Source organism: Synechococcus sp. LA31 (genome assembly GCF_018502385.1).
GTDB lineage: Bacteria > Cyanobacteriota > Cyanobacteriia > PCC-6307 > Cyanobiaceae > Vulcanococcus.
On record NZ_CP075523.1, the window covers coordinates 874,451 to 926,900 of the forward strand.

The 52,450-nt window shown below is 62.7% G+C and carries 63 protein-coding genes and 1 other RNA gene (1 of these 64 only partly in view); 37 read left to right on the forward strand and 27 right to left on the reverse strand.

The window, feature by feature from the left end:
- From KJJ24_RS04630 to KJJ24_RS04645, 4 genes are all read right to left on the reverse strand, one after another.
- A protein-coding gene (locus KJJ24_RS04630) for a hypothetical protein (RefSeq protein WP_214341708.1) crosses the window boundary here: on the reverse strand, positions 1–54 show its beginning. 117 nt of this gene lie to the left of the window's left edge; only the first 54 of its 171 coding nucleotides appear in the window; its start codon is at positions 52–54; its stop codon lies beyond the left edge, outside the window.
- Between the two features lie 5 nt (positions 55–59).
- Positions 60–512 (reverse strand): hypothetical protein, encoded by a 453-nt coding sequence (locus KJJ24_RS04635; protein ID WP_214341710.1) that lies wholly within the window; start codon positions 510–512, stop codon positions 60–62.
- Positions 513–531: 19 nt separating this feature from the next.
- On the reverse strand, positions 532–948 hold the full coding sequence (locus KJJ24_RS04640) for a hypothetical protein (RefSeq protein ID WP_250544919.1): 417 nt from the start codon (positions 946–948) through the stop codon (positions 532–534).
- 108 nt (positions 949–1,056) lie between these two features.
- On the reverse strand, positions 1,057–1,650 hold the full coding sequence (locus tag KJJ24_RS04645) for an alpha/beta hydrolase (protein WP_214341712.1): 594 nt from the start codon (positions 1,648–1,650) through the stop codon (positions 1,057–1,059).
- A 445-nt stretch (positions 1,651–2,095) separates the two neighbouring features.
- On the opposite strand from KJJ24_RS04645, the gene KJJ24_RS04650 reads away from it, so the two are divergent.
- From KJJ24_RS04650 to KJJ24_RS04670, 5 genes are read left to right on the forward strand one after another with little or no spacing between them, the layout of a single operon-like run.
- On the forward strand, positions 2,096–2,254 hold the full coding sequence (locus KJJ24_RS04650) for a hypothetical protein (protein WP_214341714.1): 159 nt from the start codon (positions 2,096–2,098) through the stop codon (positions 2,252–2,254).
- Positions 2,255–2,261: 7 nt separating this feature from the next.
- Positions 2,262–2,837, forward strand: coding sequence for a PCC domain-containing protein (locus KJJ24_RS04655; protein WP_214341727.1), 576 nt, complete (start codon positions 2,262–2,264; stop codon positions 2,835–2,837).
- Positions 2,830–3,381, forward strand: coding sequence for a hypothetical protein (locus KJJ24_RS04660; RefSeq protein ID WP_214341729.1), 552 nt, complete (start codon positions 2,830–2,832; stop codon positions 3,379–3,381). The genes KJJ24_RS04655 and KJJ24_RS04660 overlap by 8 nt, the downstream gene beginning before the upstream one ends.
- Positions 3,381–3,980: a rhomboid family intramembrane serine protease gene (locus KJJ24_RS04665; RefSeq protein WP_214341731.1), complete on the forward strand. Its 600-nt coding sequence runs from the start codon at positions 3,381–3,383 to the stop codon at positions 3,978–3,980. Before KJJ24_RS04660 ends, KJJ24_RS04665 begins: the two co-directional genes overlap by 1 nt.
- A gap of 27 nt (positions 3,981–4,007) precedes the next feature.
- On the forward strand, positions 4,008–5,129 hold the full coding sequence (locus tag KJJ24_RS04670) for a neutral zinc metallopeptidase (protein ID WP_250544920.1): 1,122 nt from the start codon (positions 4,008–4,010) through the stop codon (positions 5,127–5,129).
- On the opposite strand, the gene KJJ24_RS04675 is transcribed toward KJJ24_RS04670, so the two are convergent.
- Complete coding sequence (locus KJJ24_RS04675; protein ID WP_214341733.1) at positions 5,119–5,937, reverse strand: glutathione S-transferase family protein; 819 nt, start codon at positions 5,935–5,937, stop codon at positions 5,119–5,121. The two genes, KJJ24_RS04670 and KJJ24_RS04675, sit on opposite strands and share 11 nt — an antisense overlap.
- Positions 5,937–6,095 (reverse strand): hypothetical protein, encoded by a 159-nt coding sequence (locus KJJ24_RS04680; protein ID WP_214341734.1) that lies wholly within the window; start codon positions 6,093–6,095, stop codon positions 5,937–5,939. The genes KJJ24_RS04675 and KJJ24_RS04680 overlap by 1 nt, the downstream gene beginning before the upstream one ends.
- Positions 6,096–6,268: 173 nt before the next feature.
- Between KJJ24_RS04680 and KJJ24_RS04685 the strand changes: the two genes are divergently transcribed.
- From KJJ24_RS04685 to psaK, 14 genes are all read left to right on the forward strand, one after another.
- The gene (locus KJJ24_RS04685; RefSeq protein WP_214341737.1) at positions 6,269–7,756 is read left to right on the forward strand and encodes a bifunctional orotidine-5'-phosphate decarboxylase/orotate phosphoribosyltransferase; all 1,488 of its coding nucleotides are present in this window, start codon (positions 6,269–6,271) and stop codon (positions 7,754–7,756) included.
- Complete coding sequence (locus KJJ24_RS04690; RefSeq protein WP_214341748.1) at positions 7,753–8,100, forward strand: hypothetical protein; 348 nt, start codon at positions 7,753–7,755, stop codon at positions 8,098–8,100. Before KJJ24_RS04685 ends, KJJ24_RS04690 begins: the two co-directional genes overlap by 4 nt.
- Positions 8,100–9,098: an ATP-binding cassette domain-containing protein gene (locus tag KJJ24_RS04695; protein ID WP_214341751.1), complete on the forward strand. Its 999-nt coding sequence runs from the start codon at positions 8,100–8,102 to the stop codon at positions 9,096–9,098. The genes KJJ24_RS04690 and KJJ24_RS04695 overlap by 1 nt, the downstream gene beginning before the upstream one ends.
- Positions 9,091–9,903, forward strand: coding sequence for an ABC-2 family transporter protein (locus tag KJJ24_RS04700; RefSeq protein ID WP_250544921.1), 813 nt, complete (start codon positions 9,091–9,093; stop codon positions 9,901–9,903). The genes KJJ24_RS04695 and KJJ24_RS04700 overlap by 8 nt, the downstream gene beginning before the upstream one ends.
- A complete protein-coding gene (locus KJJ24_RS04705; protein ID WP_214343306.1) occupies positions 9,903–10,703 on the forward strand; it encodes an ABC transporter permease in 801 nt (266 codons plus the stop codon). Before KJJ24_RS04700 ends, KJJ24_RS04705 begins: the two co-directional genes overlap by 1 nt.
- Positions 10,704–10,791: 88 nt before the next feature.
- Positions 10,792–11,040, forward strand: a complete 249-nt coding sequence (locus KJJ24_RS04710; RefSeq protein ID WP_214341753.1) for a hypothetical protein — start codon at positions 10,792–10,794, stop codon at positions 11,038–11,040.
- Between the two features lie 167 nt (positions 11,041–11,207).
- Positions 11,208–11,399: a hypothetical protein gene (locus tag KJJ24_RS04715; RefSeq protein ID WP_214341756.1), complete on the forward strand. Its 192-nt coding sequence runs from the start codon at positions 11,208–11,210 to the stop codon at positions 11,397–11,399.
- Between the two features lie 97 nt (positions 11,400–11,496).
- Positions 11,497–11,754 (forward strand): DUF3136 domain-containing protein, encoded by a 258-nt coding sequence (locus KJJ24_RS04720; RefSeq protein ID WP_214341759.1) that lies wholly within the window; start codon positions 11,497–11,499, stop codon positions 11,752–11,754.
- 59 nt (positions 11,755–11,813) lie between these two features.
- A complete protein-coding gene (locus KJJ24_RS04725; RefSeq protein WP_250544922.1) occupies positions 11,814–12,944 on the forward strand; it encodes a phosphotransferase enzyme family protein in 1,131 nt (376 codons plus the stop codon).
- Positions 12,922–13,458, forward strand: a complete 537-nt coding sequence (locus KJJ24_RS04730) for a DOMON-like domain-containing protein (protein ID WP_214341762.1) — start codon at positions 12,922–12,924, stop codon at positions 13,456–13,458. Before KJJ24_RS04725 ends, KJJ24_RS04730 begins: the two co-directional genes overlap by 23 nt.
- A 94-nt stretch (positions 13,459–13,552) precedes the next feature.
- The gene (locus tag KJJ24_RS04735; protein WP_214341765.1) at positions 13,553–13,738 is read left to right on the forward strand and encodes a hypothetical protein; all 186 of its coding nucleotides are present in this window, start codon (positions 13,553–13,555) and stop codon (positions 13,736–13,738) included.
- 10 nt (positions 13,739–13,748) lie between these two features.
- Entirely contained in the window at positions 13,749–14,042 is a 294-nt protein-coding gene (locus tag KJJ24_RS04740) for a DUF2499 domain-containing protein (RefSeq protein WP_214341768.1), read from the forward strand.
- A complete protein-coding gene (locus KJJ24_RS04745; RefSeq protein ID WP_214341771.1) occupies positions 14,039–14,365 on the forward strand; it encodes a DUF3593 domain-containing protein in 327 nt (108 codons plus the stop codon). The genes KJJ24_RS04740 and KJJ24_RS04745 overlap by 4 nt, the downstream gene beginning before the upstream one ends.
- 68 nt (positions 14,366–14,433) lie before the next feature.
- On the forward strand, positions 14,434–14,691 hold the full coding sequence (gene psaK / locus KJJ24_RS04750; RefSeq protein WP_214341773.1) for a photosystem I reaction center subunit PsaK: 258 nt from the start codon (positions 14,434–14,436) through the stop codon (positions 14,689–14,691).
- A gap of 6 nt (positions 14,692–14,697) precedes the next feature.
- Here psaK and KJJ24_RS04755 read toward each other — a convergent pair whose 3' ends face one another.
- Positions 14,698–15,915: an NAD(P)/FAD-dependent oxidoreductase gene (locus tag KJJ24_RS04755; RefSeq protein WP_250544923.1), complete on the reverse strand. Its 1,218-nt coding sequence runs from the start codon at positions 15,913–15,915 to the stop codon at positions 14,698–14,700.
- Positions 15,908–17,815, reverse strand: coding sequence for a 1-deoxy-D-xylulose-5-phosphate synthase (dxs, locus tag KJJ24_RS04760; RefSeq protein ID WP_214341775.1), 1,908 nt, complete (start codon positions 17,813–17,815; stop codon positions 15,908–15,910). Before dxs ends, KJJ24_RS04755 begins: the two co-directional genes overlap by 8 nt.
- 123 nt (positions 17,816–17,938) lie before the next feature.
- Here dxs and ilvA point away from each other — a divergent pair, with 123 nt between their 5' ends.
- From ilvA to KJJ24_RS04775, 3 genes are read left to right on the forward strand one after another with little or no spacing between them, the layout of a single operon-like run.
- Positions 17,939–19,510, forward strand: a complete 1,572-nt coding sequence (ilvA, locus tag KJJ24_RS04765) for a threonine ammonia-lyase, biosynthetic (RefSeq protein WP_250544924.1) — start codon at positions 17,939–17,941, stop codon at positions 19,508–19,510.
- Positions 19,511–19,534: 24 nt separating this feature from the next.
- Positions 19,535–20,080 carry an SMC-Scp complex subunit ScpB gene (gene scpB, locus KJJ24_RS04770; RefSeq protein WP_214341786.1) on the forward strand — a complete coding sequence of 182 codons (546 nt, stop codon included), beginning with the start codon at positions 19,535–19,537 and terminating at the stop codon, positions 20,078–20,080.
- A 53-nt stretch (positions 20,081–20,133) separates the two neighbouring features.
- Positions 20,134–20,424: a YggT family protein gene (locus KJJ24_RS04775; protein WP_214341789.1), complete on the forward strand. Its 291-nt coding sequence runs from the start codon at positions 20,134–20,136 to the stop codon at positions 20,422–20,424.
- Here KJJ24_RS04775 and KJJ24_RS04780 read toward each other — a convergent pair.
- Both KJJ24_RS04780 and KJJ24_RS04785 read right to left on the reverse strand, forming a co-directional pair.
- Positions 20,418–20,888, reverse strand: coding sequence for a hypothetical protein (locus tag KJJ24_RS04780; protein WP_371811777.1), 471 nt, complete (start codon positions 20,886–20,888; stop codon positions 20,418–20,420). The genes KJJ24_RS04775 and KJJ24_RS04780 overlap by 7 nt on opposite strands.
- A gap of 74 nt (positions 20,889–20,962) precedes the next feature.
- Positions 20,963–21,292 (reverse strand): nucleoside triphosphate pyrophosphohydrolase family protein, encoded by a 330-nt coding sequence (locus KJJ24_RS04785; protein ID WP_214341792.1) that lies wholly within the window; start codon positions 21,290–21,292, stop codon positions 20,963–20,965.
- 60 nt (positions 21,293–21,352) lie between these two features.
- Here KJJ24_RS04785 and pyk point away from each other — a divergent pair, with 60 nt between their 5' ends.
- The 4 genes from pyk (at position 21,353) to ftsH (ending at position 26,508) form a co-directional block, all read left to right on the forward strand.
- Positions 21,353–22,810, forward strand: a complete 1,458-nt coding sequence (pyk, locus tag KJJ24_RS04790) for a pyruvate kinase (RefSeq protein WP_214341795.1) — start codon at positions 21,353–21,355, stop codon at positions 22,808–22,810.
- Positions 22,811–22,813: 3 nt separating this feature from the next.
- On the forward strand, positions 22,814–24,043 hold the full coding sequence (locus KJJ24_RS04795) for an ABC transporter permease (RefSeq protein ID WP_214341797.1): 1,230 nt from the start codon (positions 22,814–22,816) through the stop codon (positions 24,041–24,043).
- A 91-nt stretch (positions 24,044–24,134) separates the two neighbouring features.
- Positions 24,135–24,458, forward strand: coding sequence for a DUF1830 domain-containing protein (locus KJJ24_RS04800; protein ID WP_371811778.1), 324 nt, complete (start codon positions 24,135–24,137; stop codon positions 24,456–24,458).
- Positions 24,459–24,543: 85 nt separating this feature from the next.
- Entirely contained in the window at positions 24,544–26,508 is a 1,965-nt protein-coding gene (gene ftsH, locus KJJ24_RS04805) for an ATP-dependent zinc metalloprotease FtsH (protein WP_214341800.1), read from the forward strand.
- A gap of 91 nt (positions 26,509–26,599) precedes the next feature.
- On the opposite strand, the gene KJJ24_RS04810 is transcribed toward ftsH, so the two are convergent.
- Together KJJ24_RS04810 and clpP are read right to left on the reverse strand one after the other, a co-directional pair.
- Complete coding sequence (locus tag KJJ24_RS04810; protein ID WP_010308870.1) at positions 26,600–26,740, reverse strand: DUF2256 domain-containing protein; 141 nt, start codon at positions 26,738–26,740, stop codon at positions 26,600–26,602.
- A 10-nt stretch (positions 26,741–26,750) separates the two neighbouring features.
- Complete coding sequence (clpP, locus tag KJJ24_RS04815; RefSeq protein WP_214341803.1) at positions 26,751–27,341, reverse strand: ATP-dependent Clp endopeptidase proteolytic subunit ClpP; 591 nt, start codon at positions 27,339–27,341, stop codon at positions 26,751–26,753.
- 99 nt (positions 27,342–27,440) lie between these two features.
- Here clpP and psb29 point away from each other — a divergent pair, with 99 nt between their 5' ends.
- Positions 27,441–28,115 carry a photosystem II biogenesis protein Psp29 gene (gene psb29 / locus KJJ24_RS04820; RefSeq protein WP_214341806.1) on the forward strand — a complete coding sequence of 225 codons (675 nt, stop codon included), beginning with the start codon at positions 27,441–27,443 and terminating at the stop codon, positions 28,113–28,115.
- On the opposite strand, the gene KJJ24_RS04825 is transcribed toward psb29, so the two are convergent.
- Genes KJJ24_RS04825 through petN form a run of 4 tightly spaced genes read right to left on the reverse strand, consistent with a single transcriptional unit; the run spans position 28,108 to position 30,900 of the window.
- Positions 28,108–29,337 carry a hypothetical protein gene (locus tag KJJ24_RS04825; RefSeq protein WP_214341809.1) on the reverse strand — a complete coding sequence of 410 codons (1,230 nt, stop codon included), beginning with the start codon at positions 29,335–29,337 and terminating at the stop codon, positions 28,108–28,110. The genes psb29 and KJJ24_RS04825 overlap by 8 nt on opposite strands.
- A 26-nt stretch (positions 29,338–29,363) precedes the next feature.
- Positions 29,364–30,608, reverse strand: a complete 1,245-nt coding sequence (locus tag KJJ24_RS04830) for a CofH family radical SAM protein (RefSeq protein WP_250544925.1) — start codon at positions 30,606–30,608, stop codon at positions 29,364–29,366.
- Positions 30,605–30,796 (reverse strand): hypothetical protein, encoded by a 192-nt coding sequence (locus KJJ24_RS04835; RefSeq protein ID WP_250545047.1) that lies wholly within the window; start codon positions 30,794–30,796, stop codon positions 30,605–30,607. Before KJJ24_RS04835 ends, KJJ24_RS04830 begins: the two co-directional genes overlap by 4 nt.
- Positions 30,797–30,798: 2 nt before the next feature.
- Complete coding sequence (gene petN / locus KJJ24_RS04840; protein WP_214341812.1) at positions 30,799–30,900, reverse strand: cytochrome b6-f complex subunit PetN; 102 nt, start codon at positions 30,898–30,900, stop codon at positions 30,799–30,801.
- 76 nt (positions 30,901–30,976) lie between these two features.
- Between petN and clpS the strand changes: the two genes are divergently transcribed.
- Positions 30,977–31,258, forward strand: coding sequence for an ATP-dependent Clp protease adapter ClpS (clpS, locus tag KJJ24_RS04845; RefSeq protein ID WP_214341816.1), 282 nt, complete (start codon positions 30,977–30,979; stop codon positions 31,256–31,258).
- On the opposite strand, the gene KJJ24_RS04850 is transcribed toward clpS, so the two are convergent.
- Entirely contained in the window at positions 31,259–31,483 is a 225-nt protein-coding gene (locus tag KJJ24_RS04850; RefSeq protein ID WP_214341819.1) for a hypothetical protein, read from the reverse strand.
- A gap of 66 nt (positions 31,484–31,549) precedes the next feature.
- Here KJJ24_RS04850 and KJJ24_RS04855 point away from each other — a divergent pair, with 66 nt between their 5' ends.
- Entirely contained in the window at positions 31,550–31,828 is a 279-nt protein-coding gene (locus KJJ24_RS04855) for a DUF2103 domain-containing protein (protein ID WP_214341822.1), read from the forward strand.
- Positions 31,829–31,908: 80 nt separating this feature from the next.
- Here KJJ24_RS04855 and KJJ24_RS04860 read toward each other — a convergent pair whose 3' ends face one another.
- From KJJ24_RS04860 to KJJ24_RS04880, 5 genes are all read right to left on the reverse strand, one after another.
- A complete protein-coding gene (locus KJJ24_RS04860) occupies positions 31,909–32,814 on the reverse strand; it encodes an SMP-30/gluconolactonase/LRE family protein (protein WP_214341824.1) in 906 nt (301 codons plus the stop codon).
- A 557-nt stretch (positions 32,815–33,371) separates the two neighbouring features.
- Complete coding sequence (locus KJJ24_RS04865) at positions 33,372–33,572, reverse strand: hypothetical protein (protein WP_214341827.1); 201 nt, start codon at positions 33,570–33,572, stop codon at positions 33,372–33,374.
- Positions 33,573–33,754: 182 nt separating this feature from the next.
- Positions 33,755–33,937, reverse strand: a non-coding RNA gene (ssrS, locus tag KJJ24_RS04870) — 6S RNA.
- A 15-nt stretch (positions 33,938–33,952) separates the two neighbouring features.
- Positions 33,953–35,209: a 5-(carboxyamino)imidazole ribonucleotide synthase gene (locus KJJ24_RS04875; protein WP_214341830.1), complete on the reverse strand. Its 1,257-nt coding sequence runs from the start codon at positions 35,207–35,209 to the stop codon at positions 33,953–33,955.
- 61 nt (positions 35,210–35,270) lie between these two features.
- Entirely contained in the window at positions 35,271–36,167 is an 897-nt protein-coding gene (locus tag KJJ24_RS04880) for a carbohydrate ABC transporter permease (RefSeq protein ID WP_214341833.1), read from the reverse strand.
- A gap of 24 nt (positions 36,168–36,191) precedes the next feature.
- Between KJJ24_RS04880 and recQ the strand changes: the two genes are divergently transcribed.
- Together recQ and aroB are read left to right on the forward strand one after the other, a co-directional pair.
- Positions 36,192–38,057, forward strand: a complete 1,866-nt coding sequence (gene recQ, locus KJJ24_RS04885; protein WP_250544926.1) for a DNA helicase RecQ — start codon at positions 36,192–36,194, stop codon at positions 38,055–38,057.
- Positions 38,058–38,204: 147 nt separating this feature from the next.
- Complete coding sequence (aroB, locus tag KJJ24_RS04890) at positions 38,205–39,323, forward strand: 3-dehydroquinate synthase (protein WP_214341837.1); 1,119 nt, start codon at positions 38,205–38,207, stop codon at positions 39,321–39,323.
- Between the two features lie 32 nt (positions 39,324–39,355).
- Here the strand turns inward: aroB and KJJ24_RS04895 are convergent, their stop codons facing one another.
- On the reverse strand, positions 39,356–40,555 hold the full coding sequence (locus KJJ24_RS04895) for a class I SAM-dependent methyltransferase (RefSeq protein WP_214341840.1): 1,200 nt from the start codon (positions 40,553–40,555) through the stop codon (positions 39,356–39,358).
- A gap of 60 nt (positions 40,556–40,615) precedes the next feature.
- On the opposite strand from KJJ24_RS04895, the gene KJJ24_RS04900 reads away from it, so the two are divergent.
- The gene (locus KJJ24_RS04900) at positions 40,616–41,410 is read left to right on the forward strand and encodes a TPM domain-containing protein (protein ID WP_250544927.1); all 795 of its coding nucleotides are present in this window, start codon (positions 40,616–40,618) and stop codon (positions 41,408–41,410) included.
- A 20-nt stretch (positions 41,411–41,430) separates the two neighbouring features.
- On the opposite strand, the gene KJJ24_RS04905 is transcribed toward KJJ24_RS04900, so the two are convergent.
- The 3 genes from KJJ24_RS04905 to KJJ24_RS04915 all read right to left on the reverse strand — a co-directional run bounded on the left by KJJ24_RS04905 (position 41,431) and on the right by KJJ24_RS04915 (position 44,589).
- Positions 41,431–42,120, reverse strand: a complete 690-nt coding sequence (locus KJJ24_RS04905; protein ID WP_371811779.1) for an endolysin — start codon at positions 42,118–42,120, stop codon at positions 41,431–41,433.
- Positions 42,121–42,598: 478 nt separating this feature from the next.
- Positions 42,599–43,705, reverse strand: coding sequence for a hypothetical protein (locus tag KJJ24_RS04910; protein WP_214341858.1), 1,107 nt, complete (start codon positions 43,703–43,705; stop codon positions 42,599–42,601).
- Complete coding sequence (locus KJJ24_RS04915) at positions 43,699–44,589, reverse strand: TIGR04168 family protein (RefSeq protein ID WP_214341861.1); 891 nt, start codon at positions 44,587–44,589, stop codon at positions 43,699–43,701. The genes KJJ24_RS04910 and KJJ24_RS04915 overlap by 7 nt, the downstream gene beginning before the upstream one ends.
- A 17-nt stretch (positions 44,590–44,606) precedes the next feature.
- Between KJJ24_RS04915 and nadA the strand changes: the two genes are divergently transcribed.
- Entirely contained in the window at positions 44,607–45,575 is a 969-nt protein-coding gene (gene nadA, locus KJJ24_RS04920; protein WP_214341864.1) for a quinolinate synthase NadA, read from the forward strand.
- Here the strand turns inward: nadA and KJJ24_RS04925 are convergent.
- On the reverse strand, positions 45,572–46,654 hold the full coding sequence (locus KJJ24_RS04925; protein ID WP_214341866.1) for a class I fructose-bisphosphate aldolase: 1,083 nt from the start codon (positions 46,652–46,654) through the stop codon (positions 45,572–45,574). The two genes, nadA and KJJ24_RS04925, sit on opposite strands and share 4 nt — an antisense overlap.
- Positions 46,655–46,781: 127 nt before the next feature.
- Between KJJ24_RS04925 and KJJ24_RS04930 the strand changes: the two genes are divergently transcribed.
- From KJJ24_RS04930 to KJJ24_RS04945, 4 genes are read left to right on the forward strand one after another with little or no spacing between them, the layout of a single operon-like run.
- Positions 46,782–47,840 (forward strand): ligase-associated DNA damage response exonuclease, encoded by a 1,059-nt coding sequence (locus KJJ24_RS04930; protein WP_214341874.1) that lies wholly within the window; start codon positions 46,782–46,784, stop codon positions 47,838–47,840.
- On the forward strand, positions 47,840–49,489 hold the full coding sequence (locus KJJ24_RS04935; protein ID WP_214341876.1) for an ATP-dependent DNA ligase: 1,650 nt from the start codon (positions 47,840–47,842) through the stop codon (positions 49,487–49,489). The genes KJJ24_RS04930 and KJJ24_RS04935 overlap by 1 nt, the downstream gene beginning before the upstream one ends.
- Positions 49,486–51,978: a ligase-associated DNA damage response DEXH box helicase gene (locus tag KJJ24_RS04940; RefSeq protein WP_214341878.1), complete on the forward strand. Its 2,493-nt coding sequence runs from the start codon at positions 49,486–49,488 to the stop codon at positions 51,976–51,978. The genes KJJ24_RS04935 and KJJ24_RS04940 overlap by 4 nt, the downstream gene beginning before the upstream one ends.
- Positions 51,979–51,991: 13 nt before the next feature.
- On the forward strand, positions 51,992–52,396 hold the full coding sequence (locus KJJ24_RS04945) for a YccF domain-containing protein (RefSeq protein ID WP_214341880.1): 405 nt from the start codon (positions 51,992–51,994) through the stop codon (positions 52,394–52,396).
- The last annotated feature ends 54 nt before the right edge of the window (positions 52,397–52,450 follow it).

Genomic DNA, 52,450 nt, shown 5'->3' on the forward strand with positions numbered 1-52,450 from the left:
AGCGATGGCGTCGGTGACGCCGTCATCGCGGCGGATCACAAAGCGATCAGTCATGGCGCTCAGGCGGAGACCGTTGTGGCCCATGGGGCGATGGCAGCAGGAAGCTGCTCAAGCGCAAGGCCTTCGCCGCGAGATCTGAGCAAAGCCTGCAACCCAATGCTGCGGCGATCTGGGTGCAACTGAAAAGACGGGACTAACCAGAACGACCACTGAACGGGATCGAGCGGATCCTCGCCCTGCTCCCCAGCTTGGAGCAGGCCAAACAGCAGGGCTTCTGATCGGCACTCGGCCATTCGAAACGTGGTGGGTTCGTCCTGATCGAAGCGGGCGGAACTGAGCAGTAGCGGCTGCGCAAGGCCCGGCAGGCAGAGTTCGCTCACGTGGCCGCGATCGGGTGCTGCATGCCCAGCCGGATCGAGATCCAGCACATTCAGAACCTGCCACATCCAGCAGCACTGGAGCAGGCGCGGCTCCAGCAGGTCTGGATGACTCCAGCGCAAAAAAGCATCCACCCCTGCAGTGTGGCAGCGCTCAGCGCAACAACAGCCAAACCACCAACGCCACCAGTGGCACCAGCAGGATCAAAGCTGCAGCGGCAAGCCCAAGAAGTAGGCGCCTTGTGGTCTGCGGCCAGCCAAGCAGACCAATCCAGATCGGCGTTAGCAGCCACAGCGGCGGCAGCAGCAATGAAACGGCCAACAGCAGCAGCAACGTTCGGCGCCGGTGAGCCCGGCGTAAGGCGAGTGCCTGCAGCTGGTCGCGCTCGTCATCACTGAGCCAGCGCCCGTGGATTCGTGCGAGCTCCAGCTCATCGTGGAGCTGGCTCTGCTGGCGAGCATCAGGTGAGGCCAGCTCGCGCGCGGCATCGACAACCCCCGCACCCGCTTCTCGAAGCAACCAGGCCGCATTCAGCACGCCACGGCGTACACCATCGCGCAGCGGAACCATGGATCACGCGAACAGAGGGCAATCAACGATGGCTGCTGACAGCCACAGCTGGCGACATCAAAAAAAGCCCCGGTGTAACCCAGGGCTGAGATGCCATCGAGGCAGGGTTCACCAGAGTCCGCGCACCGGTGCGGAGGCAGGGGCAGCGGTCTGAGTCACCTGGGTGTAAGCCGCGATGCAAGCAGGAGTGTTCACGTACCAGCTGAGCAGCGAGGTCTTGCGCTCCATGTTGCTGGCATCCACGTTGCAGACGTTCATCGCACCCTGCAGGCGCTCATCAACGGGCAACTGGTTCATCATGCCGAATCCGGAGAGCTGACCATCCACGGAATCGAGAATGATGGCGCTGCGCACAGCCTGCAGTGCGAACTGCTGGCTGTAGTAAGGGGTGTAGTTGTTCTGGCCGATGCTGTCCTGGAGGAACTGAACGCCCTTGTCGCTGTAGAGGAAGTCGGCAACGGCTACCACATCCACGGAGTAGTTCTTGGAGAGGCCGGCCTCCAGCTCATCGTTGGTGTAGCCAGAGCGGGCGATTAGGCCACCCGGTACGGGCGTGTCATTGGTGCCGCTCAGGGGATTGAGAACGTCGGAGCGGGGGCCGATGCAGTTGACGCATACGGTGCGTGCGGTGAGGGGGATGGCCTGCGCTGCACCGGCAAACACAACGCCAGCGCCGGCGGCGGCCGCAAGAAGCTTGAGCATGGGGACAAAAGAGGGCTCGTTTTTCTTCTAGCGAGAAATTATTGCTTTGGCAGCAAGACCAATGCATCCCGTAAAAATGCATCCCGTAAACGAGGGCAAACAAGACAAGTCGATCGCCCTCAAGCCGCACACCGCAAGGTGCGCACGCACACCGACGCGTTGCGAGAGCCAATGCTGGAGTGATGGGAGCTTGCGGGACAGTTCATGATTCCAGCTACTTTTCTGATCCTGGTGAAGACTCTGCCCAGGATTGCGCTGGTAGCCCTGCTCTTCGCCGCCCTCGCCGTGGGAACGGAATCGATGCTGGTTTCACCTCAGCACTGAACCAGCGGCAGATCCAGCCCCACTTCTGTGAAGAGTTCCGAAGCCAGAAGCGCAACGCCGCGCAACAGCCGGGAAACCGCTCGTGCGCGCTTAAGGTTTTCTACAGGTTGAAACGAACTCGATGAACGAAAACAACCCTGTGCTCCATGCCATGCGTCAGGAGCTTCAGGAGCTCACGGGCCGCTACCGCCGCCACCCCAGCGACTTCAATCGTTACCAGCTCGTACGCCACGAACAGCGCCTGGCCCAGTGGGTACCCTCGGAGCTACTCAGCGCCTAAGGATCAAATGAGAGCCTTGCCTGTTCATCTGGAAGCCGGAGCTGATCTGCGCGCCAGCCTTGAACAGATTGCCAGGCATGAGCAGGCCTCGGGTTTTGTGTTGAGCGTGGTGGGCAACATGCGTCAGGCGTGCTTCGCATGCCCCGGTCAGGGCGCTCCCACCGTGCTGCAGGGGGAGCTGGAAATCATCACTCTCCAGGGCACGCTCTCTCCAGAGGGCGTTCACCTGCACCTGAGCTTTTCGGATCCAACCTGCCAAATGTGGGGTGGCCACCTCGAACACGGCAGTGAGGTGCTCAAAGGCGCCGACCTCCTCATCGGTTGGATCCAGGAATCGCCCCTGAATCCAGTCACCTCCGCCCACGCCAACAGTCCCCACATTCAGGTAGCCCTGGCCGAGGGCTGTGCCTGGTCACGTCGCACCGAGCGCTTGTTGAACGGCCAAGGCCTCGCCTACGAGGTGATCCCCGCCGGCTCCGGTTCCCTTCCTCAGATCAGCATCGATGGCCGCCTAATCGGTGGTTACAGCGAGCTCGAAGCGCTGCATACCAGCGGGGCACTCAATGCTCTGATCCATGGCTGAAGCTCGCCTGGACACCCTCGCCGGCTGTGAGCTGGTGATCGGCGCTTATCCACGGTTTCGTTACAACGCTCTCGGTGGCTCAGCCCGCGGTGACGTGGGCTTGGCTCCCGATGGTTTCCAGAAAGTGGGGTTCCCCGCAGACGCGATCACGATTCCCGATCTCAACTGGCGAACCACCCGCTTTCTAGGGCTGCCGCTGCCGCCGGGCCTCAGCATTGCCATTCATCCAGAGATCTTGACGGGCCATGTTGAGCGCAACACTGGCCAGGTTGACTTGCAGTTCCGCTCGCGCTTTCGTTTTCATCTGGGGGCCTTGGGCGGCATGAGCATCACAGCACCTGATCTGGTGGTGGACACGAAGCTCACCACCGAGGCGATCCAAAGCACCCGCCACCGCGTGCAGGGCCAGCGTCTCGATCAGAGCTGTCGCGGTGTGCTCGTTGGAGCGGCGCTCATCGAGCCCACGGGTGCAGCTTGGTTGGATGGCTTTCTGGGCCTGCCCGATGAGGCTCTTGCTGTCTTGGAGTGCCGTTTAGGGATCTGATGGGTGCAAGCCTCGGCCAACGCCTCGATCGCAGCCTGGCTCGCTTGGGCACCAACCTGCTGATCCCACCGCTGATCCTGCTGATCCCATGGACGCAGGAAGTGATTGATCAGCTGCTGTTTCGGGGTGGCTGGAATCTTCCGATGGAGCCCCGGGGGCCATTCATCGGGGTGTTCACCGCGCCATTCAGCCACAGCGGCTTTGGCCATCTGCTGGCCAACAGCCTGATGTTTTTGCCCCTCTCTTGGCTAGTCCTCACGCAAGGACGTCGCGACTATCTAGCGGTGTGGCTGGGTGTCTACGCCACAGCCATCCCGGTGTGGTTGTTCTGGCCCACCGCCAGCCATGGACTCTCCGGTGTTGTTTATGGCCTGCTCGGCTACCTACTGCTGATTGGTTGGCTGGAGAGACGACCGCTGTCGCTGCTGCTCTCGGTGCTGTGCCTGATCAGTTATGGCGGCGTGCTGCCGAGCCTGATTCCCCTCTTTTCCCCGGCGGGAGTGAGTTGGATTGGCCATGCCAGCGGCTTCGCCGGCGGAATGCTGGCCGCCTGGGGCATGCACCGCACCACTCAACCCTCAGATACCAGCAAGCGATAAGACTCAACCAGGCGATCCGGTCGCAGCATGCTCCAACGCACCCTTCACCGACTGCCTGCTGCGCTTCTGCTCCTCCTGCTGAGCGATCGATCGGCGCTGAAAGCCCAACCCTGGGCCCCCGGCCAAGGGCCTCTGCCCGGTTTGCATCTGCCTTCAGCTGAGGAGGCCCGCAGCCTCGAACAGCTCCGACGCACGGGCACGGGCCAGAAGCTGCGCGAGCGCTATTTGCGCTCAGCTCATGACCTACTAAATCGCTTCTGGGCGAGCGAACAACAGCCCACCCTGTTGTTCGCCGGCGATCAAGCCAAAGGATGTGGCATTAAACGTGTAGCGCACCCGATGGCTTACTACTGCCCGCCGAGCCGAGAATTGGCCATGGCGCTCAACCTCAAGCGCAGCGTTCGCAGTGCCCGGGGGAAGAGTGAGCAAACCTTGCTGCTGCTTGATCTGGCCGTGCTGGCTCATGAATGGGGTCATCACGTCAATCAGGAGCAAGGTCGCGGCCCTTTCAAGAGGGGCATGAATCTCACTGTCAAACAAGAGGAGCTCGCCGCCGACTGGCGCACCGGCGTGTTCCTGGGGTGGATGCTGAACCAAGGTGCGATCGACGTCGACGAATTCACCCAAACGGCGAATCTGCTCTTTGAAATGGGTGACTACGAGCGGCTGGCTCAGCAGCATCACGGCTACCCCAAAGATCGCTTCATGGCCCTCACCAAGGGCGTCGCTAGCCAACTGAATCCAGGCCAACAACTTGGGGATTGGCGCGTTGACACCCAGGAAACCTTCAGTCGGCCGCTGCCCGCCACAGCAGAGGATCGCCGACTGGATCGCAGGCGTTATGAAGTTCGCCGTTTCGAGATCGAGCGAGGTCAACAGATCGCCACCAACCTGGTAGGTGGTTTGCTCGGGGCCGCCAGCTGTCTGTGGGGAAGCCAACAGCAGTGCATCGGCATGGCAGCGCAGCAGGGCAAGGGACGCGCCGATGGGGCCTACAACCAGCAGGAGCTCACACTCCACTGCGGCAGCAGCAGCTTTGATGTGAGCGATGACGACTACGGTCCCCAACCGATCAACCGCGATGGCAAAGGCCAAGCGGCCGTGCTGCGAGATCGCGATTGCGCCAAGCAGCGGAAACCTAAGGGTTGATCGGCGTGCGGCGAGCCTCAAGCAAGGCCTGGAGGAAACGGCGGCGCTGGAACCGGGTCCAAAGATCCGCCTGGCTGAAGGCGGGCCGCTGCTGAACCCGCTGCCACCAGCCCTGCAGATCCGGACGCTGTAGCAATGGGAGTTCCCCGGCCATGGCCAGGCGGGAGCAGAGCACTGCTACCACCACATCAGCGCTGCTGATCCGGCTGCCGAACAACCATCCCCCGGCCACGATGGGCGGCAGGCCGGCGAGGTAGGCCGCCACCACTGCTCGCTGCTCTCTCAGCACCTCAGGCGCCGGACGATCGCGGAACACGGCCAAGCGTTGCCGATTCTGCTCTTGCTTAGCCCTCAGCAATGGCGCCTGATCGGGGAAACGGCGCTCATCGCGCTCTAAGGAGCGATTGATGCCGCTGATCATGGGCACCAACACCCTTTTGAACCAGGGCTGGCTGGCCAACAATTTGCTGAAGGTCAGGGTCTCAATCGAAATGGCGTAGTGGCCCGCCACGGCAACGGAGATGCCGGCCTGACGCGCCGGGTCGGCATCGGCCCAAGGCGAAACGGCATGCGTAGCCGCGTACGCCAGGATCTGAGCACTGTCTGTGAGGAGCAGATCCGGGCCCCGCAGGGTGGGCACGGTCATGTTGGGATTGAGACGCCGATAGGCAGGGCTGAGTTGCTGTTTGGCGATGTGGATGTCCAGCAGCCTGCTGATGCTGAGGATGCCGGCTTCGGCCAAGGCCAGCCGCGCCACCATTGAGTAATACGACGGGGCGGCGTGAAACAGCTCAAGCATGGATGGCATCAGGCGAGATGGAGCAGCAGCTCCAGCTGCAGCTTGTCGGCTAAGGAGGCGTCAATAGCCCGGAACTGGGCCAGGGCACGGAGGCGTTGCCGCGGCTGAAGCTGGCGCAGATCGGCCAGAGCTAACTCCAGGCAGCGTTGATCGAGCTCGCGGTTCACAGGGTGATCTCAGCGACCGGATCACATCAGCCACAGCATCGGCCAGCCAGTGAGGAGGGCCAGATCGGCATCCTGCCTGCGGCGGGTTGCCGGCGTTTTTGCAACGAGCTGTTGCCGCATCCTGCGCAGGGGGGCAGCCATCTCCTATCAACGGTGTTACCGCGGTCCGGCGGATGGGCTTCTTCGTTCAACTCACCGAAGCCATCGCCGAGCGCCAGTCGCTGCTGGTGACGGGTCTCGATCCAAACCCCGAGATGCTGCAGAGCTGGGCCCTGCGTCACGGCATGGGCAATCGCTCTTTTCTGAGTCAGGCCCGGCACTGGATCAAAGCCGTGGTAGAGGCTACGAGTCCGCACGTGTGTGCGATCAAAGCGAGCCTTGGCTTCTACCAGGCGCTGGGGCCACTTGGCTTGGAGCTGCTGCTGGAAGTGCGCGATCTCGTGCCGCGAGATCTGCCACTGATCATCGATGCAAAGCACGGTGATCTCAATTCCTCCACGGCGCTGGCTCACTACCTCTTCAGGGATTTAGCCGTGGATGCGGTGACCCTCTCACCCCTGGCCGGCCAAGACATCGCGGCGCCCTTTTTGCTGTACGCCGATAAGGCTGTGGTGATCACCTGCCGCAGTTCCAACCCCGCCGCCAAACGCATCCAATACCACCCCAGCGAGACGGATCCGCTGTTTTTGCAGATCGTGCGCGAAAGCCAGCTCTGGGGCACGCCTGAACAACTGTTGCTGGAGGTGGGCACCAGTGATCCAGCCGTGCTGGCCCTGGTGCGCAGGGCCGCCCCTGAGCGTGTGTTGATGCTGCGGAGCATCTGGAGCGAAGAAGAACGCCTCGATGGCCTGCTCGAGGCCGGCCTTAACGAAGCTGCCGATGGCCTGCTGCTTCCCCTGCCCCAAAACCTGCTGGTGGAAGACGACCTGAGTGATCAAGCCGCCGCCTTGAAGGCCCTGATTAACCAGAGACGCCAGCACTGGCTCGATCAGCATCCGGAACAGAGGGCCAGCAGCTGTGAGCTCTGGCTCGCGAACCCGAAAAGCGATCAGCCTTCCAGCGATGTGGATGTTGACCCTTTGGCCGAACTGATCATCGACCTTTTCGATATCGGCTGTCTGCTCTTCGGCGAGTATGTGCAGGCCTCAGGTGCGGTGTTCAACTACTACGTTGACTTACGGCAAATCATCTCCGACCCCAACTTGTTCCATCGGGTGCTGCATAGCTACAGCGGCCTGCTGGAGCAGCTGAACTTTGACCGTATCGCCGGGATTCCCTACGGCTCCCTGCCGACAGCCACAGGGCTATCTCTGGCGTTGCACAAGCCGCTGATTTATCCACGCAAAGAAGTAAAAGCCCATGGAGCACGCCGCTTGATTGAAGGTGACTTCAATGAAGGTGACCAGGTGGTAGTGGTGGACGACATCTTGATCACCGGTGGCAGTGTGCTGGAGGGCATCGCCAAGCTGGAAAGTTCGGGGCTTGTGGTGAAGGATGTGGTGGTGTTCATCGACCACGGGGGCCAGCGTGATCGTCGAGCCCGACAACGACTCGAGGACCAGGGCTACCGGGTTCACGCCGTGTTGGACATTCCCCGCATCACCCAGGAGCTGCTCCAGGCGGGGCGTCTGAGTGAAGAACAGGCCACAATGCTGATGTGAGGAATACGAAGATTCAGCGGCTGCTCACCGATCGCCGCCGCTCGGCAGCGGGATTGATCGGCGTCACCCTGCTGCTGGCCCTGACGGGATGCAACCAGTGGCGCAAGCCCACTGCACCGCAACCCACGCCCGCTCAGCCCACGGTTGAGCCCTCAAAACCTCCGGCCCAATCCGGGGAGGCTGAGCAGCAACAAAACGAAGCAGAGGCCCGAGCGGCGGATCTGTTCAATCGCGGTGAAAACGATCTGGCCTGCGAGCAGGTAGAGCGCGCTTTAGCGCTTCGGGCCCGTGCGCCGATCAGCGAACAGCTCGAGCGTTTCCAGCAGGCCTGCACGCCCAACTGATGCCCATTGTTCAGGCGCAGGAGCTGAGTAAGCAGTTCCGGGTGGCCGATAAGCAACCAGGACTGGCCGGCACCCTGCGCCACGTGCTGCGGCGGCGCTACCGAGAGGTGGAGGCTGTACGCAAGCTCAGCTTCTCCATCGAAGCCGGTGAGATGGTGGGCTTTCTAGGACCCAATGGAGCGGGCAAAACCACGACCCTGAAAATGCTCAGTGGGTTGATCCATCCATCGGGCGGCCAATTAGCAGTCGCAGGCTGCCTGCCTCAGCGCCGCCAAGAACGCTTTTTGCAGCAGATCACCCTGGTCATGGGCAATCGCCAGCAACTGATCTGGGACCTGCCGCCCATGGATTCCCTACAGGTGAATGCCGCGGTGTACGGCATCGATCCAAGCGAGGCCAAGCGTCGTATCCATGCGCTAGCAGAGATGCTCGAACTTGGGGAAGAACTGCACCGTCCGGTGAGAAAGCTTTCGCTTGGGCAGCGGATGAAAGCAGAATTGCTGGCGGCACTGCTGCATCGCCCCGCGGTGCTGTTTCTCGATGAACCCACCCTTGGCTTGGATGTGAATGCCCAAGTGCGGGTGCGTGAGTTCCTCGCGGACTACAACCAGCGCTACGGCGCCACTGTTCTGCTCACAAGCCACTACATGGGAGACATCACAGCCCTATGTGAACGGGTGCTGTTGATCCATCAGGGGCAACTCTTCCACGATGGCCCGCTTGATGCCCTCACCACAAGGCTTGCTCCGGAGCGCCAGGTGCGCCTTGAGCTACGGGATGCCTACCCGGCGGAAACATTCCGGAATTTCGGTCGCTTGGAAGAACTGCAGGAACGGCATGTGATGTTGCTGATACCGCGCGAACAGCTCACCGAACGGGTCGCTGCCTTACTGGACAGGTTTGATGTGGTTGATCTGGAAGTGAACGACCCGCCCATTGAAGATCTGATCGGCGGGCTCTACACCCGAGCGGCGGAGGACAGCCAGGCCGATGGCTGAGCGTTTGCGGGCTCGGCTGAAGCAGAAGACGCGGATGGCGCGGGTGTTGCTCTCCACCCATTACGCCACCATGCTCGAATACCGAGCCGAAATTGCCTTGTGGGCCCTTTCAGGGGTGCTTCCCCTGATCATGCTCGGTGTCTGGCAGGGATCCGGCGCAGCGGCAGCAGCGGGAATCAGTGCCAGCAGCCTCAATCACTACTTCCTAGCGACGTTTGTGGTGCGGCAATTCACCGTGGTGTGGATGATCTACGAGTTTGAGCGTGATGCTCTTGAAGGGCGACTCTCTCCCTTTTTGCTGCAACCACTGCACCCCCTCTGGCGCTACGTGGCTGCGCACCTCGCCGAGCAAGCCACCCGGGTGCCGTTCGTGGCGCTGATGCTGACGGTGATCGCGCTGGTGGCGCCCGATTTGCTCTGGTGGCCAGAGCCCAGCAGGGTGCTGCTTGCTGTTGTCGCGATGCTGGCAGCTTTCAGCCTGAGGTTTCTGCTGCAAACGATCGTGGCAATGCTCTGTTTCTGGAGCGAACGCGCAGCGGCGCTCGATCGCCTTTTGCTGATTCCGTATCTGTTTCTCTCTGGAATGGTAGCCCCGCTCGACACCTATCCACCCGGTGTGCGACGACTGGCGGACCTCACACCCTTCCCTTCCATGGTGAACTTTCCGGCCCGGCTGTTGGCCGGTGAATCAGTGGATGTAGCGGGTGGATTTGCGGTCATGGCCCTGTGGTGTGCCCTGTTGCTGCCACCGTGCCTGCTGCTCTGGCGCGCGGGCGTGCGCCGCTACTCAGCCATGGGGGCCTAATGCAGAGCCGCTCCAGGCGCTATTGGCTCAGTTTGTGCAGCTTCTGGGGCAGTTCGCTGGAGGCGGAACTCGAGTATCAGCTCAATGCAATGGTGGAGCTGCTCTCGGTGCTGGGCAACCTGGCCGGGAGCGTGTTCGTGCTCGGGCTGTTAGCCGGCCCACAGCGACAAATCGGTGGCTGGAGCTGGGAAGGTGCACTGTTGGTGCTTGGGATTTACACCGTGCTCGATGGTGTGAGCAGTTGCGTGTTGCAACCCAACCTGAGCCGGATCGTGAATCACGTGCAAAACGGCACACTCGATTATGTGCTGCTGAAACCGATCGATAGTCAGTTCTGGCTCTCCACACGTAACTTGTCTCCCTGGGGGTTGCCAGGTGTGGTGGCGGGCTTGGCCTTGATGGCGTGGGCCATGCTTCAACAGGGCATCAAGGTGAGTGCAGCCAACGTGCTGCTCACAGGAACACTGCTGCTGGCATCGATGCTGATCCTTTACAGCCTCTGGTTTCTACTGGCGAGTCTCTCAATCTGGTTCGTGAAGATCTGGAATGCCACCGAAGTGCTGCGCTACGTGCTGGTGGCTGGGCGTTATCCAGTTCAGGCCTACCCGCCGGGCTTACGCATCCTGTTCACCTTTGTGCTGCCGGTGGCCTTTCTCACCACCGTGCCCGCCCAGGCGCTACTCGGCGAGGCCTCATGGACCTGGTCGCTGGGATCGCTTGCTGTTGCGGCCGTTTCTCTACTGGGCACGCGCCTGTTCTGGCAATTCGCCTTGCGTCACTACACCTCCGCGTCCAGCTGAACAGCGCCAAAGTTGTGAACTCCGGTGAACAGCGCTTGCTGCAGCGGCTGATGGCATCGAGCCTGAAGGAAATGCTGGGGTTCGAGCCATGCACACTGCCGAAGCCTTACGGGATCGATACCTGCAGGGAACCAGTGGCCCCGGCGAGATCAACGCCATCGCGCGGATCTACGCACAGCTGCGCGCCATTCCATTTGATCAGGCCCTGGTGGATGTGCACGATGGGCTGGGCTACGAACTCACCTGCAGTGATACGGAGCCCAGCAAAGCGTTCCCATGGGCTGAGGTGAGCCGCTCGATCGTGCCCCTTGGCCGCCAATGGATCAACGGTTTGTGATGAATCGGATCAGGGGCACGAGGATCAACCTTTGGTGCGTGGTGCATCTGTGAGTGGCGAGCTTGAGTTCGCCACCTTCAAGCTCAACACTCGGATGCTGATCGGAGAGCTGAGTAGAGCAACCGTTGCAGCCCTGGGTCGGAAGACAGATCAATCCGACAAGCCTGATGCAGGTTCAGGACACCCCTCTCCACCTACGCAATCAGCTCGCCACCGTGACAGCCGCGCTAGCCAGCCTCGCTGGTACCGGTTTCGGGATCGATCTGGGGCGTGTGGGCCAGGGGTTGGTCTTCCTGCGGGCGGCCTTCCCCATCGGCTTTGGGCCGGCGTGCAGCTGTGGCTATGAAGAAATCACCTGAGGATGGGTGCGCAGTGCTACAGCAGAGCTTGCTTTGACCGAGGAGGGCCCCCAGCTCGCGTACGGTGAGACAACCGCAACGCCGGGCAGGTCTGCAGATGAGCGACAGCCAAGGACTCACCATCGCTGAACTGGAGGCCAAATACTTCCTTTACCGCAAAGCACTCAAACAGCTGTTGCTGGAGGGAAGGCCCGCTGCCCGGATTGAGAAAACCCTGTGCTGGAGCCGGCTTGAAACCCTCCACAACTGTCTGCCCCGCCAATACAAATCGCCCGATCACATCCGACATCAGCTCAGACGCGAGATCGAGCGCGAGCAGGGTGACAGCTTGCAGCGCAGCCCAGTCTCGAGCTGATTCCAATGAAGATTCTGGCCCCGTGAAGGGCTGATCATTGTCGAGAACTGTCAGGTTATTTGCAGAAACCGCAGTTTTCATTGGCCGCACAGACCGACAACCATCTGATCACCATTGCTGAGGCATTCGAAGGAGTATCGGCTGTTGCGGCAGTTGAACCGCTTGGCAATGGCAATATCAATGACACCTACAAAGTATTGAGCAGCCGAGGCACCACCGTGCTGCAGCGGCTTAACTCGCGCGTGTTCACCCGGCCAGACCTGGTGATGCACAACATCCAGGTGCTCGGCGAGCACGTTGAAGCCAAGCTCGCGAACACTCCGCAGCCATGGCACATGCCACGGGTCGTACCCACCTGCGACAGGCGAGGGGCTCTACACACCACCGATTCCGGCGATGTGTGGCGCATGATCACGTTTGTACCCGAGTCCCACAGCGTTGATGTGGTCGTGGATGCCCAGCAGGCCCGTGAACTCGGCATCGGCCTAGGGGTGTTTCACCAGCTCATCAACGATCTGTCGCCCTCTCGCCTGACGGACACGCTCGAGGGTTTTCATATCACCCCCAGCTATCTGCCGGCCTATCGCAAAGCTCTGGTGAACACCACTGTTGAGCCATGCGAGGCCAGTGAGTATTGCCTGGCCTTCATCCGTGATCGCGAAGGCGACTGCGATGTGCTGGAGCGAGCCAAAGAGCGAGGCGAGCTGCCATTACGGCCGATTCACGGTGATCCAAAGATCAACAACGTGATGCTGGATCGCCACAGCGGCAAGGCTATTGCCCTGATCGACCTTGACACCGTGAAACCGGGACTGGTGCACTACGACATCGGTGATTGCCTGCGCTCCTGCTGCAACCGGCTTGGTGAAGAAACTAGGGATCACCAGAACGTGGAATTTGATCTGGAGCTGGCTGACGCAATCCTGGCTGGCTACCTCAGCGTGGCTGGGAGCTTCCTGAGCGCCGCTGAACGCCGCTACATCCCCGACGCCGCCCGCCTGATCAGCTTTGAGCTGGGATTGCGCTTCTTCAGCGATTATCTGCAGGGCAACACCTACTTCCAGGTCAACGACCCCCAACACAACCTGCGCCGGGCCATGGTGCAGTTTCAGCTCACGGCCAGCATCGAAGCCCAGTTACCCCAGATCCGGCACCTTGTGGATCGCCATGCAAAGGCTGTATCCATTTGAGCCCCAACCCTGGCTGGCCGGCGTCCAGCTGCGTGGCAGTGCCCATTGGCAAGGCGGGATCCTATCGGTGTGTTTTGCACTCCAAGCACCGCATGCTGCGCTGAAGCGCCCAGGCGGCTGTGGTGAGCTCTATCGGCGCGATGGGTTATGGCAAAGCACCTGCTTCGAAACCTTTCTGGCGGCCCCGGGCCAAGAGGCCTACTGGGAGATCAATCTCTCCCCGAACGGCGACTGGAACGTGTATGCCCTCTCGGCCTACCGGCAGAACCTCAAACCCGCAGCTGGGATCAAGGCCCTGCCTTACTGCCTGCGAGCTCTTGATGAGGAACTGCAGATCAGCTTCCAGCTCAACCTGTGCTCGCTGTTGAACCCGGCGGCCCCCCTGGAGCTCTGCCTCACTGCCGTGCTCGATGATCCTGAGCATGGCTGCAGCTACTGGGCCTGGCGGCACGGCGGAGCAGAACCAGATTTCCACCGCCGCGCCTCGTTCCAGCTCTTGGAGCCTTCAGCCTGAGCTTCACGCTTTGATCCCAAAGCGGAAATGAAACAGCGGATTCCGACAGGTCTCAGCTGGTTCCGTAGCGTGAAACACATCAACACCTTCAGCCTTGCGCGTTACCCACTGCGGCGAAGAGCATCTGCTTCAGCTCTCCAGCGATGAGGCGGCAACCCTGGTGGATGCCTGCGCCCTGCTGTTGCTGGCTTCCAATAGTGCCCCGGGCTGCCAGCTCAACGGCAGCATGAGCGGGCTGCTGCAAACCTTGTTCGAGCAGTTCAGCAGCCACAGCGTGTAGAACCAAGGGCATGCATGCCCTGTCACTGCCCACCTGGTGGATTCATCTGGCCTCGGTGATCGAGTGGGGGTTGGCGATGTGGGCCATCCAGCGTTGGGGCGAGGAACACCGGCAGCGTGAGTGGAGCTGGTTGGCCTTGGCCATGACCCCGGCGTTGATCAGCGCGATGGCGGCCTGTACCTGGCATCTGTTTGATAACGCCGCAGCGTTACAGGGGCTGGTCGTGCTGCAAGCCGCGTGCACCGCCCTGGGCAACACAGCGATGGCGGGTGCCGCCTGGAATCTCGCTCGGAGGGCGCGATGAGCATCACCGCCCAGGCCCTGTTGGAGACGCTGGCGGGGGTCGATCCAGCCCCCTTTTTTGGGCTGTCACTGCTTCCCTATTTAGCCTTTCTCTGGTGGAGCTGGCGCTCGGGGCGCATGCCACGCCTGGCCCTCTTGGGTTTCTCCCTCACCCTGCTGTTTGTGCTCGTCACAATCGCTGCGGCGATCACCGCTGAGGGGGTCTACGGCCGCCAACTGGCTGATGTGGATCCTCTGCATGGCGGGGCGGAAGTGTTTCTCACCCTGAGCAATGTGCTGGTGCTGCTGGGTTTCAGAGGTTCCCGCCAGGATCAGCAGCAGTGAATAAGTCTTAAGCGGGGCGTGCGCGGAGGCTCTGTCGCTCAGAAGATGAAGCGTCGCCTGAAACTTCGATGCTCGCTCCCCTGCTGGCCATCGCCCCCGCATCTGTGTCCTGGTCACCCAAGGTGGGCCTGGTGATGATCGTTGCCAACGTGATCGCCATTGGCATCGGCAAGGCCACCATTAAGTACCCCAACGAAGGCGCTCAGCTGCCAAACGCCGCCCTGTTCGGTGGCATGAGCCATGCCTCACTGCTGGCCACCACATCCTTCGGCCACGTCCTCGGGATGGGCGCCATTCTTGGCCTGGCTGCCCGCGGTGTGATCTGAGCAGGCTCAGCGCCAGCCCAAGAGATACGGCAGGGCTTTAACGCCATAACGCTCAAAGCGATAGTGAAACAGCAGTGTCGAGAGATCCTCGGCACTGCTACCAGCCTCCAAGCCCTGCAGCAATCGCTGCAAACGTCGATCACCTGAAGCGCTGTTCAGACCCAGCCACGTGCGGCGGGCCAGACGGCCGCTCAGCGACCAGCGCCAGCCCAGCCGCCGTCTCAACCGCGGTGCATAACTGGCCAGGGCTTGCAGATCCCCCGCCAAGGCTTGCAGCAACAGAGGAGCTAGCTCCTCACTGCTGGCCATGGCATGGCGAATTCCCTCACCGCCGAGCAGATTACCGGTGCTCACGGCATCCCCGAGACCAAGAAGCGGGCCCTGTTGATGAGCTTCACGGCGGCGAATCGTGCTGCGAATCAGACCGCCATGGCGATCCAGAACAGTGGACGCCTCAAGCTCGAGCCGTCGGCGCAGGTTTGTGATCAACGCATGTAGTGGCGGCTGCCGGTGGCGGTGATCATGCAAACGGCACACACCCAGTTTGAGCTGGCCTGGGGCCATCGGGAACACCCAGCCATACCCCTGGGGCACCCACGCACTGCCCAACATGAAACTGAGGCGCTCGGCCCAGTGATGCCAAAGCAATGGCGGCACCTGAAGGAGCCACTCCACGCCCTCGCCTGTGACCAAACCACCGGCTTTCGCAGATGGCTCACCGATCAGGGCTCGTCGCTGGCCGGTGGCATCCACCAGCCAACGACAACGACTCTCGCGTTGGGCGCCAGCAGGTCCCCGCAAGCGCACAAGTGCACCATCACCGATGGCCTTCCAGCCCTGCACGCGCCACCCCAGCTGCAGCTGCACCCCTTGATCCGACGCAACACGGGCAAGCCATTGGCGCAGTGCACCGAAATCCAACACGGCCCCAAGGGGCTGCTCGCTCAACCATTCACGGGCTTCGCGTTGACCAGGGCCCAACAACTGCCACCCCCGCCAGGGTGCTGCCTGAACCTGAGCGGGCAACCGAAAATGCTGAATAGCCTCCTGGGGAAGGGCCGCGCTACTGAAGGCTGCATGGCTGAGATCCCGCAGCGGATCCACCACCAGCACCGACACGCCGGATTGAGCGAGCAGCCGAGCCAGTAGGAGGCCGGAGGGGCCAGCGCCGGCGATCAGCACATCGCAGGCTTGAACTGGCTCTGAGAAGGCTGTATCAGACACCCACAGCCTGGCGGCGTAGGGAGGCGAAGCGCTTCATGATGCCGTCCGCCATCTGGGGCGGAGTAAGCCCAAGCGCCTGCTTGCTTTGAGCGGGAGTGGCGTGATCCACCAGCTGATCGGGGATACCAATGCGATACACGGGCACCAACACGTCGTGGTCGTTGAGCGTTTCAACCACAGCAGCACCGAAGCCACCAGGCAGGCACCCCTCCTCCATGGTCACCACCCGCCCGATGCGCTTGGCCATGGGAAGGATCAAGGCTTGGTCAAGGGGGCGCAGGAAACGGGCATTGATCACGGCCGCCCGAACACCTTGCTCCTGCAGCAGGCCAGCAGTAGCCATTGCCGGGTACACCATGGCGCCATAGGCCACGATCAAAAGATCGTCGCCATCGGCCAGCAGCTCACCGCGGCCGATGTCGAGTGGTTCCCAGCCCTCCTCCATCAAGACGGCACCTTCGCCCTCACCACGGGGGATGCGCAGGGCTGTAGGTCCACTGTGCTGAAGACAGGTCACCATCATGCGCTGCAGCTCGGCTTCATCCTTCGGTGCCATCACTGTGAAGTTGGGCACAGAGCGCAGGTAGCTGATGTCGTATTGGCCCTGGTGGGTCGGGCCATCGGCGCCCACGATGCCGGCGCGATCCAGCACAAAGGTCACGGGCAGATTTTGAATGCCCACGTCGTGGATGAGTTGGTCGTATGCACGCTGGAGAAAGGTGCTGTAGATGGCACAGATCGGGCGCAGACCCTCACAGGCCATCCCTGCAGCCATGGTGACGGCGTGCTGCTCAGCAATGCCCACATCGAAATACTGATGGGGCCGTGCTTTCTCCAGCAAATCCAGACCAGTGCCAGTGGCCATGGCCGCCGTGATGCCGACCACACGGGGGTCCTGCTCGCAGATCTTCACGAGCGTCTGGCCAAACACCTTGCTGTAACTGGGAGGCTTCGGCTTACTGGAGGGATAGGCCTTGCCCGTGGCGAGATCGAACGCACTCTGGGCGTGGTAGCCAACCTGATCCTCCTCGGCGTAGGCATAGCCCTTGCCCTTGGTGGTGGCGACATGGACCAGCACTGGGCCCTCGTGGGCATGGGCCTGCTGGAACACATCGATCATGCCTGCGATGTCGTGGCCATCGACAGGCCCCATGTAGGTGAAGCCCAGCTCCTCGAACACGGCACCCAACTTGGGAACCGCCAGACGCTTCATGCTCTCCTTGAGGTTCTTCAGCTCGGTCGGCAGCTCTCCGTGGAGGAATGGCAGGTGCTTGATCGCCTCCTCAGCGTTGTCCTGGAGAAACTGAAGTGGCTTGCTGTGCCGCATTCGATTCAGGTGGGTGCTCAGGGCCCCAACTGGTGGGCTGATCGACATGTCGTTGTCGTTGAGCACGACCAACAGACGCGTACTGGGCAAGTGACCGGCATGGTTGATGGCCTCAAGCGCCATGCCACCAGTGAGGGACCCATCACCGATCACCGCCACACACTTGAAATCCTCGCCGCGCTGATCGCGGGCTAGGGCCATCCCGAGGGCCGCCGAGATCGACGTGCTGGCATGCCCGGCACCGAAGTGGTCGAAGGAGCTCTCGGAACGCTTGAGATAGCCCGCCACACCATCCTTCTGGCGGAGGGTGTGGAAATCGTTGTAGCGGCCAGTGATCAGTTTGTGGGGATACGCCTGGTGGCCCACATCCCACACCACACGGTCGTGATCGAGATCGAGGGTTTGGTACAGCGCCAGGGTGAGCTCCACCACACCGAGGCCAGGACCGAGGTGACCACCACTGGTGCTCACCACTTCCAAGTGGCGCTCACGAATCTGGCGAGCGATGCCCTCGAGTTCAGCGAGGCTTAGGCCATGCAGCTGATTCGGATGCGTCAGCTCGCTGAGATGCATGCCTTGGGCCTTGATTGCGATTAAGCCTACGGTCTCTGCTCTTGCGATTGGCCCGGTCGTGCGACAAACCAAGGCCGATCTCGCACGCTTGTCACACTGGTAGGCATGGATGAGTCTGGGCTGATGAGCGCTACCGGCACGGTGCCGATGCTGCAGCGCATCCTGCGGGCCCGCGTCTACGACGTGGCCATTGAATCGCCCCTCGATCCAGCGCCGAACCTCTCACGACGCCTGGAGAACACGGTTCTGCTGAAACGGGAAGACCTGCAGCCGGTGTTCAGTTTCAAACTGCGGGGTGCTTACAACAAGATGGCCGGCCTCAGCCGCGCAGAACTGGAGCGCGGTGTGATCGCTGCCAGTGCGGGCAACCACGCCCAGGGCGTGGCCCTCGGAGCGCAGAAGCTGGGCTGCAGGGCTGTGATCGTGATGCCGGTCACCACACCAGAGATGAAGGTGCGTGCCGTGGCCGCCCGAGGCGCTGAGGTGGTGCTGCACGGAGACAACTACGACGCGGCGTGCAGCGAGGCCTATCGCCTCGCCGCCGAACGGGGCCTCAGCTTCATCCACCCCTTTGACGATCCAGACGTGATTGCCGGTCAGGGCACCATCGGCCTGGAAATCCTGCGGCAGTGCTCCGCGCCGCCCGATGCGATTTACGTCGCCGTGGGAGGGGGTGGGCTGATCGCCGGGATCGCCACCTATGTGAAGGCGCTATGGCCCCAGGTGGAGGTGATCGGCGTCGAGCCCGTGGATGCCGACGCCATGACACGCTCGCTTGCCCTAGGGGAGCGAGTGAAGCTTGAGCAGGTGGGCTTGTTTGCCGACGGTGTGGCCGTGCGGGAGGTCGGTGAGCAAACGTTCGAGCTGGCTCGCCGCCATGTGGACGCGATGGTCACGGTGGACACCGATGCCATCTGTGCCGCCATCAAGGATGTGTTTGAAGACACCCGCTCGATCTTGGAGCCAGCTGGTGCCCTAGCCGTGGCCGGTATGAAGGCAGATGTGAGCCGACGAGGACTCAAGGGGCGCACGTTGGTGGCGGTGGCCTGCGGCGCCAACATGAACTTTGATCGACTGCGCTTTGTGGCTGAGCGCACGGAGATCAGCGAAGACCGAGAAGCCATGCTGGCGGTAGAGATCCCTGAACGGGCGGGCAGCCTGCGCGAGTTCTGCATCCTGCTGGGAGACCGCAACCTCACCGAATTCAGCTACCGACTGGCCGATCCAGGGCGTGCCCACATCTTCGTGGGCGTACAAACCAGCGGCAGCCGCGATGAACAGGATCTGATCCATGACCTCCAGGCCGCCGGCTTCCCCTGCCTCGACCTTTCCAACGACGAACTCTCCAAACTGCATCTGCGTCATATGGTGGGCGGCCGCATGCCCGCTGCCGCTGCTGAGGCCTGCAGCCTCACCAGAGAGCTGCTCTATCGCTTCGAGTTTCCCGAGCGACCCGGGGCGCTGATGCGCTTTCTGACGAGCCTGCACCCCAACTGGAATATCAGCATCTTTCACTACCGCAACCACGGCGCTGATGTAGGGCGCATCGTGGTGGGTGTGCAGGTGCCACCCCAAGAACTCAACGACTGGCAGCGTTTCCTTGACGGTCTGGGCTACCAATACGTGGATGAAACCGAGAACCCCGCCTACCGCCTGTTCCTAGGCGAGGTGGCCGGCACCGTGGGGGTGGGATAACTTGCGGCTGCGGCTGGGGACGTGATGGACGACACAACCCAGAACCAGCAGGACCTCTCCCTGCCTGCCCGCCTAGAGGCGATCCTCTATCTCAAGGGTCGCTCGATGACGCTGGGCGAGCTGGCTGAGATCGCCGCGATCAGCCGCGATCAGGTGGAGATTGGCCTCATCACCCTGATGGCGGATTACGCCCATCGCGATACCGCCCTGGAGATCCGCCAGGAGGGTCAGCGCTACAGCCTGCAGCTCCGTGATGGTCTGGGCGAGCTTGTGCAGAACCTGCTGCCGGTGGATCTCTCCACCGCTGCCCTGCGCACCCTGGCCACCATTGCCCTCAAGAAACGCATCCTCCAGTCGGATCTGGTGGAGCTACGGGGCTCGGGTGCGTACGACCACATCAAAGAGCTGCTGGCGCAGAACTTCATCGAACGCAAACGCCAAAGTGAAGGCCGTTCCTACTGGCTGAGCCTCAGCGAGAAGTTCCATCGCACCTTCTCGATCAAAACCGATGAGCTCAAGCCAAGGCCCAAGCCCGTGGAGGTGGAGCTGAAGGTTGATCAGGCCGCTTGATACCGGCAACTCGCCGGTTGGCTCCATAAACTCACTACACCGCAGCACCTCCTATGGCACCACTGGTCGGAGATCTGATCGGCGTTCTTGCGCAGACCCTCTCCATCTACACCTTGATCCTTTTGGTACGGGTGCTGCTGAGTTGGTTTCCCAACCTCGATTGGGGCAATCCAGTGCTCTCCACGGTGAGTGCCGTCACCGATCCGTATCTAAACGCCTTCCGCGGCCTCATTCCCCCACTTGGGGGCCTCGATCTCTCGGCGATCCTGGCCTTCCTGGCCCTGCAACTGATCCAGAGCTTGCTTGAGCAAAGCCGCGGCTTCTTCTACCCAGGTTTTTACTGAACCTCGTCAGCCACCGCTTGCTCCAGAGGCAGCAGGTCGTCGAACTCGCCGACGCGTGTGCGCACCGGAGCACTGAACCCCCGGGCCTTCACGTTGGAGAAGGTGAAGGGGCCAGGGGTTCCTGCCGGCACCGCCAGCCGCAAGGCAAAGCTTGAATCGCCGGGGGGGACATCACCGATGGACCCCACGCGGGATCGGTTCTGCAGCACCGGCTCGCCGCTGGCATCAAGGATCTGTGCAAACACATCGGTATCCACCACAGGCTTACGACCGGGGTTACTCACCGTGCCGCGCAGCACAAAGCAGCTGGCGCCGCTAGGGCGACGCAGCTGGGGCTGAGCGCCGATATCACCCGTGGGGCAGGGATCCAGGCTCACGTCACGAACGCTGAGGTTGGCAGCGAAGACCGGCGCTACCCCGGGGCCGGCCAGCAGAAGAGCGATGAGCGCCAGCCCGGCGAGCAAGGAGCGCAGTGAGGAAACAAACAGCCTTAAAGGCACGGGCAATGGGGCGGATGGATCCGGCAGCGCAGAGCCGTTTAGCGATGGTCGCCGCTACCACCAATCACGTTACGGGCGGCGCGGCTAGCCAGCTTGTTGAGATTGGCCTCTGCGATCTCTGAGAGCTCAAAGCCCAGCTCAGACGACAACTGGGCCATATACCACAGCACATCGCCCAATTCCAATTTGAGCGCTTCGCGCACCTCCGCGTTGAAGGCGCCCCCCTGATCCCGCAGCACCTTCTTCACCTTGTCAGCCACCTCGCCTGCCTCCCCGCACAACCCCAGGGTTGGGTAGATGGGATTGGAGCCAACATCTGGATAACGGGCTGTGTGGCGGGCACCCTGCTGATAGGCGTTGAGATCCATTGGCAGAGCAGGGTTGGTGGGCTTCGATGATAGTGTCGATCTCAACTTTGGCCCTGCCGAATGGCCCTGCCCGATCTCACGCGTCGCACCAAGATCGTGGCCACCATCGGCCCTGCCACCGAGTCACCGGAGCAGTTGCGGCGTCTGATCGAAGCTGGCGCCACCACCTTCCGGCTCAACTTCTCGCACGGCGATCACAGCGAACACGCAGCACGTATTCGCACGATCCGCCAGGTCGCTGAAGAGATGGGTGCACACATCGGCATCCTTCAAGACCTACAAGGTCCCAAGATCCGTTTGGGCCGCTTCAGCGCCGGGCCGATCACTGTGGCCCAGGGTGATCGCTTCACCCTCACCTCGCGCGATGTGGCGTGTGGCCAGGAGATCGCCACCGTTACCTACGACAGGCTCGCCGACGAGGTGCTCAGCGGCAGCCGCATCCTGCTCGACGACGGCCGGGTGGAGATGGTGGTCGACCGGGTCGACAAGAGCGATCAGACCCTCTATTGCACGGTCACCGTGGGGGGGGTGCTCTCCAACAACAAAGGGGTGAACTTCCCCGATGTGCAGCTCTCGATCCGTGCCCTTACCGACAAAGACCGCACGGATCTGGCGTTCGGTCTGGAGCAAAACGTGGACTGGGTGGCCCTGAGTTTCGTGCGGAATCCCTCCGACATGGAGGAGATCAAGGCTCTGATCGCCTCCCATGGCCACAACACGCCGGTGGTGGCGAAAATCGAGAAGTTCGAAGCCATCGATCAGATCGACGCGATCCTGCCCTTATGCGATGGGGTGATGGTGGCCCGTGGCGACTTGGGCGTGGAGATGCCGGCCGAGGAAGTGCCGTTGCTCCAGAAGGAACTGATCCGCAAATGCAACGGCCTGGGCATTCCAGTGATCACCGCCACCCAGATGCTGGACTCGATGGTGAGCTGCCCCCGTCCCACCCGCGCTGAGGTGAGCGATGTGGCCAATGCCATCCTCGATGGCACCGATGCGGTGATGCTGTCGAACGAGAGCGCCGTGGGGGACTTCCCGGTGGAAGCCGTGGCCACCATGAGCCAGATCGCCCGCCGCATCGAGCGTGACTATCCACGCCGGGCCAACGACGGCCAACTGGCCTCAACGATTCCCAACGCCATCAGCCACGCGGTGAGCTCGATCGCACGTCAGCTCGAGGCTGCAGCGATCTTGCCGCTCACCAAAAGCGGAGCCACCGCTCGCAACGTGAGCAAGTTTCGCCCCAGCACGCCGATCCTGGCGATCACCAGTGAAAAGAAGGTGGCCTCACAGCTGCAACTCGTTTGGGGTGTCCACCCGCTCCTGGTGGACGATGCCGACAGCGCTACCGCCAGCTTCAACCGTGCCATGGAAATGGCAGCCGATCAGGCACTGCTGCGCGAGGGCGACCTGGTGATTCAGACCGCCGGTACGGTGGCCGACGTGAGCGGCTCCACCGATCTTGTGAAAGTGAGCATCGTGGGCAAAGGCACCGTGCTCGATCCCACCATCATGTAGCCCATGGCCGCAAAGCTCGCCATGGGCGAAACCGTTGGAATGGCTCTGGCCACCCTGCGGTCTAATCGGTTGCGCTCCCTGCTCACGATGCTGGGCATCGTGATTGGAAATGCATCAGTGATCACCCTGGTGGGCGTAGGCCGGGGAGCGCAGAACCTGGCCGAGGGCCAACTCAACACCCTCGGCGCCAATGTGTTGTTCGTGGTGCCAGGCAACAACGACAGCCGCCGCCAGGGAATCGACTTTCCCAAAACTCTGGTGTTGGAAGACGCAGAGGCGATTGCCGAGCAGGTGCCCAGCGTGAAGCGCGTGGTGCCTCAGATCACCCTCAGCGCCGTGCTGCAGGCAGGCTCGAAGAGTTCGAGCGCAACCGTTTCGGGTGTTACTCCGGATTTCCTCGCCGTGCGCCGCTTTGAGGTTGCCCGAGGCCGATTCATCGATCAGCGCGATCTCGATGGCGCCCGCAACGTGGTGGTGGTGGGGCCTGACCTGCGCGACAAGCTGCTGCCGATCGGGCCCGCCGTGGGGCAGCAGATCCGTATCCGAGATCAGAGCTTCGAGGTGATCGGCGTGATGGCCCCCAAAGGCGCAGTGTTTGGCCAAAACCAGGATGAAGCTGCCTACATCCCGCTTTCCACGATGGTGAGCAAGCTGTCTGGCCGTGATCCCACCTACGGCGTGAGCCTCAATTTCATCAGTGTGGAAGCGAAGGATGAAGCCAGCACCGGCGCCGCGAAGTTTCAGATCACCAACTTGCTGCGGCAGCGGCACAACATCCTGCGGGAAGACGACTTCGCAGTGCGCTCCCAGAAAGATGCACTCTCCATTGTGGGCACGATCACCGGTGGCCTCACCCTGATGCTGGGGGCCATCGGGGCGATTTCCCTGCTGGTGGGTGGCATCGGGATCATGAACATCATGTTGGTGTCTGTGAGTGAGCGCACCTCAGAGATCGGCCTGCGCAAGGCCATCGGTGCCCGCAGCAGCGATGTGCTGACGCAGTTTCTGGTGGAGGCTCTGGTGCTCTCCAGCCTCGGCGGTGTGATTGGCAGTGCGCTGGGTCTCTCGGCCGTTGCGGCGGTGGCTACCTTCACTCCTCTGCCTGCCGCCATCGGCGGTGTGAGCGTGCTGATCACCGTGGGGCTTTCGGGTTCAATCGGGCTCGTGTTTGGTGTGCTGCCGGCCCGGCGGGCCTCACGCCTCGATCCGATCACGGCCCTGCGCAGCCTGTGATCCCTGCAGGCAAAAAGAAAGAAATCCCAAAGAAGCGTCCGCCGTTAGCAAACGGTTTCAACTGCGACCAACCGCTAGGCCACTGAATGGCTTGATAAAGGTCCCTTTCGGTCACCTTCCCTTGGCGCAGCTCACCTGTGGCTATCGCAACAGCAGCGATCGGATGGTGATCGTGCGCTGCATTGGTCGTGAGGAGTTCTTCCTCGAGCGCGTGGTGTTTCCGTTTGAGCTGCTGAGTTTTATGGCACCGGCTGAGTCGATGGTGCAGATCTGGACCCATGGTCTCGGCGGCCCCGAGCTACGTGAGAGCATCCCGGTGGAAGAGCTATGCGTGGAAACGCCCGAGCCGATGGACGTTCCCCGATCGATCTCAGGGCTGACTGGGTCGGTGCAGGAATGGCAGCAAGCCTCCTGAATGAGAGAAGCTCAGGCCTGAAATCGACAGCAGCGGCAGGGACCGCTTTACACTTGTTAAACATCAAGAGTTGCTTGAAGCGGCCATGAATCAACGCTGGCGCACGATCGCTCTTTGGGTTCTTCCCATCGGCGTAGCCCTGTTTCTGGGCTGGCAGGTGCTAGGCGGCGGCGGCAACCGGCTCAGCGCTCCCAACGGCCCCACGGTGGCACCACGCAATGCCGCTGTTGCCCGGATGAGCTACGGCCGCTTTCTCGATTATGTGGACGCAGGTCGCGTCACAGCCGTCGACATCTTCGATGGAGGCCGCACTGCTGTGGTTGAGGCGGTAGACCCTGACCTCGACAATCGTGTGCAGCGTCTGCGCGTTGATCTGCCCGGCCTAGCACCGGAGCTGGTCAACAATCTCAAGGAGCAGGGCATCAGCTTCGACATCCACCCGCCGCGTCAAGCTCCACCGGCCCTCGGCCTGCTGGGCAACCTGCTGTTCCCGCTGCTCCTGATCGGCGTCCTGGTGTTCCTGGCCCGCCGCGGCAATGGCATGCCCGGGGGCCCCGGCCAGGCCATGCAATTCGGCAAAACCAAGGCACGTTTTGCCATGGAGGCCGAAACCGGGGTGAAATTTGACGACGTTGCCGGTGTTGAGGAAGCCAAGCAAGACCTCCAGGAAGTGGTGACCTTCCTCAAAACTCCGGAGCGATTCACCTCCGTGGGCGCCAAAATCCCCAAGGGCGTTTTGCTTGTTGGACCTCCTGGCACCGGTAAAACCCTGCTCGCCAAAGCGATTGCTGGCGAAGCCGGCGTTCCCTTCTTCTCGCTCTCCGGCTCGGAGTTCGTGGAGATGTTCGTAGGCGTAGGCGCGAGCCGCGTACGCGATCTCTTCAAACGGGCCAAGGAAAACAGCCCTTGTTTGATCTTCATCGACGAGATCGATGCGGTGGGCCGTCAGCGCGGTGCAGGTGTAGGCGGCGGCAACGACGAGCGCGAGCAAACCCTCAACCAGCTCCTCACCGAGATGGATGGTTTCGAGGGCAACAGCGGCATCATCATCATTGCGGCCACCAACAGGGCCGATGTGCTCGATTCGGCGCTGCTGCGACCAGGCCGTTTCGACCGGCAGGTCCAGGTCGACGTGCCCGACATCAAAGGGCGGCTTTCTGTGCTCAAGGTGCACTCCCGCGACAAGAAGCTGGCTGATGACGTGAGCCTTGAGGCCATCGCTCGCCGAACCCCAGGCTTCTCTGGTGCTGACTTAGCGAACCTGCTGAATGAAGCAGCCATCCTTACGGCCCGCCGTCGCAAGGAGGCCACCAGCCTGGCTGAGATCGACGACGCTGTGGATCGCATCATCGCCGGCATGGAAGGCAAACCCCTCACCGACGGCCGTAGCAAGCGCTTGATCGCGTACCACGAAGTGGGGCACGCCCTCGTCGGCACCCTGGTGAAGGCCCACGACCCTGTGCAGAAAGTAACCCTGATCCCTCGTGGCCAGGCTCAGGGTCTGACGTGGTTCTCCCCTGATGAGGAGCAGATGCTGGTGAGCCGTGCTCAGCTGCGCGCACGCATCATGGGAGCCCTTGGCGGCCGTGCTGCTGAGGATGTGGTGTTCGGCCACGCAGAAGTGACCACAGGCGCCGGCGGCGATATCCAACAGGTTGCCTCCATCTCCCGCCAGATGGTGACTCGTTTTGGCATGAGCGAAGTGGGTCAGCTTTCGCTCGAGGCTGGCAACCAGGAAGTTTTCCTTGGCCGTGATCTGATGACCCGCAGCGATGGCTCTGATGCCTCCGCCGCCCGTGTGGATCTAGCCGTGCGCCAGATCGTGCAGAACTGCTACGAGGAAACGGTGAAGCTCGTCGCCGACAACCGCGCCTGCATGGATCGGGTTGTGGAGGTGCTGATCGAGAAGGAAAGCCTTGACGGTGATGAGTTCCGCGCGCTGGTGAGCGAGTTCGCCGTCATCCCAGAGAAGGAGCGTTTCTCTCCATTCATCAGTGATGGAGAGGTGGTCAGCGACAGCACGGCCGAGCCCGAAACCGCCCAGGCCTAATCAATCCACCACCGGATTCAGTTAAACAGCCCGTGCTTGAACGCACGGGCTGTTTTTGTGTGCCTCAGGTAAACACCACAGACACTGACGATCACCGACGCTTGCGGCAACGATCGGAGCAGTAGATCACCTCCTCCCAAACGGTTGCCCATTTCTTGCGCCATGAAAAAGGTCTGCCGCACACAGGGCAGACCTTGCTGGGCCGCTCCGACGGTGGCCGCCCCTTTCCCATCGGACGCTGCTTAGACGGCACGCACCGGACGCTTATCGATCACCTTGTCGATCAGGCCGTACTCCGCTGCTTCAGCGGGAGACATGAAGAAGTCACGGTCGGTATCTTCCTCGATGCGGCTCAGAGGCTGACCAGTGCGATCGGCAAGCTCTTGGTTGAGCTTTTTCTTGAGATACAGAATCTCGTCGGCCTGGATGCGGATATCGCTGGCTTGACCGCGCGCACCACCGAGTGGCTGGTGGATCATGATGCGGGAGTGCGTGAGGCTGCTGCGTTTGCCCTTGGCGCCGGCGCACAACAAAAATGCACCCATCGAGGCGGCCAGACCCACGCACACGGTTTGCACATCAGGCTTGATGTGCTGCATCGTGTCGAAGATGCCCAGGCCGTCGTACACCGATCCACCAGGTGAATTGATGTAGAGGAAAATGTCCTTCTCAGGATCCTCCGCTTCAAGGAAGAGCAGCTGGGCCACGATCCGGTTCGCGGATTCTGAGGTCACGGGCTCACCCAGAAAGATGATCCGCTCGCGCAGGAGGCGTGAATAGATGTCAAACGCCCGCTCGCCCCGGCCCGACTCTTCGATCACGATCGGGATCATCGACACAGAGGGCTTAGCAGCTGGCGCGATCCTACTGAGCTTCGGTCGAGTTCAGCGATGCTCGCGAGCTAGGGTCCAACCACTTCAAGGGATACGAGCGTGGGCGTGAGCCTCACCGTTGCCGACAGCAAGCGTGCTTTCCACAGCGCCTTCCCCTATGTGATCGCGCCGATCTACCGCCGTTTGGTGGATGAGCTGCTGGTGGAACTACACCTGCTCAGCCATCAGAAGGGCTTTCAACCCGATGGGCTGTTTGCGGTGGGGCTCACACAGGTGTTTGACAGCTTCTCAAGCGGGTACCGACCGGAGAACCAGCGTGAGCCCTTGTTCCTGTCCCTGTGCAGCGCCAACGGCTTCGATGGTGCCGCCCTGCGCAGTCAGGCTGAGCAAGCCCGCCAACAGGTGGGGCATCACAGCCTCGAGGAGATCAAGGGGTGGCTCTCCAGCCAGGGCCAGGGAGCTCCTGAGCTGATCGCCTCCTTATTGAAGAGCGTGCAACGCGAAGACTTCCACTACTCACGCCTGGTGGCCGTGGGTCTGCTCAGCTTGCTGCAAAGCGCTCAGGGTGCCGATGCCCTCGATCCCCAGGCCCTGCGCAACGCCGCCCACGAGATCGGTGAAGCCATGGGATTGATCAAGGATCGTGTGGACAAAGATCTCGGCCTCTACTCCACCAACATCGAGAAGATGAGTCAGGCGGTCGAGCTGATGGAAGAAACCTTGGCCGCTGAACGCCGCCGCCGCGAACGGGCCACCGAAGGCAGCCCTACCTGAGATCAAGGCGTCCAGCCAGGGCTGTGCCGACCGCACCGCGGCCATGCAGCACCAGCTGCGTTGCCCGCTTCACCACCACTGGAAGACCTGGAGGCAGGAGCTGCTCGTTGTCGAGCTTCTGAGGCTGCATGAGCAATTGCCAGTCGGCTCCTGAGGGCGGCTGAAGCTGCGGGGCCTGTGTGGGGCTGGGTCCGAGGAACAGCAGCAATTGATCGGCGCTCAACCAGCGCCAGCCACCGGCTGGTTCACCGTTCTCTCTGCTCCACAGCTGCAGGGCCGGGGTTGGCTCTGAGCGGCTCAACCCTTGATCCTCCAGCGCCCGGGCAAGATCGATCAACCAACGATCCCAAAACTGCCGCTCTCCGGGCAGACGCACCAGCAACTGCAGCCCAGCGCGGTATGGGCCCTGGGGCTGCTCCAGCAGCCGCAGGGCGAAACCGGCATCCTGCAACCGGCGCAATTGTTCAGCTCCCAGCCCGTAGCGCTCCGCCAGAGCTGTGCGCAATAAGGCCGTGGAGAGTAGACCGCGCAACAGCAGCTCGAGCCTGCGCCCGCGCAGTTCAAGCAGTGGGGTCGTAGCGGTTGCTGCGGGAAGTGAGGGCACCATCAGACCCGAGGGCGCCGCCTGCAGAGAGTCAGAGCTGGCATCGGCTTCGCCCTGCCAGAGCAGGGCGGAGCCTTCGCTGCGCAGGCTCAGGCAACCCTGCTGCAAACCCATCGCCAAAGGCGCAATGGGACCCAACATCTGAGCAAGGGCAGCAGGGTTCCAATGCACGGCCTCCTGTTGCAGCAACTGCTCACTACAGCGTTGATTAAGGCCCCGAGGTAAGCGACGCTGCACCTGCAGCTGGTCCTGCAGCAACTGGTGGGCCAGTGGGTTGGGGGCAACCACGATCAGATCGTCGAGGCGTATGCCATTGGCCGGCACTGGGGACGAAGCAGGGGCAGCAAACACGAGGTAGGCCCCTGCATCGCCATGGGGCCCCCAAAACTGCCACCAGAAACGCCGTTGCGCGCGCCAATAGCGCTCTGCAAGGTCTGGGCCCAGCCGCTGCTGCCAAAGGGCCGGTACCGGTTGCGTCGGCCGCGCGGCGAAGCTCTGAAGCAGCGCGGTATCGGGCATGAGCCGATCGAGACCGCTCGCCAACTTGCGAGGCACCAACAGCAGCAAGGCTGTAGGCACCACCAGCAACACAGCCGTGCTGAGGGCCGTGAATCGCAAGGGGAACGTTGGGAAGCGCGGAGGGCTCAGGCGCACGCCGGCACAGCGGTGTAGAGGGTGGTGCGCTCGCGCACGGGCCGCTGCAAAGACACCGCGGCGCGGCGCAGCGCTTCTGGAGTCTGGGCGGTGCCGCCCAGAGCACCGGCAGCGCTGGTGATGCTCTCTTCCATCAAGGTGCCCCCCAAATCGTTACACCCCCAGCGGAGCGCTTCGGTTGCACCAGCAAGGGTGAGCTTCACCCAACTGGGCTGATGGTTGGGGAACCAAGCCCCCAACAGCAGGCGTGCCTGGGCCGTAAGAGCGAGCATGGAGCCCTGATCAGGCTGGTCGCGCCCTACCCGCTGACGCAGGGCGGCTGGAGCCTGCGCGCCGATGAAGGGAAGCAGCACGAACTCACTGAAACCACTGTGTTGATGCTGCCAGGCCGCTTGCTGCAAAGCCACCAAGGTGAGTAGGTGGGCAGCTCGATCGGCTGTGGATTCGAGATGACCGGCCATCAGGGTTGCCGTACTGGGCAAACCACTACGGTGCACCTGCAACACCACGGCACACCATTGCCGCGCTGAGAGCTTCTCCGGGCAGAGCCGAGCACGCACCGATTCGCTCAGCACTTCGGCCGCCGTGCCAGGAATCGAGCCAAGGCCAGAGGCTTTTAAGCCATCAATCACGGTCTGCAGAGGAATCTGATCCTGCTCCGCGATAAACAGCAATTCCTGAGGAGAAAAGGCATGCAAATGCAGTCCCGGAGCCGCCTCACTTAGCGCTTCCAGGAGGGCTTGGTAGTAGTGCAGTGCAGAACCATCTAGCCGAGCCTCCGGATTCAATCCGCCTTGGATGCACAATTCGGTCGCACCGAGAGCGCGGGCCTCTTCGGCGCGAGCCTGCAGGGTCTCGAAGCTGTGCCAGTAGGCACCACTGGCGCCTGGATCCCGGCGAAACGCGCAGAAGCTGCAGTGCTGCAGACAGTGATTGGTGTAATTGAGATTGCGATTCACCACGTAGGTGACGGTCTCACCCACAAGTTCACGACGCAACTGGTCGGCTTGCTCACGCAAGAGTCCACTGGCTGGCAGTGACAGCAGCCGATGAGCCAACGCAAAGGAGCGATCGCTGGATGGTGAAGCGCTGAGCAGCTCTTGAAGATCCTGCTGTTGGTGCAGATCCCAGAGGGAGTGCTCAGGCGCTCCGTCACGTGGTCGGTCCGGGGAAACCAGAACCGTTTCAGAGGCCTGCCACGCCGAAGCTTCGAGCCAAGCCCAGGGCTCGCTCACCGAAGGGCTTTGGACTTGGTCTTAGGCCGTGGTTTCGGCGCCGCAGACAGTTGCTGGCGGCGACGCCGATCACGCCATTCGACGGTGGAGAGGTAGATCACCCCACCACTGACGAACACAAGCAGCGAGGCTGCGAGGATGGCCAACACGTTGTTGAGCGTGAGGCCGGCAACAACAATGTCGCTCACGCTCAGAAGTTGATGGTGCCGTCGCCGTTACGACCCCAAACCACCATGGCGATCGAGAAGGTGAAGACGGCGCAGAGAGCTGCCCAACCTGCGGTGATCAACATGATGCTGTTGCAACTGTGGAAAGAGTGTAGCCAGCGTCGGGGGGCAGACTGAGCTGGAAGAGCGGCTTGTGATCCGATGGCACAGCAGGCGGTACAAGAGCGGCAGCGCGTGGAAGCTCGCTATCCCGAGGGCCGCGTGATCGTGCTCGACGACGACCGCAACACCTTCCAGCACGTGGTGGAGGTTCTCGTGCGTTACATCCCAGGCATGAATCCTGATCGAGCCTGGGAGCTGGCCCACCAGATCGACGGCCAGGGATCGGCTGTGGTCTGGAGCGGGCCTCTAGAGCAGGCGGAGCTCTACCACCAGCAGCTCGCTGCTCAAGGTCTAACGATGGCACCCGTGGAGCGATGCTGATCAGCGCCGGCTGCGCTCTAACAACTGAAATAAAGGCCTGGTCCGCAGCCTGTTCGACTCGGCGTCGAGCACAAAACTGAGGATCCGGCCCGAGCACACGGCCAAGCCACGCACCTGATGGCGGCCGCGCTGCTCAAGGCTGATGACCTGGGACGACGAACCCAGTTGCCGCAGCACTTCTTGCCGGAACAACTCGCGTTTTTCAGGCTTCGCCCGGGCAGCCATGGCGGCAGAAGAACGGCATCAAGATCTAGCAGGGATCTCTAGGGTTGACGACCACACGCGGCAACGATGGGGCGGCTGGTGATCACGCACAGCACCTACCTGGAGGGTCTGATCCCTCTGCTCAAGTGCCTTGTGCGCGATCCAGCCATCGACACGATCACCCCAGCCGTCATTGCCAGGGTGCGCGGCAGAGCGCCGGAACTGCGTTTGCGGGTGTCCACACCGATCACCGGCGGCTGGAAGCTCGTGGCCCGACGAGGCAGCAGTGCTCAGGAGGTGTTTGTGGTGACCGGGCTCACAAGTGAAGACCTCCAAGCCAAAATTCAGCAAGCACTGAGCCGCTGAAACCACAAACCTCCGGGATTGTTTAGGCCTTGATGCCTTCGCTCAGCACGCAACCCGCCGAAAATTACAATCAGTTTCTTTTAGCCATAACGATAACTGCGGCGACCACGCACACCTGGACTCAAAGAGAAGATGCCACCTTCTTGAGGATTAGCAGCAAGGTGTTGTGAATCCATCGTAAAGCGTGCGGAGGTGACATACAGCACGTCAAGATCTGGACCGCCAAATGTGCAGCTTGTCGGCCACGAGCAGGGAAGATCGATCACGCAGTCGACCGTTCCATCAGGCGCAAAGCGAACAACACAAGACCCACCAACAACGCGGCAATTCCAAAGAAAACCGTCCTGATCAAGACATGAACCGTCGGGAAGCCCCCTTGGAAAAGATTCAGCAAATGGTTGGGGATCCGTGAGTTCACCGAGAGACGTCAGTCGATAGGAACGAATCTCGTTCAAGGTTGTATCAGCGGTTAAAAACCTACCGTCATCTGTCCACACCATCGTATTCGGGATGCCATGGGCATTCGGGAGAAGGCGGCTGACCAGGCCTGAGGCGGAGACGCGGTAATAGGCACCTGTGCATGCGTTGGTGGCAACGGGCGTTCCGTCGGGAAGAAAGTTGTTGCACATCGTGCCGACCCAAAAGGAGCCATCCGGCGCAACACAGCCCTCGTTGAGGCGATTCTTGGGCATATGAGGCTCCGGAATTGCCAAGGCAACCCAGGTGGAATTGAAATCCCAGAGCTGAATATCGCGGAGCAGCCCCACGATGGCTCCCCCATTCTTGCAAAGACCAATCGACGTAGGGAAATCGGGCGGTCGCCATGATTCGAGCGTGCCGGAAGCGGGGTCGAATCTGTGGATGCGTTGGCCGAGGATGTCGATCCACACAAGGCGGTGGGATCGATCGTCCCAGACGATGCTCTCGCCCACGATGTTGCCAGCCTCACACAGCAGCTTGACATTGCAAGAACGAGCGGATGTCATCGGCTTAGGCGAGGGGCATCTGGCTCATCTCAAGAGCCCATAGTCGCCTGAAGGCTGATGGCACAGAGGCCCGCCGTCAACAGGCCTGCCGCCGACTCAGCTCCAACTGGCGCTCAAGCCAGTTGGCTGCCGTACTGGAGAGGGAGTCATTCTGTGCATGACTGAGATCTAGCAGGGCTTGATAAGTCGAGCAGGGCAAAGCAATCGTGATCCGCCGAGGCTTGCGTCCGACGACCCGACAACAAGCAAAAGAAGACGTCTGTGGATGGCGTGAAGCAGAACGGGTGACATCAAGCCAGCCAAAGCAACAACGGCCGAAAGACAAGCATTCCCTGGATAGCTCGACCAGTCAAGCAGGGGAGAAAGGTCGTCACGCCAACAATACAGTCTGCGAAGCAAGCGACATAGATCCCTGCAAAACCCCTGCGCTGCAGGCACTCTCAGAGGAGCTATGAGTCGTTTACGGATCTAGATATGCCGCAGACGTGCATCACGACACGCATCAGTTACCTTGCAAGATTCGTTTGAAGTACTGCGCGTTGCTGCAGCAGTTGGAACTAAATCTCCGGAAACAAGCCGGCGTGCAGGAGGTGGATCGCGTTGAGCAGCACAGTGAATCCCACGGCCCAGGTCAGTGCGACGGCCCAACCTCGACCACCATGATCCTGGGCGCCCTTCCACATCGCACCTTGAACTGTGAAGGCGATAAATAGGGCAAACACCTGCAAGGCCCTAAGGAGTGGGGCGTAGATCTGCATCACAATGCTGCGCTTTGCAGCTCACCATCCCGCATCGGCTGGGACTGTGGCTTGCACCAAGCAGGGTGGATTTCACCACCTCAATGCCAGAGCTGCAGCTTGATCTGGGTTTCTGAGAACCGCGCCAACTCCTTCGATGGGTGAGGGCCTGGAATCAGAGCGGTACTCGTTGGGCTTGAAAAGGGTGAACCGCTGTGCCGTTCCGCCCCAGATTCCGACCTGGATAAACCAGAAGGGGAGTCAAAGCGAAGATTCGTTTCCGGCTACGAGGCCGGTCTACGGCACTGTCGCGACAGACGCCCCAAGTCGAAAAGGGAGTCAGATCAGAAAACTGTAGAAGGCAGTCACCAACACAGCAGTCCTCTGGAATCCTAAGACGACTAAGCCGTTTTCGGCTCTTGAGGCAAGGGCCAGATCTGCCGCACCTGCTCTAGGCGCTGCATCGCTTCCTGGCGCCGAGCCTGGGGGTCGTGCTGCTGCAACAGCACAGTCACATGACCAAGCTTGCGGCCCGGAGAAGAGCCAGCTTTGCCATACCAGTGCAGATGAACGTCTGGGAGGTCTGCAAGGGCTTGGCGCTGCTGGTCGTAGCTGCAGTGGGGATCATCAGCACTGCGTTGCTCAAACCCGAGCAGGTTCACCATCAAGGCTCCAGGCATCAGGAGCTGGGGCTCTGTGACCGGCTCACCGGCCACACAGAGCAGCTGCAGATCGAACTGGCTTTGGTCGCAAGCCTCGATCGAGTAATGACCTGAGTTGTGAGTGCGGGGCGCGAGCTCGTTGATGATCAGCCCACGAGGGCCATAGAAAAACTCGATTGAAAGCACCCCCACGTAGTTGAGGGCTGTCAGCAGCGAAGCGGCCATGTTGCGCGCAGCCTGTTGCAAGGCATGGCTGGTCTCAAATGGCGCCAACACCCAATCGCACACCTGATGGTGCTGATGGGTCTGCACCACCGGCAGGCACACCACATCACCGAACTGATCACGGGCCGCCACCACAGCCAGCTCAAGCTCAAAGCTCACGAACTCCTCAACGATCCAGCCGTTGGAGTCGACCCGCTCGAGCAAGGCCTCTAGATCGGTATCACTGCGGAGCACAACCGTGCCTTTGCCGTCATAACCACCACTGCTGGCCTTAGCCATCAAGGGATACGCAAAGCCTTGAGGCAGCATCGGGCCCAGATCCTGCGGAGACTGTTGAGGCCGTTGCCCCTCAGGCACTGGGGACGTGGGTTCGGGTTCAGGGCGTTCATGCACTTGAGCCAGGGGGAACCAGGCCGGGGAGGGCAGGTTGAAGCGGTTGAGCAGCTCGCGCTGGCTGCGTTTGCACACCAGCGGCCGTAGTGCCTGGAGATCGGGCAGGAAGCACGCACCCTCGGCGGCCAACGGGGCTAAGCCATCGAGATCCACCCACTCGTTTTCAAAGCTGATCGCCCTGCACCGCCGCGCCAACTCCCGGGTGGCCGCCACATCGCGCACATCCGCCTGCACCACACTCGTAGCCAAGGGCACAGCAGGGTCGTTGGCTCCGGGCGTCTGAACATGCAGCTCCACACCGCGATGGCGAGCCGCTTCGGCCAGCATCCAGGCCAGCTGACCGCCTCCCACGATTCCAACCGACCTAGCAGCGCCCATGCGCAGGAATGCTCAATCAATCAATTTCGCATCCCCTGGGCCGGAGCTGCTGCGATGAGCCTCAGCTGAAACCTTTGTCGCCAGCGAAGGCGAAGCGCACCAAGCTAAGCAATAAAACGATCACAAACAAAGCCAGACCCACTGTGCAGGCGTAACTGATCTCCAGTTCAGCGAACGCTTGGTCGTACACGTAGTAAACGAGGGTTTTGGTGGCGTCAGCCGGCCCGCCCTGGGTCATGAGATACACCTCCTCAAACACCTTGGTGGCGGCGATTGCTGAAATCACCGCCACCAAGGTCACGTAGGGGCGTAGCAGCGGCAGGGTGATGTCGAGGTGTTTGCGCCATCCCTCGCTGCCATCCAGCTCCGCCGCCTCATAAAGATCGGCGCTGATGCCTTGCAGGCCGGCGAGGAAAATCACCATGTAGTAACCGAGGCCTTTCCAGAGGGTTACCACCATCACTGAGGGCAATGCCAGCAACGGATTGGTGAGGAAGCCAATCGGCTTGAACCCACCCGGAACCAGGGCGCTGAGCCATCCGTTGATCAGGCCGGTTTCGGCATAGAGCCAGCGAAAGGCGATCGCCGCCACCACAATCGACACCAGCACCGGCGTGTAGAAAGCAGCTCGAAACCAGTGAATGCCAGGGAGCTGGCGGTTCACCAGCACCGCCAGGGCCAGCGAGCCGAGCACCACCGGGGGAACCACACCCACCAGGTAAAGCAGGGTTGTGCCGAGCACTTTGAAGAACATCGGGTCGCTGAGCAGGCGGCGGATGTTCGCCAGACCCACGAACTGCAGCGGCTCGCTCACATCCAGGCCGCTCTGGGTGAAGCTCATCACCAAAGCCATGGCCGCCGGAATCAACACCGAGAGGCAGATGAGAACTAGGCCCGGGGTCAGAAAGCCCCAGGCGGTTGCGGAGGACGCACCGATGCGGGGGGAACGCTCAGCCATGCAACCAGCCGTGATCGCGCCATTGTGGGAGATCTCTTCCGATCAGCCAGTCGCACCATGCTGAGCAGCCCGGCCCCGCGGACCAGCGATCCGCTGGAGGTGCTGCAGCGGGTGTTCGGTTACGCCAGCTTCCGCGGCCCGCAGGAAGCCATCGTGCGGCACGTGATTGGCGGTGGATCAGGCCTGGTGCTGATGCCCACCGGCGGCGGCAAATCGCTCTGCTATCAAGTGCCGGCGCTGTGCCGCCCTGGGCTGGCGGTGGTGATCTCGCCACTGATCGCCCTGATGCAAGACCAAGTGGAGGCCCTGCAGCAGCTCGGGATTGCTGCCGCCGCCCTGCATTCCGGCCTGGAGACAGGCGAAAGCCAACAGGTGTGGCGGCAGCTGAGCGACGGGCAGCTGGATCTGCTTTACGTGTCGCCGGAGCGGCTGCTGAGCGGTGATTTGCTGGAGCGGCTGGGATCCGCACCGCTGGCCCTGTTCGCCATCGATGAAGCCCATTGCGTGTCGCAGTGGGGGCACGACTTCCGGCCTGAATACCGACAACTCGATCAACTAGCGCAGCGCTTTCCCCAAGTGCCGCGGCTAGCCCTCACCGCCACCGCCGACCCGCGCACCCAGGTCGACATTCGCGAGCGGCTGCAACTGCAGCAGGGCGAGATCTTCCTCGCGAGCTTCGATCGACCGAACATCCGCTATCTGCTGCGGCACAAACAAAGCGGCAACGCGCAGCTGCTGCAGTTTCTGGCGGAGCACCGCGGCGAATCAGGGATCGTGTACGCCCGCTCCCGCAGCCGGGTGGATCGCGTGGCTGCGGAACTCAAGGCCGCTGGCTACGACGCCATCGGCTACCACGCCGGGATGGACTCTGAAACGCGGCGCCAGGCGCTGCAACGCTTCCGACTGGGCAGCGGCGTGGTGGTGGTGGCCACGATCGCCTTCGGCATGGGCATCGACAAACCCGACGTGCGCTTTGTGGCCCATGTGGATCTGCCCAAGAGCCTTGAGGCTTATTACCAGGAGACAGGCCGGGCGGGCCGTGATGGCTTGCCGGCGGTGGCCTGGATGGCCCATGGCGCCGGCGATATCCCCCAGCTGCGCCGCTTCATCGACGACTCCGGCGCCAGTGAGGAGCAGAAACGGATCGAGCACGGCAAGCTCGAGGCCCTGATCGCCTACAGCGAAGCCAGCGGCTGCCGGCGCCAGGTGCTGCTGCGCCACTTCGGCGAAACCCTGGCCGAACCCTGCAACAACTGCGATGGCTGCCTGGAACCCCAGCAGCGCAGCGACTGCCGCGTGGCCACTCAAAAAGCACTATCGGCGGTGTATCGCACCGGCCAACGCTTCGGAGCGGCCCATGTGGTGGACGTGCTGCTCGGCGGCAACACCGAGCGCATCCGCACGCTCGGGCACGACCAGCTGAGCGTGTACGGGATCGGCAAGGAGCTGGACCGAGGCCAGTGGCGTGCCCTGCTGCGGCAGCTGGTGAGCCTCGGGGCCTTGCTCTCGCCGGCGGAAGCCAAGGGTGGGTTGTGTTTCGGTGCGCCCGAGCTGGTGCAACCGCTGCTGAAAGGCGAGCGGGAGCTGGAGCTAGTGCTGCCGCCACCAGCGAAGGAACAACGCCGCCGCGGAGCCAGCAGCGGATTCGTTACCGATGTGGCCGTGGCTGCCGACGATCCCCTGTTGACCGCCCTCAAAACCTGGCGACGCGACCAGGCGCGCGAGCAGGGCGTGCCGCCCTATGTGGTGTTCCACGACCGCACCTTGGTGGAGCTGGCGGTGATCCGTCCCGGCTCTCTCAGCGAACTCGGCGGCGTGAGCGGCATCGGCAGCGCCAAGCTGGAGCGCTATGGCGCAGCACTGCTGGAGGTGTTGGAAGCAGGTCGTTGAACGGCCGTGTCTCCAAGGCTGGATATCCATGGATATCCAGCCTTGGAGAGGGTTTGACCAACAGCACTCGGCGAAGAGCGCCCAGCGGGCATCGCCGAGTGCCAACGGCTGGTGACCGATAGCCTCAGACGACAGCAGCGTTGTTCCATGAGCGCCACGGCCGCCGCGATCCGCACCATCGAGGTAGCACTCAGCGCCAATCCGTATCCGGTGGTGATCGGCCGGGGAGCGCTGCCGGCCCTCGGCGAGCAGATCCTGGGGCAGGGCATCAAAGCCAGCACCAAGGTGCTGATCGTGACCAACCCAGTAGTGAACGAGCACTACGGTGCCAAAGCCTTAGCGAGCCTGGAGTCCGCTGGCTTCAACGCCAGCCTTCTGGTGATCGAGGCCGGGGAAGACCAGAAAACTCCCGCCACGGTGGGGCTGATCCACGACGCTGCCTTTGCGCGCAAGCTGGAGCGCGGCTCGCTGATCGTGGCCCTCGGTGGCGGTGTGGTGGGCGACATGGCGGGATTTGCTGCGGCCAGCTGGCTGCGGGGCATCGCCGTGGTGCAGGTGCCGACCACCCTGCTGGCGATGGTGGACGCCTCCATCGGCGGCAAAACCGGTGTGAACCATCCCGGCGGCAAGAACCTGATCGGCGCCTTCCACCAACCCCGCCTGGTGCTGATCGATCCCGACACCCTCGCCACCCTGCCGGAGCGGGAATTCCGCGCTGGCATGGCGGAAGTGATCAAGTACGGGGTGATCGGTGATCCCGAGCTATTCCGCGAGCTGGAAGCAGCCGGGGAGCGGCTGGCCTCGATGGACACCCTCCCGGCCGCCTTGCTGCAGAGCGTGCTGGAGCGCTCAGCCGCTGCCAAGTCCAAGGTGGTGGCGGCGGATGAAAAGGAGGGGGGCCTGCGGGCGATCCTCAATTACGGCCACACCCTCGGGCATGTGGTGGAAGCCCTCTGCGGCTATGGCACCTATCTGCACGGGGAAGCCGTAGCCATCGGCATGGTGGCCGCCGGCGAGTTGGCGCTGGAGCTGGGCCTCTGGAGCCCCGATGATCAAGCCCGCCAGCGGGCGGTGATCGCCGCCGCCGGGCTGCCTGGTCGCTGGCCGGAACTCAACAACGCAGCCGTGCTGCAGTGCCTGCAGGGGGATAAGAAGGTGCGCGATGGCTGCGTGCGCTTCGTGCTGCCCACCAGCCTCGGCCGCGTGGAGATCCGCAGCGACGTGAGCGGCGAGCAGGTGTTGGCGGCACTGGCACGTTGCAGCTGAGCGCACGCTGACCTGTGCTCGAGGCGGTTCGTTCAGGCCAGCGGGGGATCCTGCAGAAACAAGGCATCGCTCAGGCCCTGATCACCAGAGGCTGCTGAGCGAGCAAACGCGGCCCAGCGGAAATCGCCGAGGGTGTGGGGATCCACCAGACGCAGCAGTGCTTCGCGGCGTGCCAGCAAGGCATCGAGGCCCACGCCGCGCTGTTGCTGCAGCCCATGCAGGCGCTGCGCCAACCCCAGCGCCAAGAGAGCCTCGCCCTGACGGCGCTGGCCCAGGGGCTGCCAGCCTGTGGCCAGCGCCGCCTGCTCCAGGGTTTCCAGGCAGAGGTGGGCGGTGAGATCCCAATAACCGGGCTCCTGCAGCGGATCGGGGCTGGCCTGTTGTTGCCGGTAGGCCATCAAAGTGCCGTTGCTGCGGTGGGGGGCGTAATAGCGCCAGGCTTCATGGGCGTAATCAATCACCAACAGCACACCGGAGCCCAGCGCTGCGGCAGCGGCCTGGAGCCAGGGGTCCTGCTCGGGATGGAGCTCCGTGCACCAGCCGGGCGGGCGCTGGGAGCCGGGCTGCAGGAGGCTAAGGGTTTCGAGCTGGGCGAGCTCCTGCGGCACCAGGGGGTCGCCGGGCTCAAGCCGTAGCAAGGGCTGGGCGTCCGGCATCTCGTGCAGGGCCAGCTGCTGGCGGCGCCAGAGGGTGCCGTCCCACACGATCCTCTCTACCGCCAGGGCATCGAGCACTTCGTGGGCCAGCAGCACACCCCGCACGGGCTGAGCCGCCAGCTCCGCGAAGCTCTGCCAGCGGCAGGGAAGCGGACACTCGCGCAGACGCGCGCGCTGCCGCTCGGCCATGCCGGCATTCGGTTCAATCAGCACCAGCGTGGTGCGCACCGCCAGCTCAGGCCAGCCGGCCGCCAGCTCCTGGGCCAGTTGCAGCGCCAGATCCCCTTCGCCGGGACCAGCTTCCAGCAAGACCAAGGGTTGATCAGCAGGCTGCTGCTCAAGCCACTGGGCGATCTGGGGGGCTAGCAGGGCAGCGAAGTCTGGGCCGAGTGAGGGGGAGGTAGCGAAATCGCCGCGGGGGCCTACCTGCAGCCGGCCACTGCCGTAGGCGCCGTGCTCGGGATCGTGCAAGGCCCACTGCATATAGGTGCGGAAGGGCACGGCGCCGCCGGCCTCCCGCAGGCGCTCCGCCAGCCAGGCGGGAGCGGGATGGAAAGGCGCAGCGACAGAACTCACGCGGAGGTGGCGGACTCAGGGAGAATGCTCGCCACTGAAGCAGGCGCGATGGATCGAGTGATGAGCTGGCTCACGAGCGCGATCCTCAGCCTGATGCTGGTGCTGGGCCTGGCGGCTGCTCCGGCCCTGGCCTACGACAATCCCGACCTCCTGCCCGATCACCCCACCCCCGTGATCGACCTGGCCAAGATCCTCACCGATCCCCAGCGCGCTGCGCTGGAAGCCGAACTCAACGATTTTGAGCAGGTGAGCGGCTGGAAGCTGCGGGTGCTCACCCAGTACGACCGCACGCCGGGCTTAGCGGTGAAGGAGTTCTGGGGGCTCGATGAGCGCAGCCTGTTGTTGATTGCCGATGAGCGCGGCGGCAACCTGCTCAACTTCAATGTGGGCGATGCACTGTTTGCCCTGATGCCGCGCACCTACTGGGTGGAGCTGCAAACGCGTTTCGGTAACCAGTACTACGTGCGTGACAACGGTCAGGACGCAGCCATTGTTGATTCGCTTCACACCGTGAAGGGCTGCCTAGAAATCGGCGGTTGCCAAGTGGTGCCGGGCTTGCCGCAGGAGCAGTGGCTGCTCACCTTGGTGACCTCAATGCTGGGTGGACTGATCGTGGGCTTCGCGGCCTATCCCCGCAAACCCGAACACACAGTGGAATGGGCCTGGGTGCTGCTGCTCTCGCCCCTTTGGGTGATTCTGTTTGGCGTGTTTGGCGTGGCTCCGATCGTGACCCGCACACCCGATCTCCTTCCCTTGCTGCGCAATGCCCTTGGATTCGTGGGAGCGATCGTTGCGGCGTACCTCATCGCTCAGAACACGGTGGGCAAACAGCGCCTCAAAGACAGCGAGAGCTGAATTTGGCGGGGTCCTCAGCCTCAGCCGCCCTGGGCGATTGAACGAGGACCGAGGCGATCGAGCCGCTCGAGCCGGCAACGGATTGAATCGGCAGGTTCACAGGCTGGCTCGACGGCCACAGGTTCCACTGGGCCGATTGAGGCACGCAACTGTTGAAGGTTGCTCTCGTAAAACGCTTTGAGAGCTGCATAGCGCTTCACGGGCTGCCCGTAGTAGCTGCGGCCGGCCAGAGTGGGAAACGAGGCCCATTCTGGTGCCAGCTTGGCGGCCAGATCCGGTGAGAACAGGCCCTGATCGGCGAGGTGCAAAGCACCGCGGCGCTGAATCAGAAACAGAGCTGCCTGATCCTGCACCTCAGGCCCAAACCCCTGCAAACGCAAAACACGACTCGCCATGGCCCAGGTGAAGGGCATGAACTGATAAGCACCGGCAGCAGCACTGGCATAGCGGCCGGTGGAGATCACACGGTCGGGATGGCGATCAAGACCAGGCATCAATCCACCGCCAAACATGATGCGATAACCGACATCTTCACCGCGGGCCCACGTGCCTTCGGCGAAACGAATGGTGTTCAGCAACGCACGCCGCTCAGGGGTGAGGGCATAACGGAAGAACCGCTCAACGGCTGAGGGCCCATCGCTCACATTGAGCATGGCCAATTGGGAGCGGGGGCGGCCCGGATTCACGAGCCCCATGGGCCGCGCCGCCATCAGCGGGGGAGGGGTAGGGGCTGAGAGTCTCAGAGGCTCGATCAAGCGAGAGGAGGCGCTTTCAGCTGCGGCTGGCGCCTGACAGCCGATGGCCAAGGCGACACCACCAAGAGCCAGAGCCAAAACGCGCGCAGAACGACGCTGAGAAACGTTCGAAGTCAAATCAAGCCAAAAGAGGAACAACAAACCCTTGATGCGACAAACAACGCATCAAGAGATCAGGTGTTGTTGTGCAGCCCCTGATCTAGGATCAGAAACGATCTCAGAGCCTAAAAGACTGAAGCGAGAGCTACAAACAACCAGTCGAGCAGAAGCTTTCGAAGAGAAGTGGCTGGTGCGACTAGCATTTGAATGCGTTTAGTTTGCATCACCAACAGGAGCACGAGAAATACTTTAGTGCCAGCACAAAAACCGTCTACAGCCAACATCAACCGTGAAGAGGCATTCAAATCAGGCAGCCTCACAGGGTTTTTAAACGCTACGACTCAAACAATTCCTGATGCGACATGGCTGCATTCTTCTGCATTGCAGTAGCAATCAGCACGCCTGCCGCTTGATCAGCTCCATCGCTGGGGAGCGCGTCGGCCAGGGGAGCATTCAAGGGCTGATCCAGCTGCCAGTCGCCCTGCTCCAGCTGGGACCTACTCAGAAAACGGTGCCATCCATGGCGCTGCAGGGCTGCTTCCAGCACCGGGGCTTCTGCAAACCCTTCCCGCCGCACCAGGTGGATGCCAAGGCCCGCCGCAAGAGCCTCACAGAACGTGCTGTAGCCAGGTTTGGTGAGGATGCGGCTGCAGAGGGGCATCAGCTCCAGCGGCCTCAGATCAGGTGGGATCAGGCTGGCGTTCGCAGCTGCCGCGGCGAGCGAGGCATCGTTGACCAAAAAATGATGTTGCGGCCAGCCCCGCAACAACTGCGGGGCAAGATCAAGCCCTAGACCCCCGAAGCCCACCAGCACGGTGCGATCAACCGGGGCGCTCAGCTGCAGGCGATGGCGGAGCTGGGTTGGACGATGGCGTGGCCGGCCCGGCGTCAGGCCCACGGCCGTGCTGGGCAGCCCCCACTCCATCGGCATCGAGAAGGGGCAGCGAATCAGGGCATCGCCCTGGCGATAGGCCTCCAGGGCCCGGTTGGCCCAAGGCTCAAAGGCCTCGCCCATGGGGCGGTAAATCGCATCCCAGCCGAAATTGGCCATCCACACCAAGGGTGCGCCGATAGCTCGGGCCAGCGCAGCCGCCGCCGGTGCTACATCTCCCAACACCAGCACGGGTTCGTGCTGCGCGCGGATCCAGCGGGCCTCGGCATCGATCTGAGCGGGCAACTGCCGATCCAATTGCTGCAGCGCCGCCAGAGTGGCCTTGGCATCGGCGCCGAGCGCATCCGCCTGGATCACACCCACATCCCAACGGCAAGGCCGCTGCTCAAAAGAAGCAGACCCGAAGGCCAGCTGCAGAAAAGCCGGGGCCAGAGGGGTGGAAAGCACGAGCCGCCAGCTGGGCTTCTGTTGATGCAAGGCGGTGAGCACGGCCGCCACACGAGAGCCATGGCCGAAGCCGTGGCCGCTCACGCAGGCATAAATCAGCACGCCTGAAGCTCCTCCATGCGCATCAGGGTCTGGCGATAACGCAGGCCACCATCGGGGCCATACCAGCGATGGCTGATCTCACTCAACTGGCCATCGCGCAGCTCCACCCAACTGAAATGGCGCAGGGCTTGTCCCTGCTCATCGTGGCTGTGCCGCGGAACAAAGGCCGTATTGAGGTAAGCGGTGCCGGCCCGATCCTGATAAAAGCTGAGCCGTTCACCTTGGCCGCGCTTAAGGCGATGGTGCATGTGCCCGAACACCACCAGGGGCAGCGGCCGCCGCTGGCGAATCTGATCGATGGCCAGGGCGAGATCCTGATCGCCCCAGTCGCAGGCCGGTGGTTTCCAGTCACGCCCGCAGGGATCACCGGCATGGCTGCCGAGACCACTCGGGCCGCAATGGGCCAGAAGAATGAGCGGAAGGGCTGGATCCGCCGCCAGAGCCGCCGCCGTGATGCGGGCGGCTGAATCCTGGAGGCTCACCGGACCGAAGACCGACTGAGCCGCTTGGTTCATGTGAAAGCCACCGCCGGCGCTGGCCGGACGGCCACCCACCACAGCCAGGCCTGGAGGATGAAGTTCGCGCAATGCCCAGCCGCAGTGGCGATCACCAAGTGCATCGAGCTGACGTTGCAGGGTGCGGCCGCTGGCATCCCGGCCGGTGTCATGGTTGCCGAGGATGCAGGCCAGGGGCATCCGTAACCGCGCCAGACGCGCCGGGATGAGGGGCTGGCCGTCGCTGAGGTCGCCGACCACCAGCAGTGCGTCGGGTGCTAACAGCTCAAGCAGCTGCTCATCCACGTTGTCCCATTGCCCATGCAGATCTCCGGCGACGGCGATGCGGAGCTCTGCCAAACGGATGCCTAGGCTTCCGCCATCCTGCATCAGGTAGGGCCGGACCCTTGGTTTTCGCGGCAGCCCAGAACACCACCGGCGGTTGCCCGCCCCACGCCGAGCTGCCTGCAGCCATTGCCGAGCTGAAGCGGCAACGCAAGGCCGTGATCCTTGCGCACTATTACCAGGATCCTGAGATCCAGGACATCGCTGATTTCATCGGCGATTCGCTCGAACTATCCCGCAAGGCCGCCGCCACCGACGCCGAGGTGATCGTGTTCTGCGGCGTGCACTTCATGGCGGAGGTGGCCAAGATCCTCAGCCCGGACAAAACAGTGCTGTTACCGGATCTGGAGGCCGGCTGCACCCTGGCGGATGCCTGCCCAGCCGATGCTTTTGCGTCCTTTCGCGCTGAACACCCCGACCACCTGGTGGTGAGCTACATCAACTGCTCAGCAGCGGTGAAAGCCCAGAGCGATCTGATCTGCACCAGCAGCAACGCGGTGGATCTGGTGCAGCAGCTGCCCGCCGATCGCCCGATCCTGTTCGCACCCGATCAAAATCTGGGCCGTTGGGTGCAGCGCCAGAGCGGCCGAGAACTCACCCTCTGGCCCGGTAGCTGCATCGTTCATGAAACCTTCAGTGAGCAGGCGCTGCTGCAGCTGAAGCTCGAGCACCCCGGCGCTGAAGTGCTCGCCCACCCCGAGTGCCAACAGCATCTGCTGGATCACGCTGATTTCATCGGATCCACCAGCGCCCTGCTGCGCCGCTCCGAGGCCAGTGAGGCGAGCAGCTTCATCGTGCTCACCGAGCCTGGAATCCTGCACCAGATGCGCAAGGCGGTGCCTGGAAAGCAGTTTTTCGAAGTGCCTGGCGCCGATGGCTGCAGCTGCAATGCCTGCCCCTACATGCGCCTGAACACGCTCGAAAAACTGTGGGAGTGCCTCACGCAGATGGCACCGGCAATCGAACTGGATGAAGCGATGCGCCAGCGGGCCCTGGCGCCGATCCAGAAGATGCTTGAGATGAGCCGCTAGTAGCTGTAATTCGCCACAAACAGGCTGGCGTCTTCCGATGGCTCTGAGCCGGGTTCGTAATGGCCGCTGCTGGCCGCACCATTGGCGCGGGCTCTGGCCAGCAGAGCCGCCTGGCCGGCCGCTGCATCCTTCCCCCCCCAGTGCTGCAGACAGGAATGCTGAAGAGCACGGCCGTAGGAAAACCCCAGATGCCAGGGCGCATAGCCCTGCGCTGCGACTTGGTTAATGGCATTGAGGCAAAGGCTCGCGTCTTCCTCACTGAGTCCACCACTGAGAAACAAAATTGCCGGAACCGCTGCTGGCACGGTGCGGCTGAGGGTCCGCAGGGTGAATGCGCCCACCTCTTCGGCGCTGGCGCTCTGGGGGCAAGCGGCGCCCGCGCAGGTCATCGAAGGTTTCAGCAGGCTGCCTTCCAGGAACACACCATTGATCGCCAGGGCCTCATAGGTGGTGCGCAGCACCCACTCCTGCACCGAAGCGGTTGTGGTGATGTCGTGGTCGCCATCCATCAGGATCTCGGGCTCCACAATCGGCACCAGGCCGTGTTCCTGCACCGTTCGGGCATAGCGGGCCAGGCCCCAGGCGTTCTCGCGCACGGCCAGCTCCGAAGGCGCGCCATGGCCACTGATCTGAAGCACGGCTCGCCATTTGGCGAAGCGTGCACCGCGGGCGTAGTAGCGCGCTGCGCGTTCGCCAAGACCCTTGAGCCCGGTGCACCAGCTCTCGCCTGGCACCCCGCCAGCCAACGGTTCGCCCCCCTGATCCACCTTGATGCCGGGCACGATGCCCTGTTTCTGGAATAACTCCACGATGGGAGCACCGCCGGCCTCGGCAGTGCTGTCTTGAAAGAGCGTTTCCTCGTAAAGGATCACGCCGGAGATGTGCTCACTCAGACCGTCGGTGGTGGCCAGCAAGGTGCGGTAGGCGCGCCGGTGCTCTTCGGTGTTCTCCAACCCGATCGCATCAAAGCGCTTGCCAATGGTGCCGGTGGATTCATCCGCCGCCAGCAGGCCCGTGCCCGGGGCTGCCAGGGCAGCGGCAGTGGCAGCGAGCTCATCGCGGTAGTCGTTGAGCGCCATGGCAGCAGGCCAGCGGGTGTACCCCCTGGCTAGGGACGCCGGAGGGTGGCGTCAACCGCATGACGCAGAGGCGTGGCATGGCTGGTGATGATTGAGCGCTCATCTCGCTCCCTCAGGAGCAGCGCCGATGCCCCTTGCCCCAGGCGGCCTGCTGCAGCTCAGTCCGGAAGGGCTTTATTGCCCTGCAGCGCAGGCCTGGCTTGATCCATGGCGGCCGGTGCCGCGAGCCCTGATCACCCATGCCCATGCCGATCACGCCAGGCCGGGCTGCGGGGAGTACTGGGCCGTGGGCAGCAGTGAAGGGATCCTGCGGGAACGCCTCGGAGCTGAGATCAACCTGCTGCCGGTGGACTACGGCCAGCTGCACCGCATCGGAGACGCACGGGTGTCGTTTCACGCTGCAGGGCATGTGCTGGGCAGCGCCCAGATCCGGCTGGAGGCTGGGGGTGAGAGCTGGCTGGTGAGCGGCGATTACAAACGCTGCACCGATCCCAGCTGCGCAGCGTTTGAGCCAGTGCAGGCCGATGTGCTGATCAGTGAAGCCACCTTTGGCCTACCGATCTACCGCTGGCAGAGCGGCGCGGCCGTGGCCGCCGAGATCGTGGCCTGGTGGCGCAGCGCCCCTGACCGCCCGTCCGTGCTGTTCTGCTACGCCTTCGGCAAGGCTCAGCGGGTGCTGGCGGAGTTGCACCAGCTGGGCGTGAGGGATGAAGTGCTGTTGCATGGTGCGGTGGATCGGCTCATGCCGCCATACCGAGAGGCGGGCGTGGCGATGCCGCCCACGTGCCCGCTGGCGCAGCTCGAGCGCGGCGCTGACCTAGCCGGGCGTTTGCTGATCGCACCACCGGCGGCCCACCGCAGTCGCGGACTGGGACGGTTCAGCAAAGGCCAAAACGGCTTCGTGAGCGGCTGGATGGCCGTTCGTGGAGCTCGCCGGCGGCGGGGCTACGGCCGTGGCTTCGTGATGAGCGACCACGCCGATTGGCCCGGCTTGGTGCAGAGCGTGAAAGGCAGCGGGGCCAGCCAGGTGTACGTCACCCACGGGCAGAGCACCGTGCTGGCGCGCTATCTAAGCGAGGTGGAAGGCATCAGCGCTGAACCTCTGGAAGGCCACTTCGAAGCCGAACGGTTCGATGAGGAGGAGCCCTCCACCCCTGAGGCTGCAGCACAACAAACGGGGAGCTGATGCAAGCCTTCGCCACCCTGTTTTGCGAGCTGGATGCCACCGGTAGCACCAGCGCCAAACTCGAGGCCCTGGAGAGCTACTTCCGCCAGAGCCCACCTGCCGATGCGGCCTGGGCCCTCGCTCTGCTGTTGGGCAAACGCCGCCGCAGACTGATCACCGGACGCCGGCTGCGGGAGATTTGCCTGGCCGCCACCGGGCTACCGGAGTGGTTGTTCGAGGCCTGCCATGCCCAGGTGGGCGATTCAGCCGAAACAGTGGCACTGCTCTGGCAGCAGCGGCCCCAAGCGAGTACTCCTGTCGCCCATGGCGCCGGGCAGGAGCCCCTGGCCGACTGGATGGCGGAGCGATTGCCGGCCCTCGCGGCGCTTGAGGGAGACGAGCAGGCTGCTGCCGTGCAGGCCTGCTGGCGCAGCCTGCCGCCCGATCAGCTGCTGCTGGTGAACAAACTGCTCAGCGGCGGATTCCGGGTTGGCGTGTCCACCGGTCTGGTGACGCGGGCCCTGGCCCGCAGCGCAGCGCTTGATGAAGCACTGGTGGCGCATCGGTTGATGGGGGGATTGACCCCGAGCGCCGAATCCTTCCAAAGGCTCACAGCAGCGGCAGACCATGGGGATGATCTGGCCGCACGGCCGTATCCCTTCTTTCTGGCGAGTCCGCTGGAGGCGGCTCAGCTGGAACACACCCCAGCGCAACGTTGGCAAGTGGAATGGAAATGGGATGGCATCCGCGGGCAGCTGATCCACCGCGCCGGTGGTTGCAGCCTGTGGAGCCGCGGCGAAGAGCTGATCAATGAAGCGTTTCCAGAGCTGATTGCCCTGGCCGAAGCGCTGCCTGAAGGCACCGCCCTCGATGGAGAGGTGATCGTGTGGGAGTCAGGAGCCCAGCAGCCCGAGCCCTTTGCCAGCCTGCAGCGGCGGCTGGGGCGCAAGGCGCCAAGCCGGGCCCTGCAGAAGGAGTGCCCGGCAGCCTTTGTGGCCTACGACCTGCTGGAGCATGAAGGGATTGATCAGCGAGAGCAACCGCTGCAAGCGCGTCGCCGTCAACTGGAAAAGCTGCATCAGCAATGGCTGAGCAACGCCGCTGCACCCATTGCAGAGCGGCTGCGCTTGCCCGCAATCCAGAGGCTGGAGAGCTGGCAGGAGCTCGATGGCCTGCGCGATCAGGCCCGCGATCACCGCGCCGAAGGGCTGATGCTCAAGGCGCTGGATTCGCCCTATCTGGTGGGACGTAAGCGGGGGTTTTGGTGGAAACACAAACTGGAGCCGCTGCGGCTGGATGCCGTACTGCTTTATGCCCAGGCGGGTAGCGGTAAGCGAGCCAACCTCTACACCGATTACAGCTTTGGCCTTTGGAACGGCGAAGGAGATTTAGTGACCTTCGCCAAGGCCTACTCCGGCCTCGACAATGGCGAGATTCGCGAGCTGGATCGCTGGATCCGCGCCCACACCACTGAGCGGTTCGGGCCGGTGCGAGCGGTGGAACCCCTGCAAGTGTTTGAGCTGGCCTTTGAGGGCATCCAACCCTCCAAACGGCATAAGTGCGGGTTTGCCGTGCGCTTCCCACGCATCAGCCGTTGGCGCACCGACAAACCGGCGAGCGAAGCCGACAGCCTGGCCAATGCTCGGGCCTTGATGGATGAGCAGCGATGAGCGATCCCCTCGCGCCAATCCACGCCTGGTTTGCCGAGCAGGGCTGGACGCCCATGGCCTTCCAAGAGCAGTGCTGGCAGGCCTACCTAGCCGGCGAGAGCGGCCTGCTCCAGGTGCCCACCGGCTCCGGTAAGACGTACGCCGCCGTGATGGGGCCGATAGCCGAGATGCTTGCGGCTGCACCCGCCCGCGGCCTGCGCTTACTGGTGATCACGCCGCTGCGGGCCCTTAGCAGGGATCTGGCCTTGGCCATTGAAGAACCCATCCAGGCCATGGGCTGGCCGCTACGGGTGGCGATCCGCAACGGCGATACCAGCACCTACGAGCGCAGCAAGCAGCTCCGCACTCCGCCCGAGATCCTCATCACCACACCGGAATCCTTGAGCGTGCTTCTGGCGAATGCCAAGGCACCCCAGCTATTTGGCCAGCTGGAGGCGGTGGTGCTGGATGAATGGCACGAGCTGATGGGCAGCAAGCGCGGAAGCCAGTGTGAGCTCTGCCTGAGCTGGCTGCGCAGCCAACGCCCAGCCCTGCGCACCTGGGCGATCAGCGCCACCATCGGCAACCTCGAAGAAGCAGCCGTGGCCGCGCTGGGAGTCGGCCCCGCAGGGCCGCGCATCATCACCAGCGACATCCAACGGGCCACGGCCATCCGAAGCCTCCTGCCAGAGACGATTGATGGTTTTCCCTGGGGCGGCCATCTGGGGCTTCGGATGTACGAGGAGCTGGTGGCTGGGCTGGAGCCGGGCGTGAGCACGCTGCTCTTCACCAACACCCGCAACCAAGCCGAACGCTGGCATCAGTGTTTGCGCTTTGCCTGCCCAGAGATGGATGGCGCCCTGGCGCTGCACCACAGCGCCATCGACCGGGCTGAGCGCGAGGCGATCGAGGCCCGTGTGAAAGCAGGCGATCTGCGCTGGGTGGTGTGCACCAGCTCGCTGGATCTGGGGGTGGATTTCCAACCGGTGGAGCGGGTGGTGCAGATCGGATCTGCCAAAAACCTGGCCCGCCTGTTGCAACGGGCTGGCCGTAGCGCCCATAACCCGGGCGGGACCTCTCAGGTGCTGTTCATGCCCACCAACGCCCTGGAGCTACTGGAGGTGAGCGCCATGCGGCGCGGGTTGGAGAACGGTCTGGTGGAACACCGCCGCCCGCCCCAGCTGCCGCTCGATGTACTGCTGCAACACCTCACCACCCTGGCCTGCGGGCCTGGCTTCGTGCCCGAGCAGGCGTTGGCAACCGTGCGCAGCTGCTGGAGTTTCCGTCAGCTCAGCGATGCCCAATGGCAGTGGTGCCTTGCCTTCCTGGAGCACGGCGGTGACTGCCTAACGGCCTACCCCCGCTACCGCAAACTCGTGCGCTGCCAACTGCACACCGATGAGCCGCCCACCGAGGCTGAGCCCTGGCGGTTCCGCGTGCTCGACAAAACAATCGCCCGGCTGCATCGCTTCAACATCGGCACGATCACAGCCGACCGTTCGGTCACGGTTCGCTTCGTGCGCGGCGCCGTGATCGGCCATGTGGAGGAGGCCTTCATCGGGCGGCTCAAACCCGGAGATGTGTTCTTTTTTGCTGGGCGGCAGTTGGAATTCGTGCGGCTGCGGGAGATGACAGCCCAGGTGAAAGCCACCAGTAAAAAGAGCTCCACGGTGCCGGCCTGGGCCGGAGGGCAGATGGCGCTCTCCGATCTGCTTAGCGCCCACCTGCGGCAGGAAGTGGATCGCTGCGCCCGCGCTCTTGATGGTGAAGCAACACTGGATACGCCCGAACTCAAGGCCCTGGAGGCGCTGCTGCAGCGGCAAGCCAACCTGTCTGGGCTGCCCCGCAGCGATCAGCTGCTGGTGGAGCTGTGCCGCAGCCGTGAAGGCAGCCATCTGTTCGTGTACCCCTTCGAGGGTCGCTTCGTGCATGAGGGGATTGGCTTTCTCTGGGCCTGGCGGTTGGCGCGGCATCGGGCCAGCACGATCACCGTGTCGGTGAACGACTACGGCTTTGAGCTCTTGGCTCCCAAGACGTATCCGTTCGAAGAACTGCTGGATCTTCATGGCGACGATCTACTCGATCAGGCGAATCTCGAACGGGATCTCGAGCAAGCCCTGAATGTCTCCGAGCTCTGCCGGCGGCGCTTCCGCGCCATTGCTCAAGTGAGCGGCCTGATCAGCCAGGCGATGCCCGGGCAAAACAAAACGGGGGGGCAGTTGCAGATCAGTGCAGCGCTGCTCTTTGATGTGTTCCAGAAACACGAACCAGGCAGCCTGCTGCTCGAGCAGGCCCGGCGAGAGGTGATCGAGGAGCAACTCGAAGCCGAACGGCTGCAGTCGGCCCTGGAACGAATGGCGTCGTGCACCTGGCGGGTGGAGCGCATGGCGCGGCCCGGGCCGCTGGCATTCCCGCTCCTAGTGGAGCGACTCAATAGCCGCCTCAGCAACGAATCGCTGCTGGATCGGGTGCAGCGCTTAATCTCCGAGGCCACACGAGCTGAGCAGTGATGGGGCAGAAGCGATGATCAGCGCGCTGCTCAATGTCTTGTGGGTGGTGCTCGGCGGCCTGGTAATGGCCCTGGGCTGGTGGCTGGCAGGCCTGGTGTGCGCCATCACAATTGTGGGGCTGCCCTGGGCGCGCTCCTGTTTTGTGATCGGCTCTTTTTCGCTGTGGCCATTCGGGCAGGAAGCCATGAGTCGTCGCGAACTGCAGGGGCGAAGTGATCTGGGCACAGGGCCCCTGGGCCTACTGGGCAACGTGATCTGGTTTCTGCTGGCGGGTTGGTGGCTAGCCATCGGCCATCTCACCTCGGCCTTGGCCTGTTTCGTCACCATCGTTGGCATCCCCTTTGGGGTCCAGCACATCAAGCTGGCGCTCATCGCCTTGGCTCCAGTGGGCATGACGGTGGTGCCCGTGCGCCGATAACCAGGATTGGTCTTGATGAAGTTTCCGCAGGAAACCCTTCAGGCAAAGCCAACT

Excerpts from the sequence above, each read along its gene's own strand:
- KJJ24_RS04640 (WP_250544919.1), bottom strand. The coding sequence starts at position 948 with ATGGTTCCGCTGCGCGATGGTGTACGCCGTGGCGTGCTGAATGCGGCC.
- KJJ24_RS04645 (WP_214341712.1), bottom strand. The coding sequence starts at position 1,650 with ATGCTCAAGCTTCTTGCGGCCGCCGCCGGCGCTGGCGTTGTGTTTGCC.
- KJJ24_RS04650 (WP_214341714.1), top strand. The coding sequence starts at position 2,096 with ATGAACGAAAACAACCCTGTGCTCCATGCCATGCGTCAGGAGCTTCAG.
- KJJ24_RS04655 (WP_214341727.1), top strand. The coding sequence starts at position 2,262 with ATGAGAGCCTTGCCTGTTCATCTGGAAGCCGGAGCTGATCTGCGCGCC.
- KJJ24_RS04660 (WP_214341729.1), top strand. The coding sequence starts at position 2,830 with ATGGCTGAAGCTCGCCTGGACACCCTCGCCGGCTGTGAGCTGGTGATC.
- KJJ24_RS04665 (WP_214341731.1), top strand. The coding sequence starts at position 3,381 with ATGGGTGCAAGCCTCGGCCAACGCCTCGATCGCAGCCTGGCTCGCTTG.
- KJJ24_RS04670 (WP_250544920.1), top strand. The coding sequence starts at position 4,008 with ATGCTCCAACGCACCCTTCACCGACTGCCTGCTGCGCTTCTGCTCCTC.
- KJJ24_RS04675 (WP_214341733.1), bottom strand. The coding sequence starts at position 5,937 with ATGCCATCCATGCTTGAGCTGTTTCACGCCGCCCCGTCGTATTACTCA.
- KJJ24_RS04685 (WP_214341737.1), top strand. The coding sequence starts at position 6,269 with ATGGGCTTCTTCGTTCAACTCACCGAAGCCATCGCCGAGCGCCAGTCG.
- KJJ24_RS04695 (WP_214341751.1), top strand. The coding sequence starts at position 8,100 with ATGCCCATTGTTCAGGCGCAGGAGCTGAGTAAGCAGTTCCGGGTGGCC.
- KJJ24_RS04700 (WP_250544921.1), top strand. The coding sequence starts at position 9,091 with ATGGCTGAGCGTTTGCGGGCTCGGCTGAAGCAGAAGACGCGGATGGCG.
- KJJ24_RS04705 (WP_214343306.1), top strand. The coding sequence starts at position 9,903 with ATGCAGAGCCGCTCCAGGCGCTATTGGCTCAGTTTGTGCAGCTTCTGG.
- KJJ24_RS04710 (WP_214341753.1), top strand. The coding sequence starts at position 10,792 with ATGCACACTGCCGAAGCCTTACGGGATCGATACCTGCAGGGAACCAGT.
- KJJ24_RS04715 (WP_214341756.1), top strand. The coding sequence starts at position 11,208 with ATGCAGGTTCAGGACACCCCTCTCCACCTACGCAATCAGCTCGCCACC.
- KJJ24_RS04720 (WP_214341759.1), top strand. The coding sequence starts at position 11,497 with ATGAGCGACAGCCAAGGACTCACCATCGCTGAACTGGAGGCCAAATAC.
- KJJ24_RS04730 (WP_214341762.1), top strand. The coding sequence starts at position 12,922 with ATGCAAAGGCTGTATCCATTTGAGCCCCAACCCTGGCTGGCCGGCGTC.
- KJJ24_RS04740 (WP_214341768.1), top strand. The coding sequence starts at position 13,749 with ATGCATGCCCTGTCACTGCCCACCTGGTGGATTCATCTGGCCTCGGTG.
- KJJ24_RS04745 (WP_214341771.1), top strand. The coding sequence starts at position 14,039 with ATGAGCATCACCGCCCAGGCCCTGTTGGAGACGCTGGCGGGGGTCGAT.
- psaK (WP_214341773.1), top strand. The coding sequence starts at position 14,434 with ATGCTCGCTCCCCTGCTGGCCATCGCCCCCGCATCTGTGTCCTGGTCA.
- dxs (WP_214341775.1), bottom strand. The coding sequence starts at position 17,815 with ATGCATCTCAGCGAGCTGACGCATCCGAATCAGCTGCATGGCCTAAGC.
- ilvA (WP_250544924.1), top strand. The coding sequence starts at position 17,939 with ATGAGCGCTACCGGCACGGTGCCGATGCTGCAGCGCATCCTGCGGGCC.
- scpB (WP_214341786.1), top strand. The coding sequence starts at position 19,535 with ATGGACGACACAACCCAGAACCAGCAGGACCTCTCCCTGCCTGCCCGC.
- KJJ24_RS04775 (WP_214341789.1), top strand. The coding sequence starts at position 20,134 with ATGGCACCACTGGTCGGAGATCTGATCGGCGTTCTTGCGCAGACCCTC.
- KJJ24_RS04785 (WP_214341792.1), bottom strand. The coding sequence starts at position 21,292 with ATGGATCTCAACGCCTATCAGCAGGGTGCCCGCCACACAGCCCGTTAT.
- pyk (WP_214341795.1), top strand. The coding sequence starts at position 21,353 with ATGGCCCTGCCCGATCTCACGCGTCGCACCAAGATCGTGGCCACCATC.
- KJJ24_RS04795 (WP_214341797.1), top strand. The coding sequence starts at position 22,814 with ATGGCCGCAAAGCTCGCCATGGGCGAAACCGTTGGAATGGCTCTGGCC.
- ftsH (WP_214341800.1), top strand. The coding sequence starts at position 24,544 with ATGAATCAACGCTGGCGCACGATCGCTCTTTGGGTTCTTCCCATCGGC.
- KJJ24_RS04810 (WP_010308870.1), bottom strand. The coding sequence starts at position 26,740 with ATGGGAAAGGGGCGGCCACCGTCGGAGCGGCCCAGCAAGGTCTGCCCT.
- clpP (WP_214341803.1), bottom strand. The coding sequence starts at position 27,341 with ATGATCCCGATCGTGATCGAAGAGTCGGGCCGGGGCGAGCGGGCGTTT.
- petN (WP_214341812.1), bottom strand. The coding sequence starts at position 30,900 with ATGTTGATCACCGCAGGTTGGGCAGCTCTCTGCGCCGTCTTCACCTTC.
- clpS (WP_214341816.1), top strand. The coding sequence starts at position 30,977 with ATGGCACAGCAGGCGGTACAAGAGCGGCAGCGCGTGGAAGCTCGCTAT.
- KJJ24_RS04850 (WP_214341819.1), bottom strand. The coding sequence starts at position 31,483 with ATGGCTGCCCGGGCGAAGCCTGAAAAACGCGAGTTGTTCCGGCAAGAA.
- KJJ24_RS04855 (WP_214341822.1), top strand. The coding sequence starts at position 31,550 with ATGGGGCGGCTGGTGATCACGCACAGCACCTACCTGGAGGGTCTGATC.
- KJJ24_RS04860 (WP_214341824.1), bottom strand. The coding sequence starts at position 32,814 with ATGACATCCGCTCGTTCTTGCAATGTCAAGCTGCTGTGTGAGGCTGGC.
- KJJ24_RS04865 (WP_214341827.1), bottom strand. The coding sequence starts at position 33,572 with ATGCAGATCTACGCCCCACTCCTTAGGGCCTTGCAGGTGTTTGCCCTA.
- KJJ24_RS04875 (WP_214341830.1), bottom strand. The coding sequence starts at position 35,209 with ATGGGCGCTGCTAGGTCGGTTGGAATCGTGGGAGGCGGTCAGCTGGCC.
- KJJ24_RS04880 (WP_214341833.1), bottom strand. The coding sequence starts at position 36,167 with ATGGCTGAGCGTTCCCCCCGCATCGGTGCGTCCTCCGCAACCGCCTGG.
- aroB (WP_214341837.1), top strand. The coding sequence starts at position 38,205 with ATGAGCGCCACGGCCGCCGCGATCCGCACCATCGAGGTAGCACTCAGC.
- KJJ24_RS04900 (WP_250544927.1), top strand. The coding sequence starts at position 40,616 with ATGAGCTGGCTCACGAGCGCGATCCTCAGCCTGATGCTGGTGCTGGGC.
- KJJ24_RS04905 (WP_371811779.1), bottom strand. The coding sequence starts at position 42,120 with ATGGCGGCGCGGCCCATGGGGCTCGTGAATCCGGGCCGCCCCCGCTCC.
- KJJ24_RS04915 (WP_214341861.1), bottom strand. The coding sequence starts at position 44,589 with ATGCAGGATGGCGGAAGCCTAGGCATCCGTTTGGCAGAGCTCCGCATC.
- KJJ24_RS04925 (WP_214341866.1), bottom strand. The coding sequence starts at position 46,654 with ATGGCGCTCAACGACTACCGCGATGAGCTCGCTGCCACTGCCGCTGCC.
- KJJ24_RS04930 (WP_214341874.1), top strand. The coding sequence starts at position 46,782 with ATGCCCCTTGCCCCAGGCGGCCTGCTGCAGCTCAGTCCGGAAGGGCTT.
- KJJ24_RS04935 (WP_214341876.1), top strand. The coding sequence starts at position 47,840 with ATGCAAGCCTTCGCCACCCTGTTTTGCGAGCTGGATGCCACCGGTAGC.
- KJJ24_RS04940 (WP_214341878.1), top strand. The coding sequence starts at position 49,486 with ATGAGCGATCCCCTCGCGCCAATCCACGCCTGGTTTGCCGAGCAGGGC.
- KJJ24_RS04945 (WP_214341880.1), top strand. The coding sequence starts at position 51,992 with ATGATCAGCGCGCTGCTCAATGTCTTGTGGGTGGTGCTCGGCGGCCTG.